The following is a 57,671-nucleotide window of genomic DNA, read 5'->3' on the forward strand; positions in this document are numbered from 1 at the left end:
TTCACAATATATTGTAAAACTCTTAATCAAATAGCTTGTTAAGATAACGGCAGATAGAAAACGAGCTACCAATAGATTGTGCTATCGACGTAAATTTAATAATTAAAGCTGTCACAGCAAAATAACTACAAGTGGCAACAAACCCGATTATAAATTCGAATAATAAGGACAGTAACTATGTCAGACATTACTACTATTAACCCAACCACGGGCGAAGAAATCAGTAACTACAATTATATGAGCAACGACGAAGTCAACAAGATTGTCGATGCTTCATATAACGCATTTCTAGAATGGCGTACAGTGAGTCACGAAGAACGTGGCCGTATCATCAAGTCTATTGGTGATAAGCTGATGGAGTACAAAGAAGAGCTGGCTAAGCTGATGACTGAAGAGCGCGGTAAGTTATATAGCCAAAGCATGCAAGAGATTGATCTCTGTAAAGCTATCTGTGATTACACTGCTGAAAATGGCGTCGCTTCTTTGGCTGATGATGTACGCGATATCGAAAGCATGAAAAAAGGGTTAGTGACGTATCAACCTATCGGTATCATCTACGGCATGCAGCCTTGGAACTTCCCAGCGTATCAGGTATTCCGCTATACCATTGCAAATCTAATGGCGGGTAACAGTGTCCTGTTAAAACACGCATCTAACGTTACAGGCTCTGGTCTATTAATTGAAAAAATTCTTCACGAGTCTGAACTGCCAAGTGATTTGTTCCGTACGATTATCATCGATCATGATCAATCAGAAGCATTGATTGGCAATGACAAAGTACGCGGCGTGACACTAACAGGTAGTGACAAAGCAGGCGTGATCGTTGGCCAGCAAGCAGCGAAAGCAATTAAGAAAGCGGTATTAGAACTAGGTTCAAACGATGCATTTATCGTACTAGAAGATGCAGATATCGAAACTGCAGTAGAAACCTGTACTCAAGCACGTTTAATCAATAACGGCGAAACTTGTGTAGCAGCCAAACGCTTTATCGTAGTCGATAGCGTATATGATGAGTTCCGTAAACGTATCGTTGAGAAATTTGAAGGTACTAAAGCGGGTGACCCAATGGATGATAGCTCAGATATAGGTCCATTAGCACGTGCAGATCTACGTGAGCAGCTACATGAGCAAGTAGAGCAAAGTGTGGCTAAAGGTGCAACGATCGCTGTTGGCGGTAAAGTACCTGAAGGTAAAGGTAGCTTCTATCCAGCAACTATCTTAGAGAACGTTGAAAAAGGTCAGCCTGCATACGATGACGAACTATTTGGCCCTGTCGCTTCATTGATTCGTGCCAAAGATGAAGACGACGCAATGCGCATCGCTAACGACAGTCGTTATGGTTTAGGTGGCGCTATCTTCTCAAAAGATGAAGAGAAAGCCGTTCGTTTAGCGCGTGAGCAATTTGATACTGGTATGGTCTATATCAATGGTTACGGTCTTGCCAATCCTGCACTGCCATTTGGTGGCGTGAAAAACTCAGGCTATGGCCGTGAGCATGGCGGCTTCGGTATCAAAGAGTTTGTCAATATTAAAGCGGTTCACGTATTCTAAGAATGAACTAATTAGACAAATTAGCTAAATAGATAACTATTTACAATTTTAAGTAATAGTAAATAATTAATAGTTATCAAATAAAAAAGCCCAGTTGCTCATAATGAGTAGCTGGGCTTTTTATTGCGCTATATAAAGTGGTATTAAAATCAACTTAATAAGCTTGAGATTTTCTATCCGTCTATAAGCAGTTGCAGAGGCAACTTAGGTAAATAAGTTTGTGTTTTCGATGATGTATTATTTGTTTCAAGTGACAATACATTTTTTGCTAGGAGTAAAATCGTCCAAGGTAGCAACTGATGCTCAAGCTTCTGTACCCGTGACTGCAAGCTCTCTACAGTGTCGTTGATATCGACATCTAATACGGCTTGAGTCAATACCTGACCTGCATCAAGCTCCGCGGTTACTTTATGAATACTACAACCATGACGACGTTCACCCGCTTGTATAACCCGTTTGTGAGTATCTAAACCCTTATAAACCGGAAGTAGAGAAGGGTGAAGATTAATCATGGACGCTGGTGCATTATCGATGAATGCGCCACTTAGTACGCGCATAAACCCAGCCAAGACAATCAAATCAGGTTGCCATGCTATTAACTGCTCGTTGGCATGGGTTTCAAATGTCTTGATACCCATACGTTTACCACTAGCAACGTGTGACAATACCGCAACTGGAATATTGGCATCTTTAGCACGTGTCAATGCATAAGCATCTTCACGGTTACTAATGACACCAACGATTTCAATCGGTAGCGCACCTGCTTGCATTGCATTGATTAACACTTGCAGGTTGCTACCACTTCCTGAGACTAGAACAGCAATACGCAATGGTTTGATAGGCTGGCTTGCGTTATCAGTTGACATTAACGGTACACCACTGCATCCGCCTGGCCATCAGTGCTGCGTTTGATCATTTCACCTATTTGCCAAGCTGTCTCGCCTGCATCAGTCAAGGTTTGGATAGCAGCATCTGCTTTGTCTTTTGGCACAACGATGACAAAACCAACGCCGCAGTTAAAGGTACGGTACATCTCGCTCTGCGCGATATTACCTTGGGTCTGTAGCCAAGTGAATAGCTCTGAGAACTGCCAGCTATTGGTATCGATGCTAGCTGCTAGATTATCAGGTAGTACACGTGGTAAGTTATCTGTCAGACCACCACCTGTGATGTGTGACATCGCATGAAGCGCTGAGCTACCAAGCGTGTCTTGTAATGCTTTGATTGCTTTTACATAGATACGGGTAGGAGCCATTAAAGCGTCTTGAATAGGCTGGCCGTCTAGTTGCTCGTCGCTACTCGTAACATCCACACCGCTAACTTCGATGACTTTACGAACCAATGAATAGCCGTTTGAGTGCGCGCCACTTGAGGCAAGTGCAATCAGTACATCGCCTTCTGCGACATTTTCACCAGTGACGACTTCTGCTTCTTCAACCACGCCTACACAAAAACCAGCTAGATCGTAATCGTCGTCTTGATACATGCCTGGCATTTCAGCAGTTTCACCACCGATAAGCGCACAGTTAGCAAGTTTACAACCATCACCAATACCAGTCACGACAGTCGCCGCTACATCAACATCCAGCTTACCAGTTGCATAGTAGTCTAAGAAGAACAATGGCTCTGCACCGCAAACCAATAAATCATTGACGCACATCGCGACCAAATCAATACCAATCGTGTCATGACGGTTCAGCTGTAGGGCCAATTTTAGTTTGGTGCCGACGCCATCAGTACCAGAAACCAATAATGGTGAGGTATAACCTGTTGGGATGCGGCATAACGCACCAAAACCGCCAAGTCCACCCACGACTTCAGGACGAGTAGTAGCTTTTGCAACGGACTTGATTCGCTGAACCAAAGCATCGCCTGCATCGATATCAACACCAGCATCTTTGTAGCTTAAAGAAGGCTTGTCACTCATAGTCATCTCACAGTTGGGGATAGATAATTGGGATTAGAAGGTAAAGTAATTGAGCACGCAAAAATCAGCGTTATAAAGTTCAAAAGCAAAGTTTAAAGACAGTGCGCGCATTATACCCAAAAACAGACCGTACTCGCAAAGCAACTTGCCAATATTTGACTAAGATTTGCATTAAGTGGCAAATAAGCGGTTAAGAAACAAAAAATGACTGATTTTTTATTGTACTCTGCGATAATAGAACGCTAAATTTATTGTCAATAATGGCCTTAATACAAGTCCAAATGTGATTGACAGAATAAAAACGACTAAACATAAATTTATCAAAAATTAGGTTCTTTAGGAACGTTGATACGTCTCAGTTTAGCTAGCTAAAACTAATGAGAAAAGAAAGCAATTAGCCTAGTGATACATTGTGATAGCTATAGTTATACCATTTAGAAATCGCTATCACTGACTGACTCCCTGTCACTTTTTCAAACCTGTCAATTTTTTAACCTCGTCCAACTATAGGATTACTTGCCATGATGAATCAACCAATAGATCCTTTTTTTCGGCGTTTATTTATTGTCGTGGCGTTAGTGGTGGCTGTGTTTCTTTTGTATTTAATGATGCCCGTCATCGTGCCCTTCGTTTTTGCCTTTATGCTGGCTTACCTATTTAATCCTCTAGTCAAGCGCCTATCAAAATATATCAAGCGCTGGGTCGCGATTATTATTGTCTACTCGACGATTACTTTGGGGATGGCGTTATTATTATGGTGGTTGGTACCGACATTGTGGCATCAGTTGCAAGCGGCGTGGGATTATTTGCCAAAGATATTTAATTGGTATAACCAAGTCGTACGAGAGTGGTTCAATAGTAATACTCGTATCAAACTGCCCCAATTAGAGTCTAAAGAGTTTTCCGATACTCTCGTCGATTATATGCAAACGAACTATAAGTTCGCTGATGCTAGTACCATGATGAGCCAAATACTGACCTCAAGTATGAACTTCATCAATAATGCAGGTCTTATTGTATTAGTGCCTATTTTGACCTTTTACTTCCTATTTAATTGGGATCAGCGTTTGCATAACTGGAAAATGGCGATACCAGGTGCTTACTGTCAAAAAGTGACTGAAATAGCTAAGGAGTGTGATCTGGCCTTGATGGCATTTATCAAAGGTCAATTGCTGGTGATGGTGTTGCTAGGCGCTATTTATGCTGTACAGTTGCAGCTTATTGGATTAGAGCTTGGGCTTATCATTGGTATGGTAGCAGGCATTGCCAGTTTTGTACCGTACTTAGGGTTTGGTATTGGTTTTATCGCGGCTATTATCGCCTGCCTATTTCAGTTCGGATTGGACTGGACGTATTTGTCATTGGTCGCAGGGGCGTTCTTGATTGGACAAGCTGCAGAAGGTTATATCCTACAACCATTGCTGTTAGGTGATAAGATTGGTCTATCGCCATTATGGGTCATATTTGCCGTATTGGCTGGTGCCAGTCTATTAGGTTTTGTCGGTATGCTAATCGCCTTACCAGTGTCCGCTGTCTTAAATGTCCTGTTCCGCCATTTATACAACTATTATCGGACCACTGACTTTTATAAAGGCCGTAAACAACTGGCACTGTTTGAAAAAAGATAATTATCTTATTATTGAATACACTAGATAAAGATTGATATGTAATATTAGGATAGGAACGCAATGATTGATAAGGCTTAATGGGTAAAAGACTTGTCAGTCATTTTGTAAATATGTTATATATAGGCGCAGTGTTGATAGTATCAACCGTTTTGGTACCAGTTTTGCTAACGTTGTTTTCGACAAAGTGACTGACCGATTTTTGCAAAGGCTATAGGGCCATTACTTACAGCTGTATCGACTAGTATTAATAGTAATGAATACAGCTCAAAGTAACCTATCTTTTTTATTGTATTTTTCCATTGCACTACGCAACACGAGTTGATGATTCATGGCAGAAGCACAGCTAAGTCTCAATCTGGACATTAAGCATGATGCAAGTCTCAGCGACTTTGCCGGTCCCGGTTGGATGTCGATTATCGATGCAGTACGGCAGTTACATGTCGGCCTGATCGGTCAACTATATCTGTTTGGTAGCCCTGCCACAGGTAAGTCTCATTTGCTGTCTGCTATTTGCGAGTCATTTATCGAAATGGACAAATCGGCTATCTGTTTGTCCCTTAATGAGCTGATTCATACAGATGTCCATGTACTATCATCTTTAGAAAATTTTGATCTGATTGCTATCGATGATTTGGAAGTGCTTGAGCAAAGCAGTCAGTGGCAAGAAGCTTTATTTCATTTGATTAATCGTAGCCGAGAAGGGCAACGCCAGTTATTGTTTGCCGCCAATAAACCCGCTGACGACTTACCATTCCAGCTAAGGGATTTAATGACGCGTTTGGCACAGGCACCTACTTTTAAAGTGCCTACTGGTCATGATTTGGCAGACAGACAAGCATTATTACAGTCTATTTTGCGTCGGCGTGGATGGCAGTTTGACGATCGAATTATTGATCACTTACTGACCGATGGACCGCATCGTATCGGTGCGATGATGGAAGTACTTAATTATATTCAACCAATGTTTTCTAACCTTGGTCGCAGTAATATCTCAAAAGCAGTCATAAGCGATGCTCTGCGTACCATCGATGAGCAAACGCTTGCCGCGGAGCTGGCGGATATCGCTCAAGAGACGCAAGTAGATAACGACACGCCTGATCAAGACCAACATACGATGCCACTTGATTTTTAACAGTGAAACTCTTAGCAGCAAAAAATGAATAACCGTTAGAATACAAATACTTTGTCCAACTCGCTTTTACTATTAATGGAATAACTTATGAAATCGAATGCTTCTTTGCTAAAAAAATTAACGATAGGTACGTTATTGGTAGGTGCTGCCTCGGTCTCTATGTTGTCACAGGCAGCAGTGACCCTACAGGTTGATGACCATATCAAAGTAACCGCTATTAATGGACAGGAAATTCAGCAGAGCGCTTTTCAGCCGCTGCAGAAAACATTTACGTTACAGCCTGGACAACATGCTATTACTGCTAAGTATGACCGTTTATATAACTTGCGTCGTGATGAGCATGATTATTTGCGTTCAGGTAATGTCAGTGTGACGGCACAATTGGCCGACAATCAAACATATCGTTTGACTATGCCTAATCAACCAGAAGATTATGAAGCTGCTAGAGAATATGCCAAGCAGCCTACGCTCGCTGTGCAACAAAACAATACTGTCATTGCTAGCCAGCAAAGTATGGCCGGTAACCAAGGTGGTCTATTTTCAGGCCTTGGTAAAGCGCTAGGCGGCGTGTTCGGCGGTGCAGGTGATGCAGAGTTACAGAACCAACGTGCTATCGCCTCTTTAGATCAACCAGTAGTAAATTCTACTAGCAACGTCAACACTGGCACGACCACTGTTAAGCAAACATCTAGCGTAAATACTTCTACTAGTACGTTAGATACGTTTATGCAAGTATGGCTACAAGCCACGCCTGCTGAACGTGAAAAAATGCGTCAATGGATCGAAAAATAAAACAGTCTTTTCTAAAAGATAGACAATAAAAAAGCACCTAATTAGGTGCTTTTTTATTATTTAGTATTTGATGATCATTAGGCTTATTAAAATTTAGCCTAGTAAAATCTAACGATTCTTAACCCAAAAACGCGTTATACATCCATACCAGTTTTTCTTGCTCTTGTACGTAAGCATCGATTAGGTCAGCTGAACCTTGGTCTTCGCTCTCTTCTGCTAACGCTGATACTTGGCGTTGCTCTGCAATTAACGCTTGTAAGCCAGTGACTACGCCTTTGACACAGCTTGTGCCATCTTTGACGTTTTTGTCTTCACTAATACTAGTATGCTGCGTAAAATCGCTATAAGCGTGAAGTGGTGTACCACCCAAAGTCAAGATACGCTCAGCGATTTCATCAATTTGTAATTGTAGTGACGTATATAGCTCTTCAAACTTTGGATGCAAAGTAAAGAAATGCTCACCTTTTACGTTCCAATGATAGCCACGTACATTTAAGTAAAATACATGATACGTTGATAGCAGATTGTTTAATTGAGCGATAATTTCGCTCATGTCAGATTTTTCTAGACCGATCTGGTTAGTAGCATTGTTAGAATTGCTCATAGTATTGTCCTTATAGTGTGAGTGTAGTTATATGATAATAAATAAAGAAGAATAAAGACTCTAATCAATTGAAATACAGCGAAAATACTTTATTTTTTATCTGTACCTATCAATATAAACTCTATCTCTTCCTTTGATGCTTATAATAATAGCAAACTATTATTAATAAGTTAAATTTAATAAATACAATTTTACGATTGGTTTTATAAAACTAAAACTAAGTCTCTTTACTGTTTTTCTAAACGATAGAGAGACCTCATTACATTTACGCTGGTGGCTGCAAGTTTTCAGGATTTAAGCCTTTAACGGGAACCACTTCTTGTAAATGTTGACGTATCGTATCGATAGGAAACTTCTGTGCTTGCAAGCGTTTCGGTACGATTTGGCTACCTTGCTGACCTTTTAGCTCAAACATCATAAAGATATAGTCGTCAGTCTCATCCCAGCTCTTGATAGAGGTCCAAGGAATAACCGCTTGCTGAGTTGCGCCTGCACGCATTTGCATACCGCGCATTTGCGAGTTTTTCATCATATCAGGCTGGTTGCTTGGCATCGCCATGACTAGACCATGCTTTTGTACACCTAACTTCATTTGGCGCATTTCATCTGGCATCTCTTGGTCGGCCACTTGTTTGTCAAACTCTCTTTTTACGTACCATTTAAAACCTAAAGTACGCGCCAATAGATATATCACCACACCAACCAGCATTAACCAAAAGATAATGGTTGAATAGCCTGTTACAAAGATAAGTCCTGCAATAGCAAGTACCACAACCACTGCCATGATGATCCACTCTTTGGTCTTAAAGCTTGATAAACCAAAAGACGGGCTGGCACTGGCAAACAGTTCATACTGTGCTTGGTGGAATTCAGCCTCAGTTAGGTTTAAGGCGACAGGTTGGAGCGTGTAGGGGTACAAGGCCATAAAGGTTTCTCAAATACTTATATTAAAAGCGTTGGATTAAAACTGCCAAAGCGAAGCAGCAATGCTGTACTTGGCTAGAAGTGAATAAAGGTATGCGCTTATCTTACCGAAAAGTACTCCTAAATGAAACATATAAGCAAGACTGTTCACTGATAGATGTTATATTAATGACGTAGTTCAAGCTCTATACTCAGTTTATTCAGACTAGACGAAAGCAAAAGTGAGCAATTAAAAACAGAATAGCTTGCTATAAGCGATTAGCATAATGAACAAAAGCTAGTGAGAGTCAGCCAAAAACAGGGAAAAGCAGTCAAAGATATCCAAAACATGGTCAAATCTGCCGTGTCTTGGTATTATAGCGTCTACAAGATATGTTGATATAAAACATAACGTCATAGCCAGTTATCACAAAGACCGTGATAGCGATGCGCTAGGCAATTACTCTATAAATAATACTTTTAAACCTTTTACTCACCTTTAGTGTTACAGGCAACTACTATGATTGATCCGAAACTCTTACGCGGCGATTTAAGCGACCTACAACAGCAGCTAGCCACCCGTGGTTATGAGCTTGATATGGAGTTCTGGCAAACGATTGAAAACGAGCGTAAGTCTCTACAAGTCAAAACCGAAGAGTTGCAATCGCGCCGTAATGCTGGTGCAAAGCAAGTAGGCGCGCTAAAAAAATCAGGTGAAGATGCCAGTGAGCTATTGGCTGAGATGCAAAGCGTTAGTGGTGAGATTAAAGCTGCGGAAGACGAGTTACGTACGCTACAAGAGCGCATCACTCAAGCGGCTTTGCAAATTCCGAATATTCCGGCGGCGGATGTACCAGTCGGTACGTCAGAAGACGATAACGTAGAAGTGCGTAAGTGGGGCACGCCGCGTACGTTTGATTTTGAAATTCAAGATCATACGCATATCGGTGAGACGCTTGGTATGCTGGACTTTGAGGCAGCGACTAAGTTAACTGGTAGCCGTTTTAACGTGCTTAAAGGGCAATTGGCGCAAATGCATCGCGCACTAATTCAATTCATGTTGAACACGCATACTATGAAGTATGGTTATCTTGAGACCTATGTGCCTTATATCGTCAATAGCGATAGTTTAAAAGGTACGGGTCAGTTGCCTAAGTTTGAAGATGATTTGTTTAAGCTAAGCAATCACACGAATAATGAAGAGATGGATTTTTATTTGATCCCAACGGCTGAAGTACCGATGACCAACTTGGTACGCGGCGAGCGTTTGGATATCAAAGAGCTACCGCTAAAATTCACCGCGCATACACCATGTTTCCGTAGTGAAGCTGGCTCACATGGTCGTGATACCCGTGGCTTGATTCGTCAGCATCAGTTTGAAAAAGTTGAAATGGTCAATGTCGGTACTAGCGATCAGTCTGATGACCTATTAGAAGCGATGACAGGACAGGCTGAATATATCTTGCAGCAGCTTGAGTTGCCATACCGTACTGTACAGCTATGTACGGGCGATATGGGTTTTGCCGCACAAAAGACTTATGACATCGAAGTATGGTTGCCAAGCCAAGACACCTATCGTGAAATCTCTAGCTGCTCTAACTGTGGTGATTTCCAAGCGCGCCGTATGGGTACGCGTGTTAAAGATGGCAAACAAACCAGCTTAGCTCATACTTTGAACGGTTCAGGTTTGGCGGTTGGTCGTACGCTACTAGCAGTGATGGAAAATCATCAAAACGCTGATGGTAGCATCACGATTCCAGAAGTATTGCGTCCGTTTATGGGCGGTGCTGAGACTATTTCAGTTTAATAGATTGACTATAAGTAATGAGCTGCAAATCACTTAGGTCACTCGCAGCTTGTTATTTATAACTTAAATTAAAGTCCGTCATTACTTATCGTTTAACAAAACTGATGTGAGTCATTGCTAAATATAAACGGTCTTGTCACCGCATTTTTGGCTAGGCTCATAGCAAATATGTTAATATTGCATTTTTATTTTATAGCCTATCCATTGAGGACGCCTGTCGCGTTTTTGGTGGATTATCCTCTGAGTAAACTCTCCTCTTATCTTTATACGACTCATTCGAATATTAGGACACTCTATGCCAGCTCCAATTAGCGAACGTAAACTAGCCAATGCCATCCGTGTACTGTCGTTTGACGCGGTTCAAAAAGCCAACTCTGGACATCCGGGTGCGCCAATGGGTATGGCTGATATTGCCGAAGTTTTGTGGCGCAAATTTTTGAAGCACAATCCAGCTGATCCTAATTGGCACAACCGTGATCGCTTTGTACTGTCAAACGGTCATGGCTCGATGCTTATTTATTCATTGCTACATTTATCAGGTTACGATGTGAGCGTTGATGACCTAAAAGGTTTCCGTCAGCTGCATTCAAAAACCCCAGGGCATCCTGAACTTGGTTATACGCCTGGTGTAGAAACGACGACTGGTCCACTAGGACAAGGTATTGCTAATGCGGTTGGTTTTGCGATCGCAGAGAAGACACTTGCCGCACAGTTCAACCGTGAAGGCCATAATATCGTTGATCACCATACCTATGCATTCTTAGGCGATGGTTGCTTAATGGAAGGTATCAGTCATGAAGTTTGCTCGCTCGCTGGCACGTTGGGTCTTGGCAAACTGGTATTCTTCTATGATGACAATGGTATCTCAATCGATGGTAACGTCGAAGGCTGGTTCACCGATGATACCGAAGCTCGCTTTGAGTCTTACGGCTGGCAAGTGATCAAAGTTGATGGTCATGATACTGATGCAATCACGCAAGCGACTGAGCAAGCCATTGCAGAGACTGCTAAGCCAAGTCTAATTATTTGCAAAACCACGATCGGTGCTGGTAGCCCTAACAAACAAGGTCTAGCGGCTAGTCATGGTGCTCCACTTGGTGATGACGAAATCGCCTTGACCCGTGATGCGCTATCTTGGAAACATGCTCCATTTGAATTAGATGACGAAATCTATGAAGCGTGGGATGCTAAAGCCAAAGGCGATGTCCAGCAAAAGAACTGGGACGCTGACTTTGAAGCATATAAAAAAGCCTATCCAGAGCTTGCAGCAGAATTATCACGCCGTCTAAATGGTGAGTTGCCTGCTGACTTTGACAGCCAAGCGCAAGCTTATATTCAGCAAACGCAAGAAGCGGGCGGCGATGTTGCTAGCCGTAAAGCCAGTCAAAATGCTATCAACAGCTTGCAGCCATTATTGCCAGAACTATTGGGTGGCTCAGCAGATTTAGCGGGCTCAAACCTTACGTTATTCAAAGGCGCTAAAGGCATCGAAAAAGATGCTGACGGTAACTATATCTATTACGGCGTACGCGAGTTCGGTATGACTGCGATTGCCAATGGTATCGCATTGCATGGCGGCTTTATCCCTTACGTAGCGACGTTCCTGATGTTTATGGAATACGCACGTAACGCAGTACGTATGGGCGCACTAATGAAGCAGCGCGTTATCCATGTCTATACGCACGACTCTATCGGTCTGGGTGAAGACGGCCCAACGCATCAGCCAGTTGAGCAATTGACTAGCCTACGTACCACGCCAAACCTACGTACATGGCGCCCATGTGATGCTACCGAATCTGCAAGCGCTTGGGTAGAAGCAACCAAGTCTGAAAACAACCCATCAGCATTGATCTTTAGCCGTCAGAGCTTGCCACATCAAGCACGTGATAGCGAGCAAGTAGTGAACATCACCAAAGGTGGTTATGTACTGGCAAAAGAACAAGGTGAGCTACAAGCTATCATCATCGCCACTGGTTCAGAAGTTGGCCTAGCGATGGAAGCGTATGAGGCGTTGAGCGCAAATGGTGTTGGCGTCCGTGTGGTGTCTATGCCATGTGCTGAGATTTTCGTGGAGCAAGATGCTAGCTATCGTGAAGCCGTATTGCCTGCCAATATCCGTGCACGCGTAGCAGTAGAAGCCGCGCATGTAGATTACTGGTATAAGTTCGTTGGTCTAGATGGCAAAGTCATCGGTATGACGACTTATGGCGAATCTGCTCCTGCTAGCGACTTGTATAAAGAGTTTGGTATCACGACTGACGCTGTGGTCGAAGCAGTAAATAGTTTGGTGTAATTAACCTAACTTAGTTGGCGTTTAAGAAAGAGTCACTAGAGAAATCTAGTGGCTTTTTTTATGGCTTAATCTTTGGCTTTTCTTTTGGTCTGCTTTCATTAATATGGCTATCGGTAAAATAACTGCTGCAATCAGTACTAAATTCTGTGCCTCAATATAATGATTTAGTGGTAAATTAGAATGGACTGATTGCTCACGAAGCTAAGTTTTACTTCTTGTGCAGCTCTCATATAAAAATAAATTATATGACTATAGAACTGGAAAAATTAGATGGATAGTATCGAACTGGCAAATGCTATTACATGGCTAAAACAGATTGAACTAAGTGAAGGCTTGATAGCAGCCTGCATAATCGGAATGTTTGGACTGTGCGGTATTCTCATTGCTCAGAGAGCTGAACGCAAAAAAGAGTATGAAGCCTTTTTGAGAATAAAGTTTGAGGAAGTGGTTTTTAGACTGGTTGATTTTGCAGCCATTATTCAGGAAGTTCAATCCAAAAGTTTTTCAAGCAATTGCGATGAAACTTTGGACGTTGATGAATTTTATAGAGAAGGTGGCAAGATAGAAATATTAATAGCTTTATATTTTCCAGAGCTTGAGAAAAAATATGAGTTGTTTTTAAATGCAGGGGGAAACCTGATAAATGCACAGCATGAACATGAAGTTAATCCTAGCGATAGTACTTTAGATGTACTTAAACAGCTTGATGAAGAATATGATCGGGTTTATAAGAGTTTTTATAAACATATCAAATCATGTTCTTCTACTTATGCCAAGCCTTTAAAGCATCGTAAGAGAGTGCTGATTAATTAAATTTAAAGAGTTTTGGTATTACGCTTAGCACATTCTATAACCATTCTAAAGATTGCTATTATGTGCCTAAAATCCAGCTTTAAAGGTTTCCTAGGTGAAACCGTCATCAACGTCGCCATGTGGTTAAAGCTTGAAAAAGACGTCTACCACCGATTAAACGGTATTACCTTGCCACGAGCCAATGGTGGCAGTACCCAAATCGATCATATCATCGTCTCTGTGTACGGCATTTTTGTGATTGAGACCAAAAATTATAAAGGCTGGATATATGGTAGCGAGAACCAAAGACAGTGGACACAAGTTTTCCAAAATGGAAGTAAATTCAAATTCCAAAATCCATTGCGTCAAAACTACTTGCACCTCAAGACGCTGGCAGATTTATTAGGCTTGGAGCTGAGCTACTTCCATTCGATGATTGCTTTCATCGGTGAGTGTGAGCTGAAAACTCGTGATGAGTTGCCTGAACATGTATTGACGAGTGGGATAGTGTCTTATGTAAAGAAGAAACAAGATAAGCTACTGACTGAAGACGAGGTCATATCCATCGTTGAGCAGATTAACAGTAATAGATTTAGTAAATCTTGGCGCACTAATAGAGAGCATAAAGCCTATCTAAAAGACAAGCATAGCAATCCAAGCCAGAATACGAATAAGCAGCCTAGCGGTAACGCTAATGATAAACCAACTGCTAAAGTGGCTAATAAGCCTACACCAGAGCCGACAGTAAAAGAGACCGCTAAACGGGCTATTCTAAAAAGTAGGGAAGTGCATCGATGGTCTGGTCAGACTGAAATTGAATCTAGCGATTTACCAATTGATAGTATGGACACTCAGCAGGCAGTCACTCAGCATACAATTACATCGCACGATATTGCTGATAAGGTTTTTCTTACGCCGTTTGAAGTTATGGAGCCTGAACTAGCAGCGAGTTCCTCTGCGACAGTTGAGGTGATAGACCATACAGCTGATTTAATTCAAACACCAACCTGCCCAAGGTGTAACGGTGAGATGATCAAGCGTGTGGCAAAAAAAGGCCTGAATCAAGGTCAGACCTTTTTTGGTTGTAGCCAGTTTCCTAAATGTTGGGGTGTGGTGAATATTGATTAATCGTTAGTTACCTTAATCTTATTCACCTTAACCATATATCTCTTCTAAACGTAAACAAGCAACCAATCGACCGTCCCATTCGCGCAGTTGTGGCTCTACCTCGCTGCATTGCTGCTTGGCATAGGGGCAGCGTTTATGTAGCGCACAGCCACTTGGTGGATTAAGCGGACTTGGTAGCTCACCTTGTAGGGTCAAATCATTTTTATGGCCGTTTACCGTTGGTGCCGCAGCCAATAGTGCGATGGTGTAAGGGTGTTTTGGCGCATTATAAATCGCTTCTTTGGGGCCGTGCTCAACAGCTTGACCCAAATACATCACCATTACATCATCAGCCACATGGCGTACGACCGACAAGTTATGCGAGATAAAGACGTAAGCGGTGCGATACTCATCCTGCAAATCCATAAATAGATTTAGGACTTGGGCTTGGATTGATACATCGAGCGCGGAAGTCGGTTCATCAGCGACGACGATTTTAGGGTTGAGCATCATCGCGCGGGCGAGGGCAATACGTTGGCGCTGACCACCCGAAAACATATGTGGATAGCGGCCTGCATGTTCGGGACGTAGACCGACATGTCTCATCATCTCGTTGATTTTGTCACGCTTTTCTTCTTTAGACAGTTTGGTATGGATATCTAATGGTTCTGTCAATTGATAGCCAATGGTATGACGCGGATTTAAGCTACCATAAGGATTTTGAAAGACCATTTGAATTTCAGTACGCAGCTCTTTTAGTGCCTTTCTGCTATAGCCAGTGGTGCCTTCATCGTTGATAAATAGCTCACCATGTGTAGGTGCTTCGATCAGTGTCAACTGGCGGGCAAGGGTGGATTTGCCGCAGCCTGACTCACCAACGACGGCCAATGTCTTGCCAGCTTCAAGCTCGAAAGAGACACCATTGAGCGCTTTTACGTAGGCCTTTGCTTTGCCCAGACCTTGTGATACTGGGTAGTGCTTGTGTAGATTGTCTGCTTTTAGGACCACTTTATTACTCATACTTATGACTCCAAAGTAGCAGCGTGAGAGGGGCGAGAGGTAATATTAGAATCAATACAACGCACCTTGCCATTGGGCGTATCTAAAATAGGTGGCGGTACTTCGCAAGCAGGCTCTTTATAAGGGCAACGGGGAGACAGCAAGCAACCAGCCGGCCTATCATATTGACTGGGTACAACTCCTGGTAAACTGTTTAGCCTATCTTGACCAATAGCCAACTCAGGGATGGCTTGTAGCAATGCTTCAGTATAAGGATGTGCAGGATTTTGGAAAATTTCTGGCACGGTACTGGTTTCAACCACTTGTCCAGCATACATGACCGCGACATCACGCGAGTTTTGTGCAACCAGACCCAAATCGTGGGTAATTAATACCATGGCCATTTGTTTTTCGCGTTGCAAACGGCTCAGTAAGTCCATAATTTGCGCCTGTACTGTGACATCTAGAGCCGTGGTCGGTTCATCTGCGATCAGTAGTTTTGGCTCACAAGCAATCGCCATCGCAATCATAACCCGTTGACTCATACCGCCTGATAGTTGATGCGGATATACCTTAAGTCTGTTTTTGGCATCGGGCATTTCGACCAACTCTAGCAGCTCTAAGATGCGTGTTTGTACGGCTGCGCCTCGTAAACCAAGGTGTTTGCGTAGTACTTCACCTAGCTGCATTTCAACGGTAAAGCTTGGATTTAGGCAAGACATCGCATTCTGAAAAATCATAGAGATGTCTTTGCCAATGATGCCGCGTCTCTCTTTGGCTGACATACTGAGCATATCTTTATTATCAAACACCACTCGTTGTGCGCGAACGGTCGCAGAAGGTGGCAATAGACCCATCAGCGCCATCATGGTGACTGATTTACCTGAGCCAGATTCACCCACGACAGCGATGACCTCCCCTTGGGTAATCTTTAATGACACATCATCCACTGCGCGAAAGGCACGCACCCCTTGTCCGAAAGTGACAGACAGGTTTTCAATATCTAACAGCAATGGTGAGTCTTTTGTTGATGCACCATTCATAGACGTATGAGTGATAGGCGTATTAATTAATGGTTCAGTCATCTTAGGTCACCTGCTTTAATTTAGGATCTAGCGCATCGCGTAAGCCGTCACCAGTCAGGTTAATCGATAGTGCAGCCAAGAAAATAGCGACACCCGGCCAGATTGCTAGCCAAACATTACTTTGAATATATTGACGCGCCGTACCTAGCATCGCGCCCCATTCGGCATCAGGTGGCTGTACGCCAAAGCCTAGGAAACCAATCGCACCTGCTTCTAAAATAGCAGACGAGAAAATCATCGTCGCCTGTACGATAAGCGGTGCCATACAGTTGGGTAAAATGGTGATAAACAATAAACGCAGTACGCCAGCACCCATCACTTGTGAAGCAATAAAGTACTCACGTTGTAGCTCCACCATCGCAGTCGCACGAGTTAACCGAATAAAAGGCGGCGTACAGACCAGTGCGATTGTAATAATCGTATTGGTCATAGATGGCCCTAAGATAGCAGCAATGATAATGGCCAATAGCAAGCTCGGATATGACATCAGGATATCATTGACCAACATGACCGCTTTGCCCCAGACCTTTGGCCAAAATGCGGCACTCAATCCTAAGGAGATACCAACCAACATCGCCAGAGTTGTCGCGCTTAGACCGATAAACAATGAATAACGCGCGCCATACATCACTCGAGACAATGTATCTCGGCCCGCATCATCAGTACCTAGCCAAAACATCGCATTGCCACCATCTAAAAAGGCAGGCGGCAATTGCTCTTGACCGGTGAACAGTTCATAAGGATCGTGAGGCGCAATAGCAGGCGCAAGTATGGCAACTAGGACCATCAATGCCAGTACGATAAAACCAATCACGGCGCCTTTGTTTCGGCAGAACGTCGATAAAAATAGCTGCCAAGATGACGGCGGTGTGGCTGCCATCAGATTGACATCAGAGGGGAGAACAGAAGGCTTCATGAGCATTTCCTATAGTGGCTAGCGCAGTGACATTTTTTAGAATCTTATTCATAAAAAAGTACTAAGCATTGCTAAAACTGCACTTGAGCGCTAATCATCACTATTTATAATGTGAGTATTTATCAATGTTAGATTAAGAAGTATGGCGAATACGTGGATTGATCAGACCATACAAAATATCAATAAATAAACTAACCAAAATCAGAGCGGTGGCGACCAATAAAATACCGTTTTGTACAATAGGGTAGTCACGAGTGAAAAACCCATCGAGTAGCCAATTACCAACGCCTGGCCAACTAAAGATAGTCTCGGTAATAATGGCGCCTGCGAGCAATGTCGCCATCTGCAAGCCAACGACTGTAACCACAGTAATCAAGGCATTACGCATTACGTGGACCAGTATTACTCGGCGTGGAGATAAGCCTTTGGCTCGCGCTGTACGCACATAATCTTCATCTAAAACCTCTAGCATCGCAGAGCGTGTCATCCGCGCAATCATCGCTAACGGAATGGTCGATAAGGCGATAGAGGGCAATATAAAGTGTTTGACCACGTTCCAAAACGCGCCAGGTTCTCCTGAGCTTAGTGAGCCGAGTAACCATGACCCATACAGTGGCTGCACATCTAAAAACTGTGCGACAGATATCACCCCAGCGACAGGTAGAAGACCTAAATAATGAGCGAAGATACCAGTCAGGATAGGGCCCAATAAATAGATGGGCATAGAGTATCCTGCCAACGCGCCTGACATTAGGGTGTAATCAATCCATGTACCACGGCGCAGGGCAGCAAAGATGCCTAAGCTAACACCAATAACACTAGCGATGACAATAGCGCATAACGCCAACTCTAAAGTAGGAACAAAGTGAGCAAAGAAGTCTTGTAGTACGGGCGTACGAGTACGAAAGGACTGACCGAAATCACCCGTTAAGATGCCAGTCAAATAATCCCAATACTGGGCAACGAGTGGTTTGTCTAATCCTAGCCTTTCTAGGGCACGAGCATGTAGCTCGGGATCGACCATACGCTCGCCCATCATAATCTCTACCGCATCTCCAGGTACGAGACGAATCAGAGTAAAAGTCGATAGCGTTAGGCCAAGATAGACGGGTATTAAAATGGCAATACGACGCAGAATATAAAGTAGCATGGGCTGCTCAATAGTTGTGGTTCAATGATTAGAGTATTAGCGATGATGAAGAGATCCGTGACAAAGCGCTTAATTCATATTGTTCATATCATTTATATAAACTCGGCTGGAGCAGAGTATCTGACCCAGCCGCACTTATATGAATGAATAAAATGAATAAGTTGCTTATGTCGTAACGGAATTAATCAGTCAAGGTTATTCAACTTTTACACCATCAAAGCGTATTGAGCCAAGTGGGCTGATTTTATAATCGACAACGTTTGGTGCGGTGAATACGGTCACTACCGAGTGTGCCATTGTTGTCCAAGGAAGCTGCTCTTTGAATATTTGCTGAGCTTGTTCATATTCACTGACACGCTCATCTTGATTGTTAATCTGACGGGCATTGGTCACCAAATTATCGAAGTCTTTGTTACACCAGCGCGAGTAGTTATTGCCACCGACTGCGTCACAAGACAGTAATGAGCCAAGCCAGTTGTCTGGATCACCATTGTCGCCAGTCCAGCCGGCTAGAATGACATCAGGCTCGCCTTTAGCAGCGCGTTTTAGGTACTCGCCCCACTCATAAGTCACAAGCTTGGTATCGACGCCAATCTTCGCCCAATCTGCTTGTAGCATTTCAGCCATTAGCTTGGCATTTGGGTTGTACGGACGCTGAACTGGCATATACCATAGATTGATAGAAAGGTTATCTGCGCCAGCTTCTTTGATTAGTGATTTTGCCTTTTCGACGTCGTAAGGCGCGTCTTTAAGTGACTCGTCATAGCCCCACTGCGTTGGCGGCATTGGGTTGGTTGCCTTGAGGCCTTCGCTCTGATAAACCGCGTTAATAATAGCGTCTTTGTTGATCGCCATATCTAATGCTTGACGCACTTTAAGCTCGCTCAGTTGAGGTTTTTCTACGTTATAACCGACATAGCCGACGTTGAAGCCAGGCTGATCGAGAACAGTGGCCTTACCTGATTTTTTGACAGATTCGATTTCGGCAGGTTTTGGATAAGCGGACACATGACATTCGCCAGCTTGCACTTTTTGGGCACGGACTGCTGAGTCTTTAGTGATGACAAACACTAGGTTGTCGATATAGATGTCGTCTTTGTTCCAATAATCTGGGTTTTTGGTATAACGAATTTGCGCGTCTTTTTGATATGAGGTAAAGACGAAAGGTCCAGTACCGACTGGCTTAGTATTGATATCAGCAGCATTGCCAGAGGCTAGCAATTGATCTGCGTACTCAGCAGAACCAATATAAGCAAAAGGCATCGCTAGGTTCTGTAGAAACGGCGCATTGGTTTCGCCAAGAGTGATTTTTACCGTATAGTCGTCAACTTTTTCGATATTAGAGATAATATCAGGTAGTCCCATGCCGACTGAATATGGGAATTCAGCAGGATAAGCTTTGTTAAATTCAAAGTCTGGGTCAGTGATACGTTCTAGCGTGAAGACAATGTCATCCGCGTTGAAATCGCGAGTTGGAGTAAAGTAGTCAGTTGTACCGAATTTAACCCCTTTGCGTAGATTAAAGGTATAAGTCTTGCCGTCTTCGCTAATATCCCAACTTTCAGCAAGTCCTGGCTGAATCTCAGTCTCTGCTCTTTTAAATTCTACCAAGCCATTATAGATAGGGAAGGCACTCGCATCAAAATCCGTACCTGAAGTATATTGCGCTGGATCGAATCCAGCAGGGCTACCTTCTGAGCAATAGAGCAATGTTTTGGCGGCTTTGGCATCTGAGCTAGCAGCAGAATCATCGGTAGTTTTGTTGTCTCCACTACAGGCGCTGATACCTAAGACAAACGTCGCCAACATCGTAAGTTTGAAGAGTGATTTTTGCATTATTACATCCTATGTAATGGTAGGTAGGTACTCATGTATCCATATGTTCGTGCTCGAGCATAAATACGATAAAAGAGCGTTTAGTGACCTCTAAAGCATCTATCTATATAATGTTTCTTATATACAAAATAAAACATATTAAAGCTTGTCATAACTTTAAATTATATAGATGGAAACTAAAAATATAAACAAGTCGTTCGAATATACTCTCTTAATCTGTGGTAATGCAAGCGATAAATAGACTAGTTTTGATAAAAAATGCACGGTTTTACCGTGTTTAGCATCAATAAGACATTAAATACTAGATTATATTGTTTTTTGTTTATTCATTCTAAATAGCAAAGAGGCATATTTTTAGATTACTAATTAGTTACAATTTTACTAGATGTAAACAATTAGAAATAATAAAGCCATGTCTCTTTGAGGTACTCAGCTATAATCCGTTTGTCCAACGCAGCACTAAACAGGGCTATGAATTGCCTTAATGAGATCGGCTATTTTTTCGGCAATCATGATAGTTGGCGCATTGGTATTGGCGCTAATAAGCGTTGGCATCACTGAAGCGTCGATAACTCGCAATCCACTCACACCTCGTACCTTTAATTCCAAATCAACCACAGAGCTGTCATCTGAGCCCATGCGGCAAGTGCCTACTGGGTGATAGATGGTATCTGACTTATTTCTGATATAGCCGAGCATGCCGTCTTTTTCGAGGTAAGGGGCAGGGTAGTCTTCAGTAATGTACTTAGCGAGTGCAGACTCTTGCATGATGGCGCGAGTACGCTCGGCACCGGCAACCATATACTCTACATCTTTTGGATGCGACAGATAGTTTGGATCGATCAAGACGGCAGCAGAGGGATCAGCTGATTCCAGTCTCACCGTACCGCGACTCTCAGGTCGTAAGTAGCAACTTTGACAAGAAACAGCAAATCCACGTCTTAGATCGCGGCCATGCTCGATCACGCGTGAGATGACGAAATGCAACTGGGTATTCGGCCACTCTTTTGGTGCATCACTCACACTAAAGAAGGCACCCATTTCTACTAATATGTCAAATTCCATTTTATATTCCTTATAGCATCCATGCTAATTAAAATAGGGTACGCTTTACAGTAACTATTATTCTGCTGAAATAATAAAATAAAAATGACTCTGCGGTATCTGTTTGCGTCAATATCGTAGGACAAGCGAAGACTGTTATATTCGGTACATTAGGTAAGATTAATGCTACCTAGCTTTGCGTCAAACGTGCTTATATCGCACAGATTTCTGAGCGTACGATAAAGCGTTTGCCTTCAGGGATTTCTAACGAAAAACTCGCACCGCGACCATTGACGACATCAATAGTGAGATCGGTATGCTGCCATAAATTGTACTGTGCCTTGCCCATATAAAATGGACAGCCAGCAAGCTCGCCAACCAACACATCCTGACCGCCTACCTTAAACTCTCCTAATGGATAGCACATGGGCGAGCTACCGTCACAGCAGCCACCTGATTGATGAAACATCAGCTCACCGTGCTTGGACTTTAGTAGCTCAATTAACGCTTCACAAGATTCTGTTGCTGCCAGTTTCATATCGTACTCCTTCTTATGGCCCATCCATGGTTTATATAATTGCTCTCTAGTATCAGTATGCCACAGTCAAATCAAAAAGGTCGCATCATCTTCAGACACATCACAACTGGCATATGACTAAAAAGATACGACCTTCGGCTGATAATTGACAGTTGGAATAACTACGTAATAAGCTTATAACACTGTCATTTTACTATCCGTTATTGATTATAGTCGATGACGATACGACCTTCGATTTTGCCATTACGCATCCGCTCAAAAATATCATTGATGTTCTCTAACGGCTCAGCTTTGACGGTCGCTTTGACTTTGCCAGCCGCTGCCATATCTAGCGACTCTTGTAAGTCAAGACGTGTGCCAACGATAGAGCCGCGTATGGTGATACCATTGAGTACAGTATCAAAGATTGACACCGGGAAGTCGCCAGTGGGGAGTCCGTTACATACTAAAGTACCACCGCGACGTAACATGCTTAAGGCTTGATCAAAAGCTTTTGATGATACTGCAGTGACTAACACGCCATGAGCGCCACCGATCTCTTCTTGTAGCAACTCGCCTGGGTCTGTATTTTTGGCATTTACCGTCACTGTTGCCCCCAGCTTTTTGGCGAATTCAAGTTTTTCGTCATCAATATCAACAGCAGCAACATTGAGCCCCATGGCAATGGCATATTGTACAGCCATGTGACCAAGGCCGCCGATACCTGAAATAACAACCCAGTCGCCTGGCTTGGTGTCGGTCATTTTAAGACCTTTATATACCGTGACGCCCGCACATAAAACAGGGGCAATCTCAATGGAGTCGACACTCTCAGGAATAATGCCAACATAGTTGGCATCTGCAAGGACGTATTCTGCAAAGCTACCGTTCACTGAGTAACCAGAGTTTTCTTGCTTTTTACATAAGGTTTCCCAGCCACCCAAGCAATGCGTACAGTGACCACAAGCAGAGTATAGCCATGGCACACCAACGCGATCACCTGCTTTGACATGAGTTACGCCGTCACCGACCGCCGTGATCACGCCAACACCTTCATGACCTGGGATAAATGGCGGGCTTGGCTTAACAGGCCAGTCCCCCTCAACTGCATGTAAATCAGTATGACAGACGCCTGAGGCGTGCATTTTGACAACTATTTGCCCAGCACCTGCGGTTGGAATGTCGACTTCTTCGATTTTTAAGTCTTGACCGAACTCATGTAATACAGCGGCTTTCATTTTGTTAGTCATAATAAGCTCTCTTTTATGGGTGATTGATAAATGTTGATATAAAAAGTTGTTGCGATATTGCATTCAAAATATGCAAACACCTTATTTTGAACGCAAGACTGCTACAAATTTTTCCTGCTGTGCGCCTAAGCGCATTAGAGGATATAAAAATTCGTCTCAGTTTTTTATTTAGATCGTTGTAGCGAGCGGGCTATGTAACACTTGTGATAACCCGCTCCATGATTAGAAATGATGGTTTAGAAGAAGCCCATTTTTTTCTGACTGTACGACACCAGCATGTTTTTGGTTTGCTGATAGTGGTCGAGCATCATTAAATGGTTTTCACGTCCGATACCAGATTGTTTGTAACCACCGAACGCCGAATGTGATGGATAAATATGATAGCAGTTGGTCCATACGCGGCCTGCTTGGATACCACGTCCGAAGCGATATGCCTTGTGTACACTACGGGTCCATACACCAGCGCCTAAACCATACAAGGTGTCATTGGCAATCTGCATGGCTTCGTCATCGTCTTTAAAAGTAGTCACGGCAAGGACAGGTCCAAAGATCTCTTCTTGGAACACGCGCATATCGTTGGTGCCTTCAAAGATCGTTGGTTTGACGTAGTAACCGTCTGTCAAGTCGCCATCGTGCTTAGCTTGCTCTCCGCCGACGAGCACTTTTGCGCCTTCTTTTTTACCGATGTCGAGATAAGATAAAATTTTCTCTAGTTGGTCTGAGCTGGCTTGCGCGCCAATCATGGTGTCGGTATCGAGTGGGTTGCCCATTTTGATGGCCTCGACACGGGCGATACAGCGTTTGATAAACTCATCATAGATGCTCTCATGAACGAGTGCCCGCGATGGACAGGTGCAGATTTCACCTTGGTTCAGTGCAAACATCACTAGACCTTCGACCGCTTTGTCCAAGAAGTCATCGTCCTCATCCATAACATCGGCAAAGAAGATGTTAGGGCTTTTGCCACCAAGCTCTAACGTCACTGGAATGATGTTTTCGCTCGCGTACTGCATAATGAGGCGGCCAGTGGTAGTCTCACCTGTAAAGGCAACTTTATTGATGCGCGGATTTGACGCAAGTGGCTTACCCGCTTCGACCCCAAAGCCATTGACGACGTTCAGTACACCCTTTGGTAAAATATCAGCGATGCCGATGGTCTCTAACATGAACAGAATAGAAACTGGCGTTTGTTCGGCTGGCTTTAGAACGACACAGTTACCAGCAGCAAGGGCAGGTGCTAGCTTCCAAACGGCCATTAGGATAGGAAAGTTCCAAGGAATGATTTGACCGACGACACCAAGTGGCTCATGAAAATGATAAGCCACAGTGTCTTCGTCAATCTGACTGATACCGCCTTCTTGTGCGCGAATGGCGCTGGCAAAATAACGGAAGTGATCAATGGCTAGAGGGATGTCGGCTGCGAGTGTCTCACGAACAGGTTTGCCGTTTTCGTAACATTCGGCAATCGCAATCGCTTCTAGGTTGGCTTCCATGCTGTCAGCAATTTTGAGTAACAAGTTGGCACGTTCAGTAACACTGGTCTTGCCCCATGCGTCTTTGGCAGCATGCGCCGCGTCTAGGGCTTTTTCGATATCGGCTTCTTTTGAGCGGGCTACTTGGCAAATAGTTTTACCATCGATGGGGCTTGTGTTATCAAAATACTCTCCATCGATAGGAGCGGTCCACTCACCATTAATAAAGTTATCGTATTTTTCGCGGAACTGAACAGGACTACCTTCCGTATTGGGATTTGCATACAGCATGAAACACTCCTTGTTGTGTTGTTTGTTTTATCGGATAATACAAGCGCAATTTTATCTATCCTAATATCTGTTATCGCAAAACAATATCAGTTGATGTTGTGATTGATTAACATCAATTGCTCTCTGTACACGTTCCATACTACTCGGCTTCTGCTGATAATCATACTAAAATTTTATAATGACTGATGAGTTAACACATAACAGGAAGTTTGCTTTAATGGCCATGATTTTATTGCTGTAAAGCCTAGAATGCATAGGCTTGGTATTTATGATCAAAGCAGATACTTTACGGACAAAATTAAAAGATAAGCTATTGATTTTTTGCATTTATAAAAAATAAAGCATTTTTTATAAATATTCTATTGACAATTGTTTATTTTATTGTCGATACCTCAAGGTTGCACAGCCCGCAAATTTTAGGTGATTTTAGGCAAATGTTGCGTTTTTTTCCATTATGATGATGGTTTTATTATTCTCTTTTTTCACATTACTGGCTGGTTTGAATCTATGCGTCAATCTTCTGCTCTTGATATCCTAAAAACAGGTCAAAACGTCTTTTTGACCGGCTCAGCAGGTTCAGGTAAGACTTATACTCTCAATCAATACATCGATTATTTACGCGCCCGCCGCGTCCCTGTTGCGGTGACAGCCAGTACGGGTATTGCTGCCACGCACATGAACGGTACGACGATTCATAGTTGGTCAGGCATCGGTATCAAAGATGAGCTCACTGATCGAGATTTGTCTACCTTGTCACGCAAGCAGTTCTTAGCAGACAGATTGAAAGATACTGCGGTATTGGTTATCGATGAGATATCAATGTTACATGCCAAACAGCTTAACTTGGTCAGCCAAGTGCTCAAGCACATTCGCAAAAATGACAAAGCGTTTGGCGGTATTCAGGTTGTCGTCGCAGGAGACTTTTTTCAGTTACCACCGATTGGCAGTAAAGGTGAGACGAATCGTGAAAAGTTCGCCTTTATGTCTGAGGCGTGGCTCGATGCCAAGTTCCATATTTGCTACTTGTCTGAGCAGCATCGTCAAGTGAGCGATGCTGCCAATGGTGGACTCGATTTAGACGATATTCTTAACCAGATTCGCCGTCAGGAAGTAACCTTTGAGGCGATTGCCGCTTTAGAAGCAACGTATGATCAAAGTGTCGATATCAAACGTACGCGTCTCTATACCCACAATCTCAATGTCAATAAAATTAATGACAAAGAACTGGCATCTCTGGATGGCGAGATGATGCGTTTTGAGGCGACAGCGACAGGCGATAGTAAGCTGGTTGAAACGCTAAAAAAGACCGTGCGAACCCAGGACGAGCTGATTCTCAAAGTCGGCGCAAAGGTAATGTTTATCAAGAATAATGCTGAGCTCGGTGTCTCTAACGGGACGATGGGCGAGTTGATTGGGTTTGCTGCTGTCAAGATAGAGGATAAAGACAGTAGTGAGGCATTGATCGAAAATGACACTGATGCGGACAGTGAAGACATTGACGAAACCACTGATAAAAAGACGACCAAGGGTAAAAAAAGCGCTGCAAAAAAAGAAGCCGATAAGCCAAAAGCAAAGAAAGCGGCGACGCAAAAAATGCCTGTGGTTAGACTAAACTCCGGACGTGAAGTCATCGCTGAACCTGAAGAGTGGATTATCGAAGATGAAACGGGCGATGTGCTGGCAAGTTATTTACAAGTACCGCTCTGTCTAGCATGGGCAATCACCATTCATAAATCGCAGGGCATGACCCTCGATGCGGCTGAAATCGATTTGTCGCGTACTTTTGAGCTGGGACAAGGCTATGTGGCATTATCACGCCTCAAATCGCTATCAGGTCTACAGCTGCTGGGTATGAACGACATGAGCTTGCAACTCGATCCATTGGCTCGCGGCGCAGACAAGCGGTTTCTAGTACTGTCTGAAGAAGCGGATGCCAACTATGCGATGCTAGATGAAGAAAGCATGCAGCAGGCACATGAAAAATTCGTCTTAAAGTCAGGTGGGACATTGAGCAAGTCGGTAATCGATGCTTACGCCACCCTACAAAAGAAGCGACGCGAACAACAGCAAGCGAAAATCGATAAAAAACAGAAATTAGGCAATCAGGTCACTGATAAGTCAGAAAGCACCTTGCGTGCAACCCGAGTGTTATTGGAGGAGAGTTTGACCATTGCGGAGATTTCAGAAGCACGTCAATTGTCACAATCGACCATCATGCGCCATATCGGTGAGCTAAAATCACAAGATCCGAGTCTTGCCTGCGATCATCTGCGTCCAGATGATGAGGTGATGACAGCCGTAGGTAATGCCTATGTCGCCATTAAAGTCGCCAATAATCCAAATGACTTCAATGATGACGGTAGCATCAAGCTGCGTCCGATATATGATCATCTCAAGCAAAGCATTGACTACAATACCATTCGCCTCGCATTGATTTTTATCACCCCATAGTTTTGCTGCCTATAATTTTATTGCCTATAACTTTGTTACCTTTATTTTTATAGGCTTTAATTTTACTATTTTTTAGTATTCAGCAATCATTAGCGCACTCAACGTGATAACGCTCAGTTTTTACCCCCATTTATAGCGATACCCTTTATGTCCGATGTTATGCCTGATTTTTCGAGCGCTACTTATCAATTGACCTCTGACCCGATAGCGGCGACGTATCGTACCACTGGTGAGCACTCACAGCCACTTAGAGTGGCTATCAATGGTTTTGGTCGTATAGGGCGCAATGTACTTCGTGCTTTGTTAGAGCGCTTTGAAGTGTTGGGCCGTGCGATTCATGTAGTGGCAATTAATGATTTAGCGCCAGCGGATATCTTATTGCATTTATTGAAGTTTGACAGCACACATGGCCGCCTCAGTCGATTAGGGGTCAATGCTGAGATTGTAGAGAGTGAGTCAGGTGATATGAGCAAGACTGAGCTCTGTCTCACCAAAAACAATCTGACCTACTGCATCAATATGCTATCAGAGCCTGATCCCAAAAATTTACCTTGGCAGGCGCTGGGTGTCGATGTGGTTTTAGAATGTACTGGGCATTTTCGCTCGTATGAGCAGGCGACGCTACATATTGCCGCTGGCGCGCAGCAAGTAATTATCGGTGCCGCGCCATTTGACGATGTGGATGCCTGTATCGTGATGGGCGTGAATACCGATGCGCTCACGCTTGAGCTACCGATTATCTCTAGTGTTTCTTGTACCACGCAGGCATTAGTGCCGTTGATTGATACGCTAGATAAGGCGTTCGGTGTGCAGTCCGCCATGATGACAGAGATTCATGCAGTTACCGCTGATCAGACAGTGCTAGATCAAGCACATCGAGATCCCAGACGGGCGCGCGCTTCTGGCTACAATATTATCCCAACGACGTCCAGTAGTATCGCTGCGACAGAGCGGGTGCTACCTGCTATGGTCGGCAAAATAAACGGTCATTCGATACGGGTGCCCACTATCGATGTGGCTGCGATTGATGTCACCTTTGTATTTGATACGCCAGATGTTGATGTTGAGACAGTGCGAGAGATACTTAAATCTGCCAGTCAGGCGCATTTGCATGACATCATGGCTTATACCGATGAGCCACTGGTATCTAGTGATTTTATTCACCAGACTGAGTCGCTTATCATTGATGGTCAGCAGCTTATGCAAGTAGGCGGTCAATATAAGGTTTTTGCATGGTATGACAACGAATGGGGCTATGCCAATAGGTTGCTCGATATGTGCTTACATCTGGCCTCAAGCAAGCGATAATGCATCAATTTATAAGTATTCTAAAATTAATTGAATTTTTTTAGTTTAGGGGCTTGCATTATAAAATGATATCTATATAATGATGCACCAATGGAGACGTGGCAGAGCGGTTGAATGCACCGGTCTTGAAAACCGACAAGGGTTAATAGCCCTTCGAGAGTTCGAATCTCTCCGTCTCCGCCAAATTCGAAAAAGCCCCAATCAGCAATGATTGGGGCTTTTTTTATGGTATTAATAAAGTATTAATTAGTACCTTCTATAAAATCCTCAACAGTAGGTTATACAGCTACTTCACCAGTGAGTTTTCAAATTCGATTGTCTGATCGTCTGCTAAGGTAAGTGTACCTTTATTAATTTCGATAGTGATGCCACTAGCATTTTTGATAGCGCGCATGACATTGATATCCTCAATGCTGCTTTCAATAATAATTTTGCCAGACTGCTCTGGTGCGATAGGTGGATCAAACGTTGTCAAAGGCACATTAAAGTTTTTGCCCTTTGTCAGGTTGGCATCCTTCATGGTCAGCGTCCCTTTAAAGCTTTTTATCGCGCCTTTGCCATGATTGGATAGCATAAACTGCATTTTGACTTGATTTAAGCTATCGCTATCACTGGTTTTCACAGGTAATAGGGCGACAGGGTACATCTGTGCGGTAGCATGAGCTGCCTGACCTTTGACAATAGGGCTTTTCTTGCCCGTTGGGTTGTTTGGATGCAGACGCTCGTATTCACGCTGTTGTATTAGCGCCTGCTTGATAGTGGTGCGCGGCATGGCTCCTGATTCATAGGCATCGCTCAATTTCATACGTAGCATATATCGGCTGAGTACTTGTTGATCAGCCTCAGACAGTTGCTCAAAAGTTTGTCCTAGCTTTTTTTGCCATTGGTCTGAATCTGTCGGTATGGTTGTTTTACTTGGATCAGTCTGCGGCGATGAGCAGCCAGTCGCAATCACTAGTATTGCTACCGTCATGGTTGAAAACAAAGTTTTGTTGAAACGCTGATGTAAGCCCGTCATCGTACCCCTCCTTGCAGATCTTTATTATGTTGAAACCTTATAAATAGTCACGACTATATCCTTAATATACCTTGTTTAAACCTCTGTTGTGTTTAGTTATGGCTAACTAAAACCGCAAATATCGCAGAGTACTTAAAAACGTATTTACTGTAGATTAGATGGAAGCAGGGCGTAGCAAGAAGAGAGTTAGAGAAGAATCAGTAAAGCCTTAACTTTTATAACAGCCACAAAAAAAGACCAAGCTCGCTTTAGCAAACTCGGTCTTTTCTATTTCAATGCGATTTAGCAATGATACTATTAATTGTTTAATCGTTGTCTTGCAACTCAGATAGCGGATGAGTGATGTTGTTATTATGCGTTACTACAATCGCTTCATCAATAATATGTTGGCTAACGCCGCGCTTACGTAGCGTTTCGATGAATACTTCATCATGGGCAAGCGTATAATCCTGATGGTCACGATCCAAGCCCTGACGAATATAAAGACGAATAAGCCCTTGAATACGTTTAAAGCCTAAGTCTGATGACGTCGTTTCTAATAGGCCAATCATTTCTTCAGACAAACGAATACTAATCGGGCGCATGATTTTTTGCGGATGATCAGAAAACTTATTTTTTATACGTACAGGTATCATAATAAACCATTACTTTTAGTGAGTAAGAGCGAAGCACTCAAACAAAAACGAACCCAATCAAAACTAATCTTACCATACAACAAAAATGTCTAAAAGAACACCACAGCCGTGCTAATATTATTAGAAGTAAATATAAAAGACGCAGCAATAAAAAAACCTCCATCAAATTATGATGAAGGTTTTTAGTATATGGCTCTCCAACCTGGGCTCGAACCAGGGACACACGGATTAACAGTCCGTTGCTCTACCAACTGAGCTATTGGAGAATAGCTGGTCATAACAGCAAGTTATTGATGCTTTATATTAAAGCAGTTAATTAGCTTGTTTGCGTTATGTGGGGCACATTTTAGCCAAGTCACTACAGGCTGTCAACCTTATTATGCGTTTAATTATAAATATTATCGCAATTATTGAAAATTAACGCCAATCCCTTATCAGATAGGCTATTTCAAGATAGAACTCAATAGAAAATGACGATAAATGTGCTTTAGAAATAAAAATTATTTTCAGAAAATTTCATATGGCACATAGGACAAACGATAAGAATATAGAACCAGACGTAGATTCGGCAAAGTAAAACTGGATTTAAGGCTTTGTGTTTTTGAATACAAGGGTGGTGCGATACCGTTTGACACAATAAAGTTGCAAGACAGCCCTTCACATTGGCAGTAGATTTCTATAAAATACCGACCATGTGGTTTCTTTGCTATGTTTTTTCATAGCATGCGTTGAACGAAAGCGGGTGTTCTAAAGATGAGTCCTACTACTATTGCTTATGGTTACTTAGCCATTGCCATCATTTGTGAAGTGATCGGCACTACTTTTTTGATGAAGTCAGAGCAGTTCACCCGTTTGGTGCCAACTTTGATGATGGGCGCGCTCTATGCGGTTTCATTTTATCTAATGGCTCAGACGCTTAAGACCATACCGCTAGGTATTGCGTACGCGCTGTGGGGCGGACTCGGAATCGTACTGACATCACTTGCTGGTGTGGTGCTATTCAAGCAAAATCTTGATACAGCAGCAGTGGTCGGTATCGCGATGATCGTCGGCGGTGTTGTTGTGATGAACTTATTGTCTAATTCTGTGGTGCATTGATATGGAAAATGCTTATAAGCGTAAAAAACAGCCAGAAGTCATTCGTCGTGCGTTGTTAGATCAAGCAGCACGTATCACATTGGAGCAGGGCTTATCTAAAGTGACTTTTCAGGCGGTCGCTGATGCGGTTGGGGTGACAAAGGGTGGTGTGATGCATCATTTTTCTACCAAAAACGCACTCGTGCTAGAAGTCTTCAATGATGCAATGGCTAAGTTTGAGGCAGAAGTAAACGCAGCAATGGCTGACGATCCTGTTAAGTACGGTTCATTTACCCGCGCTTACATAGACGCCACCATCAGTCTCGGCGAGCAAGGGCAGGAAGAATACGATAATCAAGCAACCTTATATGTGCTGATGCTAGGTGATAGTGAGCTGCGTGAGTTGTGGGCTAAATGGGCAAATGAGCAACTCAAAAAACATGCGGCAACGGATAATACTGAAACATTATGTATGGTTCGCCTTGTCGCTGACGGTATTTGGCTCTCAGACTTTTCAGGTATCGATATCGCAGACAAACAATCATTACGTGATCGCCTGATAAAAATGACGCAACAAGACTTTGACTAATAAAACGATGCTGATTTATAAAATAATTTTTATTTTACTATTTAAAGACTAAATTTCTTAAAGACTAAATTTCGCAACTTAACTAACGACGACACTATTCGGCCTGAGTATCTTTATATAGCTACTTTTGCCAATCGTCCTAAGGAGAATTTATGACTGATATTAACAATTTGACAGATATTATCGATTTAGACCAAGTGCAAACAGCCTATATCAACGGGCGCTATCTAGCGGTAGATGAGTCGCTGACGACTTTTGAAGATATCAATCCAGCCACTGGTGAAGTCTTGGCAACGATTCAGCAAACCAGCAATGAGCAGATTGATGAGGCCGTAAAAGCTGCACATAAAGGTCAAAAAGTTTGGGCGGCGATGACAGCGGTCGAGCGTGGTCGCATTTTATCAAAGGCTGTTGAGATATTGCGCGATCGCAATGATATGTTGGCACTACTTGAGACCAAAGACACAGGTAAAGCCTACTCTGAGACGAAGTACGTCGATATCGTCACTGGTGCTGATGTCGTTGAATACTATGCAGGGCTGGCACCGATGATTGAGGGTCGTCAGATTCCATTACGTGATACTAGTTTTGTATACACTCGCCGTGAGCCACTAGGCGTGGTCGCAGGTATTGGCGCATGGAATTATCCTATTCAAATCGCGATGTGGAAAGCGGCGCCTGCACTAGCTGCTGGTAATGCGATGATTTTTAAGCCATCAGAAGTGACACCATTGACAGCACTAAAACTGGCAGAAATATTGACAGAAGCTGGATTGCCAGATGGTGTGTTTAACGTCGTACAAGGTAACTATGAAGTGGGTCAGGCGCTAACTGAACACCCAGATATCGCAAAAGTATCGTTCACAGGTGGCGTACCAACTGGTAAAAAAGTCATGTCGAGCGCGGCAAGCTCATCTCTAAAAGACGTAACCTTAGAGCTTGGTGGTAAATCGCCATTGATCATATTTGATGACGCAGATATCGATACCGCTGCTGACATCGCTATGATGGCCAACTTCTACAGTACTGGTCAGGTATGTACCAATGGCACACGCGTATTTGTCCCGAAAGCGTTACAAGCGAAGTTTGAGAAAGCCATCCTAACCCGTGTTGAGCGTATTAAACTAGGCGACCCTATGGATGAGAACATCAATATGGGTCCACTGGTTAGCTTCCCGCATATGGAGCGCGTGCTTGGCTATATCGAACAAGGTAAAAAAGGCGGCGCACGTCTGCTAACAGGTGGCGAGCGCGTTACAACGAATGAGCTTGCCAACGGCGCATTTGTCGCACCGACAGTATTCACTGATTGCACGGACGATATGACTATCGTACGCGAAGAAATCTTTGGCCCAGTGATGTCGATATTGACTTACGAGACCGAAGAAGAAGTTATTCGCCGTGCCAATGATACCGATTACGGCTTGGCAGCTGGGGTTGTGACTGCAGATTTAAAACGCGCGCATCGAGTCATCGCTCAGATCGAAGCTGGCATCTGCTGGTTGAATACGTGGGGCGAGTCGGCAGCACAAATGCCAGTAGGCGGCTATAAGCATTCTGGTATCGGCCGCGAAAACGGTATCGAAGCGCTCGAACACTATACTCAGACCAAATCTATCCAAGTAGAGTTGGGTGCGTTTGAATCTGTCTTTTAATCAATCTTATTGAGAAAAACGAAGCCAGTAAGGTTTCTTATTAGCTTTTATTTAGCCTTTTTAGGACACCTTACTGACCCTAAACGATTTATGTTTTTTCAATATTATGGAGTATGTTATGACATCAACCACACCTGAGCATGACTATATTATTGTTGGAGCAGGCTCAGCAGGAAATGTGCTGGCCACGCGTCTGACCGAAGATGCCAGTATTAAAGTACTGCTGTTAGAAGCAGGTCGTCCAGATTATCGTTTTGACTTCCGTACCCAAATGCCAGCTGCGCTTGCTATGCCGCTACAAGGGACGACTTATAACTGGGGTTATAAGACAGATCCTGAGCCATATATGAATAACCGTGTCATGGACTGTGGCCGCGGTAAAGGGCTAGGTGGTTCATCACTGATTAACGGTATGTGCTACATCCGTGGTAATGCGCTAGATTTTGATGACTGGTCTAAGATAAAAGGCCTATCAGACTGGACGTATTCGGATTGCCTGCCGTACTTCAAAAAGCTAGAAAACTGTGACGCTGGCGAAAATGACTATCACGGCGTGGGCGGTCCTGTTGAAATGACCACCTCAAAGCCAGGGGTTAATCCACTGTTCCAAGCTATGATTGAAGCGGGTGTACAAGCTGGCTATCCACGTACCGAAGATCTAAACGGCTATCAGCAAGAAGGGTTTGGTCCGATGGATCGATTCGTGACGCCTAACGGTCGCCGTGCATCAACAGCTCGCGGCTATCTTGATCGTGCCAAACCACGTAGCAATATTACGATTTTGACGGGTGCATTGACTGATGTGATTTTATTTGACGGCAAGCGCGCTGTCGGTGTCAAAGTCGAACACGAAGGCCAGACCAAAAATTTCCATGCCGCTCGTGAAGTGATTGTCTCATCTGGTGCGATTGCCTCACCGCAACTGCTACAGCGTTCAGGTATCGGTCCTGGCCAGTGGCTAAAAGATGCTGGCGTGACTGAAATATTGGATCTGCCAGGTGTCGGTAATAACTTACAGGACCATTTAGAGCTATATATGCAGTATGAATGCAAACTGCCAGTGTCAATCGCGCCTGCCAATAAATGGTGGAATAAGCCTGCGATTGGTGCAGAATGGTTATTCAATGGCACAGGTCTTGGTGCGTCTAACCAATTCGAAGGCGGCGGTTTTATCCGTACGGATGAGAAGTTTACCCATCCAAATATTCAGTATCACTTCTTGCCACTAGCTGTACGCTATGATGGCCGTAGTGCTGTGAAATCACATAGCTTCCAAGCACACGTTGGCTCGCTGCGCTCACCAAGCCGTGGCCGCGTCAAGCTAAAATCACGTGATCCGAAAGCACATCCAAGTATCTTGTTTAACTACATGTCGCATGATCAAGACTGGCAAGAGTTCCGTGCTGCAATGCGTATCACGCGTGAAATCATGCATCAGCCAGCACTGGACCCTTATCGTGGTCGTGCGATTGCACCGACCGATGATTTGGTCACCGACGCCCAATTAGATGAATACGTACGCAATCATAGTGAGACGGCTTATCATCCATCTTGTACCTGTGCGATGGGTGAAGATAATGATTCGGTGGTAAACGGCGAAGGTCTGGTACATGGTATTGATGGCTTGCGAGTCGTCGATGCCTCTATCATGCCAAATATCATTAGTGGTAATCTCAACGCCACCACCATCATGCTGGCCGAAAAAATCGTTGATAAAATGAAAGGCGTACAATTGCCGCGCTCTACGGCAGATTATTATGTGGCCAATGGAGCGCCGCTACGCGCTGAGCCAATGCGCGATTATCTCCCAACGGTGTAAATGACAAGTCAGCATAAAATATGCTGCTAAATAAAGAACGATATCAGATAACTCCAAAATAATGGCCTTTCAACGTAAAGGCCTTTTTTATCAGCGTCAATATATGAGCGCAATGTATGTCATATATAGGTGCTATTTATCATTTTATTCGCTTTTATTCATTGGTACTGCTTTGTGCGTCATGCGGTTAAGTATAAGTTATGTGGTCAAAAGTCATAATACTATGCCGGACAAAGCAATATCGGACACTGTTTAATTTACCTATTTGAGGTCTTTTATGTACAGTTCGCCATCACAAGATGTGACGAAACCGTTGAGCCTAAATAAAACTGTGTTTTTAGGTTCGGCTATTATTTCTATTTTATTGATAATCTGGACCATTGCTTTTCCAGATTATAGTGAGACCTTACTGAGTTCAAGCATGGCTTGGGTATCAGATAAGTTTGGCTGGTACTATATGTTGGTGGTTGCCGCTTATAGTATCTTTGCTTTGTTCGTTGGTTTTTCTAAATATGGCGATATTAAGCTGGGTCAAGACCACGAAAAAGCGCAGTTTCCGTTTTTAGCGTGGGCAGCCATGCTGTTTTCAGCGGGTATCGGTATTGATCTGCTATTTTTTGGGGCATCAGAGCCATTGATGCATTATTTAACGCCGCATACTGGCCTAGAGCCTGCGAGCGCCGAGGCCATGCGTCAAGCGCTTGCTCAGACTTTTTTGCATTGGGGTCTGCATGGCTGGGGTATTTATGCGCTGATTGGTATGGCACTGGCTTACTTTGCTTACCGCAAAAACATGCCACTTGCGCTACGCTCACCGCTCACGCCAATATTTGGTGAACGCCTGATCAAAGGCTGGCTAGGTGATGGAATTGATACTTTCGGTGTTGTCTGTACGTTGATGGGTATTGCGACCAGTTTGGGTATTGGGGTGCTACAAGCCAATGCTGGCTTGACCCATGTCTTTGGTATTGAATCTAGCAAGATGGTTCAGGCGCTGATCATTGTCGGTGTGGTCGTCGCTGCCGCTGTCTCTGCAATGACAGGTGTTGAAAAAGGCGTACGTCGTCTGTCTGAATTCAATATGTTGTCGTCAATATTGCTATTGCTTGCCATCCTCGTGATGGGTAATACAGTCTATTTATTAAACACCTTTACGCAAAATATTGGTCAATATTTCCAAACCATTATTTATAAAACCTTTGATGTTTATGCCTATGACGGTACTGCCGGTGCCGACTGGAAATCAGGTTGGACGATATTTTTCTGGGCATGGTGGGTAGCTTGGGCACCGTTTGTTGGTCTATTTATCGCGCGTATCAGCCGTGGCCGTACGCTACGTGAATTTGTCTTTGGCGTGATGTTCATTCCATTGGGCTTTATTTTTGCATGGTTCTCTATCTTTGGTAACACTGCGATAGATCTGGTCGCCAATGGCGCAACGGCGCTTGGTGAAACTGCCGTCAATGATGCCGCCATGGGCATGTTTGCGCTATTTGAATATTTCCCCTATAGCGAAGTGCTGTCATTTGCAGGTGTGATCATTGGTCTGGTGTTCTTTGTCACCTCTGCGGACTCGGGCGCGTTGGTACTTGCCAACCTAAGCTCAAGAGGCATGACTAATGACACGGATGCACCGGTTTGGTTGCGTTTGTTTTGGGCGGCGGCAACAGGTCTTATCACACTAGGATTATTGTTTGCGGGCGGTTTTGCCTCATTACAATCGGTTTCGGTCATTGCAGGTTTGCCGTTCTCTTTGATTCTGGTGCTCTACATGATGTCCATGTGGAAGTCACTGAAAGAAGAAGGCAATAAGCGCAAAGCCAGCACGATTGGTACTGCCAATGTGCTCGACAGCGGTAAAGGCTGGAGAGCACGTTTGCAGCGTATTGTGAGCTTCCCAGGTCACGCGCAAGTCGAAAAGTTCTTAAAAACGGTGGTGATGCCAGCGATGACTGAGGTCGAAAAAGAGTTCAAAGCAGGCGGTCTCAAAACCTCTTTAGATGCGCATAATCTTGCCAGTATCGGTGAAGATATCGATGCAGGCATGGGCCAAGACAGTGGTCAGGTCGACGGTCTAAAACTGCGCGTCGGTCATGGTGATGAAGATGACTTTGTTTATGAAGTTAACTTGATCAAAGCTGAACGTCCTAACTTTACATTGAATACATCAAACAAGCAGGCAGAGCATTATTATCGTGCTGAGGTGTTCTTAAGTGAAGGCTCGCAAGAGTATGACTTGGTCGGTTATACCAAAGAGCAGGTATTGGTCGATATCTTAAATCAGTACGAGCGTCATTTGCAGTATCTGCATCTAGAGCGTTAATGGCCTAGACTATCGCGCTATCAATCTATATGTACGATAGCCGATAAGTGACCGTCTTTATAAGAAATTTTTATAAGTAATGACCCCATAAGTTGACTACCGCTTATGGGGTTTTTTTGTGGCAAATAAGGTAAATGGGAAGTAGAACAAGCTAGAGATAACATATAGCCAATATAAGGTAAAATCCATCAAACAAGCGGACAGCTTTTAACACATAGACAAAGGATATCGTTTTGACTAGATTAAAATACATAGCGCATTACTCAGAGCAGATTCAAACGCAAGCGGCGCAAATGATAAGCGACGGTCGGATGGGTGAGTATTTGGATAAAAAATATCCCACCCAGCACCAAGTGCAAAGTGATAAGGCGCTTTATCACTATGTCAATGAGATAAAAAACCAATACATGCGCAAGATTGGCCCGCTATCAAGCGTCAGCTATAGCCGTAAGTTAAAGGTACTAAAGCATGCGCTAGGTATCCATACTACCCAGTCTCGCGTGCAAGGCAGCAAGCTTAAATCCCATAACAGTATCACAGTTGCCAGTCTATTCAAAGACGCACCGCCAGAGTTTTTACGGATGATTGTGGTACATGAGCTGGCGCATTTTAAAGAACATGATCATAACAAGGCGTTTTATCAACTGTGTTGTCATATGGAACCTGAGTATCATCAGCTCGAATTAGATATGCGTTTATGGTTGCACTGGCAAGAGCAATGATTGGACAGCAATATAAAGTCAAAACATCTCTTTGCCACCGTCTGAAAACGCTCAACGTTATCGCTAACCGTGCTAAGCTTGCCTGTACTAAAAATTTAACTGCCAAATCATAAATTGAGACACAATTTTTTTGTTATCTCACGAAAAATAGAGAAAAAAATGATCAATACTAAAATATATAAAGCCATTTACACCTTAGCCGAAGAGCTGCTAGAGGCTGACCGTCGCGGCGACCAAGCAAAATTTGATGCGCTTTATGCAGAATTAAACGCCATTTGTACCGACAATGAAAACACCGATAAAGACTATCCCGAGCAGTGGGAGACACTTGCTGATTTCACAGAAGATTTGGATGAGGCTTTGGTTATTTATGACAAAGCACTGGCAAAAGCTACTGCCATTAACTCAAAAGACCATATGTCATCGATTGCTTTTTCTATGGCGGTGCTACAGCTTGAGACAGGTGAAAAAGAAGCCGCTATCCAAAGCCTACAAAATGCCAAAGTCACAGCCAATAAGATCGAAGATAAAGAGTTCAAGGTTGAGATTGATGAGATGCTTACTAAGCTATTGGCAGAGTAGTTTGGTTTATAGTCAATCCCCTATAAATTGGGGACGGCGTCAGTCTCGATCAGCCTACTGCTTGTACTACTTTCGCTCGGCCTCCTGATATCCAAGTTATATTGAACCGATTATAAATAGGGTAATCCGATATGCAAGACATACCTGTGGTAATCGTCGGTGGTGGGTTAAGTGGATTATATGCTGCCCTTTTATTAGAGCAAAAGGGTATAGCGTATAGACTGTTAGAGGCGCGTAATACCTTAGGTGGTCGCATTGCAGTTGCTAAATGTTCAGATGCGCATGCTACTAATAACAGTACTGATATCGATCAAGCAGAATCAAGCGCGGCGTTTGATTTAGGACCGTCTTGGTTTTGGCCGGATTATCAAACGCAGTTAAGTACGCTTATTGAGTCGTTAGATTTATCACGTTTTGCGCAGTTCGAAGCAGGCGATATGATGGTTGAGCGCATTGCCAATCAGCCACCTGTGCGTATGCAAGGTTATAAAAGCGCACCACCTTCTATGCGTCTAGTCGGTGGTATGGCCGCTTTGATTGATGCGCTATATGCTCGCCTAGATGCTAGTTGCATTATGACTAGTCAAACCGTACAGCAATTAAACAGGACGCCTCAACATATCGAAGTACAGAGTGAAGATAGCTCTGGGCATGTGACCGGACATGTGACGACGTTCCGAGCGCAGCATGTGCTACTTGCGTTACCGCCTCGATTGGTAGAAGGTCGGATAGCATTTCAGCCAGCGCTACCGCAAGACTTAAGTGAACAGTGGCGCGAGACAGCCACTTGGATGGCTCCCCATGCCAAATACGTCGCTGTTTATGAGTCACCATTTTGGCGAGATGCTGGTCTCTCAGGTGCCGCGCGCAGTGCGATAGGGCCGCTCACTGAGATACATGATGCCTCTACGCTAGAGAGCGATGGAGCATTGTTTGGTTTCTTTGGTGTTCCTGCTCAAGTACGTCAGAGCGTCTCTGATACGGTGCTAAAAGAACATTGCCGTGCCCAGTTAGTGCGACTATTTGGTGAGCAGGCAAGTACTCCAAAAGCTGAATATCTCAGAGACTGGGCAACAGACCCATTAACAGCGATGCCCGCTGATGCTAGCGGCAACGGTCAGCATGCATTAGCTCCGCCATCCAAGCCAAAAACAGGCGTGTGGCAAGACTGTCTAACAGGTTGTGGTAGTGAGTGGTCGGCGCAGTTCCCTGGTTATGTCGCTGGAGCAATTGATGCAGCAACCGTCGCTATACAAAGCTTACCTACTGACATTTTGCGCCAGTAGCTATTAGGATGCTGTTATAAACTATTATAAGAGCCATCCAACATGACTCAAAAATTCATCATCCAATAGGATAGTCGATGAATGACTCGCTCAAGCAAACCAGTATTCATAAAACCACTTGGCTGGTGCCTTTTGTTTGTCTACTGGCAGGCGGTGCACTCACTGGTATCTCGACCAATGTGGCAAAGTACGCTATCGATGTCGGTCTGACCCCATTAGGGTTTTTGTTCTGGTCGATTACTGGTGCTGCTGTTATTTTATTTATGATAGCGCTCATCAGAAAAGAACTCCCTCCTCTTAATGCGCGCAGCTTAGAGTATTACTTTGTCGCGGCGCTGGTCAGTGTCGCGGCCGCCAACTTACTATTATTTTCTGCCATTCCTCATGTGGGCGCAGGTTTCGTCGCCTTAATCCTCTCATTGCCGCCACTGCTAACGTATCTTGGCGCGCTGATACTACGTATAGAGCAATTTTATATTGTTCGTGCGCTTGGGGTCATCGCAGCACTCATCGGGGCAGGAGCATTAGCCATACATAAATTCTCTGCGCCAGATTCTAGTGTGTTTTGGATTTTAATCGCGCTTTGTGGTCCAGTGCTACTTGCTATTGGTAATATATATCGGACATTACGCTGGCCTGATAATGCGTCTTCTGGTGCACTCGCTCCAGGTATGTTGATTGCGGCAGCGCTGCTGCTAGGTTTATTTAGTATGATGTCAGACTTCTCTATCGCTGTATCTTTAGAGAACTGGTTGCCGCTAAGCATGATAGCTATACAAGCATGCGTATTTGCTGGACAGTTTTTACTGTTATTTTTATTGCAAAAGACAGGTGGGCCCGTGTTGCTGAGTTTGTTAGGTGCGGTAGGGGCCATTGTCGGCGTACCCGTCGCTATTTTTTTGCAAAGGGAAAGTCCACCAGAAGGTTTATTTTTAGGCGCCACCTTAATTGCGATTGGCGTGGCATTGGTGACATGGGGCGGCGTAAAAATAGCAAAAGTAAAAGAAGAATTTTAATAATTGCGCATTAGATAATAGTGCCAAACTATAGAGTTATTAAAACCGTTACTTCCTAATGCGCACTTCTTATCTGGCTCTGGTTATCAGTATCTAACTTATTAATAGCTACTATGACTCAATAATTGGTTACGATTAACTTAAATCACTTTTTGTGGATACGACAAAAAAGGAGTATAAGTATCGTGGTTATTGTTGTCATGGACTCAGGCTATGAATGCAGCCACACGTTATCAATTATTAAATAATTTTACGATTCTTATTAGGGCGTGTCCTCATTTTAAAAATGGTGATAAAAATGAGATAAATTGCCGTCAAACGAGGAAAATAGTGCAGATAATATCGAGATATTGACCAACTATTTGACGATGTTTGGCAAAATTTAGCTGTTTTTAGCCCATTTAGAGGACACTCGTTTGAATTGAGGACACGCCCTAGTGTTATCGGAGTAGTTATTGCCTTGTTAGATAGTGGTTTTACGCTACCGACGTGGCTCCAGCAAGTATTCCATATTTTCTATTTGGTCATTATCTTGCTGAGCTTTATGGTGACCGCTGGCCGTTATATCTATACTAAAAAGCCATTAACGCTTAATAAGGTCGCCGTCTTTGACGCACTGACTAGCATTGCCATCATCATTTTATTGACCGCGCATTTTACGGACTTAGTACGTTCGGGCCTATCTGCTGCCGTTGATGGCTTTGTCGCGATAAAGATAGCGGTGTTTGTCACCTTCGTCCGCGAACTCTCCGATCACAATTTCAATCTCAATCGTACCTTTCTACATCCTGCCCAGTTTTTTATTCTAAGCTTTTTAGTCGTAGTGCTGGTTGGTGCATTGCTATTGATGATGCCCAATGCGACGACGCAGCCACTGTCTTTTGTTGATGCGCTTTTTACTGCGACCAGTGCGGTTTGTGTGACGGGGCTTATCGTAGTGGATACTGCCACCTATTTTACGACTTTTGGCCAAGTTATTATTATGGGGCTGATACAAATTGGCGGTTTGGGTATTTTGACCTTTGTGACCTATTTCAGTTATTTTTTTAAGGGCGGTGTCAGCTATGAGACGCAAGCCAGCATCAGCGAGATGTCTTATATGCGAGGTATGGGTGATGTGGTGTCGACACTCAAGTCTATCTTATACGTCACATTTGCGGTCGAGGCGGTAGCGGCTGCGCTGATCTATATCAGTATTTATGACATACCCAATATGGACTGGTCTGAGCAGCTATTCTTTTCAGTCTTTCATGCGATTTCTGCTTTTTGTAATGCTGGATTTTCTACATTCAGTGCTGGCTTGTACGATGATTCGCTACGTTTTAATTATTCGCTACAGCTAATTCTGGCGATGACATTTATCTTCGGTGGTATGGGTTTTACCATCGTGGTCAATGTGCTTAGGTATTTACGTTATCGTGCTCAGCGGCTGATAAATCGCCATGACCAAGGCTATATTTATCAGCCTTGGTTACTTAATATCAATAGCCGCATTACTTTGATTACTACAGGTGCATTACTGCTAGTCGGTCTGATTGGGGTGATGATCTTTGAATACAATAATGTGCTCGCTGACCATACCAGTTTTCTTGGGAAGCTAGTGACAGGGTTCTTTACGGCGGCTACCCCGCGTACGGCAGGGTTTAATGTCATTGATATGGGTGAGCTGACTTTTCCAACGGTGATGCTGACGATATTTTTGATGTGGATTGGTGCGTCGCCAAACTCGACAGGTGGTGGTATTAAGACCAGTACCTTTGCGATTGCGCTATTGAATACATTGAGCCTAGCTCGTGGTCAGACCAAGATAGAGGTATTTAAACGAGAGATTGCGGAGATTTCAGTTCGCCGCGCATTTTCTATTATGTGGTTGTCATTACTGGTCATCGGTACGGGCGTGACGCTCATCAGCTATGATCAGCCAGAGCTTGATTTGATTAAAGTAGTGTTTGAATGCTTCTCAGCGTATAGTACGGTGGGCCTAAGTTTAAACCTGACAGCAGACTTATCAGATTTTAGTAAAATAGTGGTTTCGGTCATTATGTTTGTTGGCCGCGTCAGTATGCTGACGATATTTATTGCACTGCTAAAAAATATGCGTCAACGTAATTATCGCTATCCTACTGAAGAGATTACGATTAACTAATCCGTCGTAAACAGACTGAGTCGTTCTTAATAAATAGCAAAAAAATACTAAAAAAGGTTGTTTAAGTTATGAAGTACATCATCGTAGGGCTAGGAAATTTCGGTGCATCGTTAGGCTCGGCATTGACCAGTCAAGGGCATGAAGTAATTGCTATTGATAGTAGTATGCAACGGGTTGAAGCGTATAAAGAAGTGATTTCGCATACGCTGTGTATGGATGCCACGGACGAGTATACGGTTAGCGGATTACCAATCGTTGATACCAATATTGTCATTGTAGCGATTGGCGAAGATCAAGGCGCCAATGTCATGGCAACGGCGTTATTTAAGACGTTAAAAGCAAAACGTTTGATCAGCCGTAGTATCAATCCGCTACATGAAAAAGTCCTACAAGCCATCGGTGTGGATGATTTGATTCACCCTGAAAAAGAGGCGGCCAATCGCTGGGCTAAGCGTCTGTCACTACGTTATTTTGTCGATTCGTTTGAATTGAGCGATAACTTCAGTATGGTAGAGATTAAGATTCCAAATGTGTTGATCGGTAAGACTGTCGACGACTTACAGTTAGAGCAAAAGTTCAATATCCGATTGCTTAGTACGTTGCGCTATGAGTATTATGAAGACAGCTTTGGTCGTACGCAGAGCAAGCCTAGCATCCAAGGTTTGGCAACGCCTGAGCAAGTACTGCAAGAGCGCGATGTACTGGTGATTTATGGTGCCAACAAACACATCAATCAGTTCTTACGTAGTGTGGGTGTGAAAATAAAATAGTAGCTTGCCATCGCAGTGATACCAGAAGGTATAGGGAAATGATTATGAATAAGCGAAGTATATCTGTCCTACTGATCGCTATAATGGCACTACTGTCAGGTTGTGATCAGTCCGCGCAAGACCCGAACGTTCTTCTGTCCGAACATCAAAAAGACCCGATTAAAGAGTTGGCGATTACCTCAGACGTGGATCACAGTCAGTTTGGTTACAAGCAAACCTTTTATGTGCCGATTTATTCTGATATCTATACCGATAGAGACGCTCGCAAGGTGCTGCTATCGGCGACGCTGAGTGTACGTAACACCACGCTCAAAAAGTCACTGTATATTAATAAAATTGATTATTATGATACAGATGGGGCATTGGTCAAGTCATATCTAGATAAGCCTATCGAGCTACCAGCGATGGCCACGCTGAACTATATAGTCGAAAAAGAAGAGGACAAAGGTGGTTCTGGTGCCAACTTTATCATCGAAGTCGAAGGTGTAGATGAGACAGTCAGACCAGTGATAGAAGCGGTCATGATTGGCAACTTTAGCAATAAAGGGTTTGCCTTTAGTACAGAAGGCACGCCCGTGATACATTGATATATGTATCGTCATTACGTAGTTTAGAGTATTAAAAGAGCACTGTAGTATAGGCGAAAATAGTTTCGATTTTGCTATCTAGCGATGATCGTATACATGTATTAAACGAATCAACATGGACAGTTCAATTCAAGGAAGAGTTATGTCTGCAACCAAAGAAGAAATCAGCGCCTTTATGGCATTGGAGTTTCCCCAAACCAAATGCGTCGTCGAGGCGGTCAATGAAAATGGCGCGACCTTATCGCACGAGATCGGTATCAATGAGCTGCGTCCCGGCGGCACAGTTTCGGGACCTGTCATGATGGCTGTCGCTGATGTAGCCATCTATGTGGCGATACTTGGAAGAATTGGTATCGTCCCATTAACGGTGACGACGAGTTTGACCATCAACTTTTTGCGTAAGCCATCAGCAAGTGCTCGTATTATCGCCGAATGTACCTTGATGAAAGTGGGACGCACGTTGATAGTGGGCGAAGTCTCTCTTTATTCAGAAGGCTCTGATGACATCGTGGCTCATGTGGTTGGCACGTATTCGGTGCCGCCTAAGCGTATTGAAGGTTAGCTAGTTTGTCGTGTATTTTACTCACTCACTAGGGTCTGATCCTGGTGGAAACTCATGGCGTAGCTGCGCGACATTAGCAGTAGTCACTGTATCTGTGAAATTATTTAGATCGCTATGCACGTATTGTGTGACAGCTGCTATTTGCTCATCGCTCATCATGCGGTGGAATGATGGCATGCCGCGTAGACCATTGATTAATACACTAATAATATAGTACTTCGATTGCATCTTGCTGTTATTGGCTAGCGGTGGATAGTAGCCTGCGCCTTGCGCGCCTTCACCTTTTTGCATATGACAACCAGCACAAGAGTCATCGTAGAGCTTTTTGCCATTAGTGGCAAAGAACCCCGTTTTACCTTGTGTGCTGCCTTCAAATTTTGCGAGCCATTTTTGCAGGTTGGTATCTTCACTCATGTTTGGTATTGAGCGCACATCGACAATATTGCTGGTGGGTTCAGTGAACTCGTTTTTGGACATATATACGCCGCCCCATGCACCCTGATTGCGACTGGCTTGATTGTCAAAATTGTTGTCAAATACCATGGGTGCGGTCTGCGGGTTGGCGATAGTGGCTGCGTTTTTTGCCTTATACTGACTACAGCCTGGCAACGTTGTTAACGCTATCGACCCACCAACCATGAACATCATCATTGCTTTGCCTGAGCTGAGTGGGCTAAATGGTTTGATTAAGTTTGATGTCACCATGTTCATGATTGTTCCTAATGTGCTTAGTCTCATTGTTATCATCCTTGCTTGAACGGCAGCCTGGTTATTCAAAGCTCATTACTCAAAAGCTGGCTATCCAAGTTTCTTGGCCTTTTGATGTAAGCGTTTGGCAGCATCCATACCGGATAATATCGCGCCTTCTTGCCATGCAGGAATATGTGAGCAATGCTCTCCTGCTAACACAATACGATGATCTATCTCGCATAATGTGTGATAGTACTGCTCACGACTTGACTCGCTCCAGATACCGTAGCAGCCAAGCGACCAAGGGATACGATGCCATGCGACGGATGTGCCTGAGCGGAACTCTTTGGTATATTGCGGATGAATCTGTTTGCCATAGGCGAGCGCGGCATTGATACGCTCTTTGGGAGTCAACGAGTTAAACTTGTATGAGGCTTCCCCAAATCCATAAGCACCAAGCAACACACCTGAGCCTGAGCTAAACATATCTTGTGACGGGTAGGAGATTTGCGAGATGAGCATATCGGTATAAGTGATGCCGCCATAGATCCATTCATCCTCTTCCCAAAACCGTCGTTTAAACTCCAAACCCACTTTGTAAGAGCTATCATAAGGAACGGCTGCCATTGCTTTCTTCATCGGAGCGGAGACGTTGATATCAATCTGAGTCAATATGGACAAAGGAATAGTACAAATGCACTAATCTGCTCGCACGGTTTTGGTGGCACCGTCAGGGCTGTTGCTATCGACATAGTCAACGGTAACCCCAGTTTCGTCTTGATTGATTTTAGTGACTTTGGCATTGAAGGTAATCATATCGCGGCACTCGCGCGTGAACGCATCACCGATTTTTCCCATACCGCCGACAGGCTGAAACATCGTTGGTTGATGCACATGCACGGTATAGTTGCTATAAATGTCCGACCACATGCCTGAGTCTAGTAGCTTATCCATCGGTATGGGGATTGAAGGCTTGGCATCTGGCATCAATCCACCACCCGGATACACACTGTAGCCGCGATGCTTGCCGGTTTCATGGCTTTTGACATAGCGATAGTTTTTATCAAGGACGCCCCAGCCTTTTAGTCCTTCGAGGAGTTTTTCTTTATCCTCTTTATTGACCGTACTATCGAGACTACCTTTATTGACGGCCTTGGACAATAACTCTGATACATAACCGCGAATATCGCTCTGTACTTCGCCCAAGCGCTGCGGCGCACCATTAAAGTGATTGGTACGATGCAGATAGGCGCGATCATTGGTTTGGATAAACGGCTGCAATGCCACACCGAACTTTTTGCAGTAATGAAAGACCGCATAGTGATGGATGGGCAATCGCCATGGCCCACCATTGAAGTAATTGCCTTTTTCGAAGTTGCACGTGACCTCAGCGCCGCCAAGCTCTGTATACTTGTCACCACTATTGAGTGTCCAGCTACGTCCACCGCCACGGTTTTGGTACTCAAGCACCGTCACTTTATAGCCTGCTTTGCGCAGCTCATAGGCAGCAGTTAGACCACCCAATCCTGCACCCAAAACCACGATACTTGCACCAGCCGGTGCGCCTTTGAGATTCATCTCTTCTTTAAAGCTCGACTCGGATGCAAACCCCAACGTGGTCATCGCTTGATACATCGCGGTCGCGCCTGCCGTCTTACCTATCATTGAGAGCAATTGTCGCCGAGTAGGGGATTGGAGCAGGTCATTCATATTAGTATCCTTATCGTGCTGAGTTTTTGCGGTATTATAAATTACCAGTTTTAGGGTTAACTTTTCTCTTTTATCACGCGTATCACATCAGCCGCGCTGACATCGCTGTTAGATAGACCACCAAATTTAACTCGTACATAGTTAGTAATATTAGCAATCTGTGTAGGGCTTAAGTCTTCTGAGAAGCCGGGCATTTTTGGTGCTGTGTTAAAGGCACCTTTCGCGCCAAAGGCAATCACGCCAACGAGCGCATCAGGTTTTACGCGGCGAATGCTACTGAGGCCAACGATGGATGCATAGCGCGCATCGGGCTGGGCGTAACCATCGACGCCATGACAGCTGGCGCAATGTGCTAAATATAAGTCTTTTGGTGAGTTGCTGTTCAGACCACTATTGTTGGCACTGCTGACAGTATTCGTTTTGGTACGCGCCAGATAGTCTTTTTGCTCCAGTAAGTTATAAGTAATCGAGTTACTGACTGGTTGCGGTAGACGAGAGACATTGACAGGTATCAAATAATCATCGGTCTTAATGGCTGGCACGACTTTTAAGTAGTCAGCCATTGCGATCAGGTCTTCATCAGTGAGATAACGCGTACTGTGCGCCACAGCTTCTGCCATCGGGCCGCCCGCGTAAGCGCGCTTATCAAGGGTGCCTGTACGCAGGTAAGTCACGATATCCATTTCGCTCCAACGACCAATCCCTGTGTCGTTGTCAGGGGTGATATTTGGTGCAAACCATTTACCAAGTGGTGCGCCAGATAAATAACGATCTTTATCAAGGCCTTGAGTTAAGTTGCGCGGCGTATGACAGGTACCGCAGTGCTCTAAGTTATTGACCAGATATTCACCGCGCTGCTGAGTTTTCGTCAGTCCTGAGCGATTTTCGGTAGAAGGCACATTGATGACATTCCATGCCAGCATCAAGCTACGAATATTTAACGGGAAAGGCAAATGAGTGGTTTTTTCAGGTGGTTTGTCTACGATAGCAACGGTCTGAAAGTACGCAAATAAGGCGCTGATATCCTCATCTGTCATGCCATGATAGGACGGGTAAGGCATCGCAGGATAAAGCTGATGATTGGGTGCACGACCTTTTTGCAAAATCTTTTTGAAGTCAGATTCAGTATAGTTGCCGATGCCATAGCGCGTTGACGGTGTAATATTGGTCGAGTAGATATTGCCAATGGGCGTCTCAATTGGTACGCCGCCACTATAGTCATCACGGTGGCAAGCCATACAGTCGGCGCTGCGTGCTATGTAAGCGCCGCGATTGGCAAGCGCACTATTAGCAGGGCTGACATTTGGTAGGGTTATTCGACTGGGCAAAGTGTCTATTGGCAAACTGACCGTGCCTGCCATCACGACAGTAGACACTAAGCTGAATCCCAATGTCAGTGTTATTATCGAAGAAAATGACAATGCTGGCATGATTGCAGAAAGTGGTTTCGCAATACTCTTATAATACCGATGAATCATGTCTAATTCCTTTTTAAGCTTTCTGCAAATCACTACCCGTATCTATTCAGACAATGGCGAAACATTAAAAGTACTACTGTCTGGCGGCTTCGACCTTGATACTTAAGTCAAGGTTTTTGGTCAGTCCGAACCAAGCGAATTTATTGATATTCCATTTTGTGCGATTAATCGTAGCAGTGAACTCGCCACCGTAAACATCTTTTCTAATGCTCGTATTTAGATAACAATCGAACTTAGTCGCGGTTAAACTAATTGGGTGGGTCTCGCCATGCAGAGTCAGTTGTCCATCTACCCGAGTGACACGCGGGTTTTTTTATCTTGATTAAAATGCCATCTTGTCGATTCAAACTGCGCTGAAGGAAACCTCTGCATATCGAAAAATTCAGGCCCCGTTAGACTATTATTAAAAGAAGGGTTGCCCGTATTTAAGGAGTTTATCGGTATGATTAATGAGATTTCGCCTGATCTTCGGTTTGGATCGTATCGCAATTGACCTTTGATATTATAAAAATCACCAGTCGTGGCTGAACTCTTAAAGCGTTCAATAGCAAATCGAATATGAGTGTTGGCAGGATTAATAGCGTAACTGGCAGCTTGACTGCTATTTGCAGTGCCTACGAGTAGCAATGGAATGGTCAAAGAAGAATAGATATGTGATGGTTTTGGCCTAATAGACAACAAGCGCATAGCCACATTCCTTTACCGGCTATTGATATAGAGGAGCTTATTCACAAGCGCTATCCGTGCGTTTGCTTAACAATAAGCCAGTGATTGTTTATTATTTATACAGGGTTTTTCAAATACTTAGTAGTGCTATTTTAGTAAAGAGATAACGAACAACTCTGTCATGACCGACCGTCCATTCAAAGTACTGAACATAAGTGCTAACTTTAAGTGTTAGAGTGCTCAATGCTAGACAAGCTAAGACCAGTATGTCTTTTATCATCGCTAGTACTGTGTGTTTTATTCTTAATCGATTGTTTGAAAAATAGGGCTGCGAGCGCACAAGCTATCGTTAATGACAGCAGCATTGAGACCAATGTATGGCTAAAGAAATGATCACCAAACAGCATTTTATACAGTCCCATTGTCCAGCCCAAAACAGTTACTGATATGACTATCTGATAGCGGTATTTTCTCAATGTCGGTAAAAAAACCAGTCCATATAAAGAAAACCCTGCGCTGGCGTGAGCCGCTGGAAAGCATCTGGCAGGCGTTGCTGCTACTATGTTTTGCCAAAGATTGAGGTAGGGCAAATCCCCATTAAAAATAACTAAGTCATTTGGGCAACTGACATGGGTGAAGCCTTTGAGCGTGGCAATGGTAGCAGGTACAACTGCTAATATAATTAGTAGGTAGCTAATCTCGCGCATAGATAAAGGAAGTAGAAATCTATCAAGCTTACTACGATGGAGCTTATTACAGGTTAAGGCAGTAGCATTAAGCCTTGACTGTCTGTACTTGATAACTAAAACGGCTATGAGATAGACAGCCAAAAGAATCAACAACGCTTTGGGTAGATCATAAAAGATAAACGCATAAGGCTGCGCGCCTTTTTCGAGTAGCCAGTGACCATTGTTGTAAAAAAGCTTACTGATGCGTACATCTAATTGGCTATGCTCAAAAACTAAGGTGGCCATGATGGTCACGCACAGTAGTTTTAGCCAGTCCCAAGTCATTGCGTTGTTTTCTGAAGTCATGACTACACCTAATAACGTATATGCGATGTTGATGGATTTTAATACGACCTTTGTTTTATTGTTTACCTAAGATAGCGCTAGCAACGCATTGTGCTGTTAGGCGAGTGCTCGCCATGTTTTAATAAAATAGAGCAGACTTTAATAAAATAGAGCAGATAATGCCATTACCCATAAAACCATTAACAAACTTAACGCTAAGAACTGCGCCGCAGAGCCGACATCTTTTGCGATTTTTGCGAGCGGGTGTTTGGCGGTTGAAGTATGGTCAACGCAAGCTTCGAGTCCTGTATTGATTAGCTCAACAATCAAAGATAAAAAAGAAGCGACGACTAGCATCATTTTTATACCAAGCGCAAAAGGCAAAACGATGACAGCAGCTAGCAGTACAAGATTGAGCCACACAACTTGTCTAAAAGCCGCTTCAAATTTATATGCGGCTTTAAAGCCATCTATAGAGTAACCAGTGGCTTTGATAATGCGGAGGATTCCCGCTTTACCTTTGGCATGACCTGCAAAGCTGTCAGCTGCAAGTGCACTATCATGTGCTGTTTGGTTGACAGAACTATGCTTGGTTGACGGGCCTACAAGGTTGGTATGAGTAATTTGCTTCATATGGCATTCTTAACGGTCTATTAAAATTAAGATAGCCTGAGTATAAGACGGGAGAGGTTAAGAAAACGTTAAGAGGATATAGATGGATAAGAATAAAGCGTAATGGGTGTTTAAATTTTTATTTCCCAATCAGTAATTATGATTAGGAAATGAAGATGTCTTTGGATTATCATAAGGTTACTTATAATAAATACTAAAGGTGCTACCACCTGAGCGATTGGCTTGGTGAGTGAGCTGCCAGCCCATATGCGACATTATACGCTGGACGATACTGAGTCCTAGACCTGAGCCTTCAACCTTATGTTTTGTATCATGCTCTGACAACAGAATTGTTTGCTCGTCTTTATACTGAGACTCTAATCGCTCAAACCGTTCATAGAGTAAAGGCATCATTGCTTCAGGAATACCTAAACCAGTATCAGTCACCGTGATTTTTTCGTCATCGATAGTAATGGTTACCTCGCCATCATCGGTATATTGAAACGCATTTTTTATGAGATTGCCCAATGCCATTTTTAGGAGTTCGGGGCGTACGTAAGCGCTGTATTCCTGCTCAGCAATTATCTGACAAGTGACAGACTTATACCGCAGCAAGTATTTTAGGCGCTGCATTTCCGCTAAAGCGATACTATTAATAGAGGTTTGCGGTGCGTCTAACTTTTCAGGCGCGCGCGATAGTAGAAGCAGGGCGGTGATGATCTCAGAAGTTTCTTTGGCAGTAGTGCTAATGCGATTGGTAAATTCATTTAAGTGGCTGTCAGCGTCTAATTGCGAGGCCAACACTTCAGAAGCTCCCATGATAATAGTCAACGGCGTGCGTAACTCGTGGCTGACATCACCAGTAAACAGTTGCTCGCGCTTGAGATATTGCTCTAACTTGTGGTTTTTCTCATCGATGGCCCGTGCCAAGACACCAACCTCAGATGGCAAGTGTGTCAAATCGCTTAAGTTATGATGATCGGTCTCGATGGCTTGCTTCAAATCCAATAAAGGCTTGATGATCTGTTTGGAAGATAACTGAGAGAAGATAGCGGCGATAAGTAAGCTTAGAATCACGGCTACTTTTAGCGTATCTGCAAATATGTCTTCTAGGTGCTCAAATATCGCCAAGACTGGGTAATTTCCCATCACCATTTCGGTGTTTTCTAGGTAAGTCAAAATATAGGTTTGACCATCTTGAGTATAGGCGAAAAGATGCAGGTTGGCATGACCTGCTCCAGAGGTTTTACTAACAGTGACAGAAGTCTCTTGTACCGTGTCATTGGCTATCGCTTGCAAACTGGCAGGTGCTTTGTCATAGCGATAAATCTTGATACCTGGTTCGGCGACATAAATAGGTTGGTCACCGTACTTTTCTTGACTGAGTTCTAGCTGCTGCAATAGGCGAGCCTTGACCAAATCTTGCTCTATTCGGCTCTCCGCGTACAAGAAAATACTGACAAAAGCTGCGCACAGTAATAACGCGAATATGAAGTAAGACAGTCTGAACTTATTGGCTATCGAGTCTATATTGAGCATGGCATGGGACAACCTAATAGAAGAAGGCGATATATAACAGGGCTATATATAATAGAGCGATAAATACGATACGGTCAGTCGATTAGTAAATTGGATAAGGTTTATTCAATTCATGCTGCAATCACAACTACGCGCTTGCTGATTTGTTAGGGTCAACAACTTGGTAACCTACACCAGGTACTGTGACTATCATGGGTGTGTTAAATGGCTTATCAACCTGCGCCCGTACGCTATGCATATGGGTGCGCAGTGCATCACTACTGGGTATATCTAGCCCCCATACTTTTTCTTCAATCTCAGTTTTACTGACGACTCTAGGCGCTGCACTCATGAGGATATGTAATATTTTAAAGCCAGTTGGGGTAAGCTTCAGTGATTGTCCGTCGCGCATAATGGTATGCTCGCTATTGTTTAAGGACAACGGTCCGACGGCAATACTGTGGGCAAAATGATCGTCCTCATGGCGACGTATGAGCGCTTTGATACGGCACTCTAGTTCAACCAACGAAAACGGCTTGACCAAATAATCATCAGCACCGCTATCAAACCCAGCGACTTTATCTAAGATTGTATCGCGAGCCGTGAGCATTAGCACGGGAGTCTTGTCATGCAACTCTTCCCTGAGTTTTTTGCACAGCTGCGTGCCATCCATACCCGGTAACATCACATCTAGCAGTATCACGTCATAGCGATTGTTTGAGGCAAGTGTTAGCCCGCTATAACCATTATGTGCGTTGTCCAACTCAAACCCTTTTGGCTCAAAAAAAGCATAAATATTGGCCACGATATCGGGGTTGTCTTCAATGACGAGTATCTTGTACATGATGCTGACCTAAAAAATAGTGGTTACCTAAAAGGACTGAGTAATATAAGAACGTATGTAGTAAGCTGTTTTTAACAAATTAGTTGGAATAACTCACTTTTAACCACTCAATTAGAACGGGACAGTTTGAAAAGGGTTGCTTCACCTTTGACTTCATCGGTCGTAATACCAAAAAAGCTAAGCAATGTCGGGGTAATAAAATCGTGTGACACTGGCTGATTGACCATACTAGAAAGACTCTCAGTATCAATACTATTGCTATTGGGCGACCAAACTATCGTAGGCACGTGTTTTTGGGTATCTGGTGCGAACTTATAGGGTAGGCCGTGGAGGTAGATATTATTTTCACCCAAACTCTCCCCATGATCACTAATATATACCATTACTACATCATAATCTTGCTCATAAGGCTTTAACGTATCAATCACATTACTCAAAAAGTGATCAGTATAGCGAATCGCATTATCGTAACCATTTATCACAGACTGAGCATCACATTTAGACAGCTCATTGGTCATGCAAACAGGATTATATTTTTCAAATGCTTTGGGATAGCGCTGATAATAGGCGGGGCCATGATTGCCCATTTGATGCAGCAAAATAAGTGTGTCTTTCGGCATCTCTTGCTGTGAGCTGCCTGACTTTACAAGTTCATCAAACCCATCAAGCATACCGATATCTCGGCATTCGACATCACAGTTCGGATTGGTATCAGCCGTTTTGTAGTCCTCAAAAGTAACACGATCAGCCACGCCTTTAGAGCTGGAGTTATTGTCGCGCCAAATAACATTAACCCCTTGCTTACTTAGTGTATCTAGTACGTTTTCATTATACTTGGCTGTATCGATATCGTAGTCTGCTCGATTTGCATAGCTGAACATGCAGGGTACGGAGTAGGCCGTAGAGGTGCCGCAAGAGACAGCATTCTGAAAACTATAGAGGTCTGATTGTTTTGAGAGCAGCGGTGTGGTGTTGCGTGTATAGCCATTTAAACCGAAGTGATCAGCGCGAGCCGTTTCCCCAACCACAAACACCATCAGTTTTGGTTTAGCATTGCCACTCACACTATTAGCAGGTGACACACGCTTTGCATCTGTCGCATGTAGCGTGAAAGTATCAGGACGGCGTAGCTCATCGATATAGTTTTCGCCAAGTTTGATCGTAGAGTAAATAGGCGTGATCGGGTTAGCATAATAACGGACTTGTTTATGCTGACGAAAGAAGCTGGCGTACTGGTCACCAAAGGGTAAAAGACACGCTGCGATCAATGCGATAGACAATATCAACGTGGCTGTTTTTTGTAGAATACTGCGTTGCCAAGTAAAGCGTTTTAGACGAATTTTGCTAATGATAAATGCTGGCAACACGCCTAATATCAGCACCCGAATGACCATGCTGGGGGCAAACAATCCCATCGCCTCTGCTTGATCGGTCTCCAGACTGTTAATCAACATGTTGGTATCAAATATCGTCCCGTAAGCATCGGTAAAATAACCACAGATGGCAGCGATAATTAGTAGCATAGCCAATACGGGCTTAGCAATTGGGCGATAGCACAGCAGCTGTAATACCAGCCACATCAGTCCAAATAACAAACCTGTAATAGACAGGATAAATCCGACGTTTGTGCTAAATGGATAGACATTTAACACCTGCTCAAAGAACGCAATATTTGCAGTCGCTACCAAATATAAAGTCACAATAATAATAAGATAACTGAGACTTATCTCACGATCATAGAGCTTACTAAGGTAGCTGGTCTTTGTATTGGCGTTGGGTGCTTTAACTTTGAGCACATTGGTCTTGATGACTTGAGGTATGGACATACAGATACTTCTCAACAGATGGTAGGAAACGTCATTCCTTACCATAGCAAGTGGTCTGTTAAGAAGATGTTAAGGCGATTGATGCTACTTATAATAAGTTAGATGCTGAGGTGTTTTCTGAGATGATTTTATACATTCAAGTCAGGCAGGATTCATCATTGCCATCAACTGAGATTTGTCCTTTATGGTGATAAAACCATAGTGCATATCGATAAGGTTCTGCTTTTGCCACGATGGGATGATTTTATTGATGGTTTGTCTGGTAGTGCCAAGCATAAAGCCAAGCTCTTCTTGCGATAAGCGCAGATCTATTTTGATATTACCATTCACTTGCTTACCATAAGTGTCAATCAGCCCAATCAGCATACTAGCCAATCGCGCTGAGGTATTGAGTGAGGTAGCATCGTCAATCCAATCAAATGCTCGTCGGATTCGCTCGCAGGTTATAAGCGCGAGGTGCTTGTATAAAATCGGATGCAACTGCGCTGTCTGAATGACTAGATTTCTTGGGGTTGAGATTAGCGTTACTTTATTAATCGTCCACGCATCATGGGTGCGAGGATTGTCATCTATGATAGATATTTCACCAAACCACTCACCACTAGATAGGTGCGCCAGTGTCATGGCATGTCCACTAGCGCTTACATTACAGACTCTAATCGTACCCGACACGACAAAGTGTAGCGCCGCATCATCATTGTCACCGATGGCATGAATCATTTGACCTTTTTGGTATACCTTTAGCACCGCATCGCCTGCTAGTAGCGACTGCACAATGGCTGGTAGTTGACTAAACCATGGGTCGTTATTTAAATAATGATTGATACTCATAAGTGTAATGTTTTTGACAGATTTGGTTTTATGAAATGGTGTAAAGTAATCATTCAGGATATCTAACACAGTAAAGGAATACACCATGCAAGCAACTATGCAAACCGCAACATCGACCGATTCAACCTCGAGTGTACACCATAATATGAGCGAACAAGAGTGGCAGATGCGCGTAAATCTTGCCGCCTGTTATCGAATGATTGCCTCTTATGGCTGGGATGATTTGGTATTCACTCACATCTCTGCGCGCGTACCAGGTACTGAGGATGAGTTTTTAATCAATCCGTACGGGATGTTATTTGAAGAGATTACCGCCTCTAGTTTGGTCAAGGTCAATAAAGCAGGCGAAAAAGTAGCACCATCAGAGTTTGAGGTTAATCCAGCTGGATTTATCATTCATAGTGCTGTGCACGAAGCTCGTGATGATGCGCATTGTGTTATTCATTTGCACACAAATGATGGCGTTGCCGTCTCAGCGCAAGAAAAAGGCCTGCTACCTATCTCGCAACAATCATTATTTCCGCTATCTAACTTGGCATACCACGACTACGAAGGCGTCGCATTAAACCCTGAAGAAAAGGTTCGTTTGGTTGCTGATCTAGGTGATGCTCACTTTATGATTTTGCGTAACCATGGTCTGCTCACTTGTGCCGATACGGTCGCCAATGCGTTCTTGTACATGTATATCATGCAAAGAGCGTGTGAGATTCAGATCAAAGCGCAGAGTGGGGGCGGTGCATTGACGCCAATACCAGCACAAATATTGGCTGGTATCCAAGCTGCATCAGAGCAGGTGACTAGAGGAGCAAATGGTGATATCGCATGGCCTGCTTTATTAAGA

Annotated in this window: 49 protein-coding genes, 2 tRNA genes and 1 pseudogene (1 of these 52 running past the window's edge); 25 read left to right on the forward strand and 27 right to left on the reverse strand. The window is 43.7% G+C overall.

The window, feature by feature from the left end; all coding sequences use genetic code 11:
• The first annotated feature begins 177 nt into the window (after positions 1-177).
• Entirely contained in the window at positions 178-1,551 is a 1,374-nt protein-coding gene (locus CXF62_RS07525; protein ID WP_102093663.1) for an NAD-dependent succinate-semialdehyde dehydrogenase, read from the forward strand.
• A 173-nt stretch (positions 1,552-1,724) separates the two neighbouring features.
• Here CXF62_RS07525 and purN read toward each other — a convergent pair whose 3' ends face one another.
• Both purN and purM read right to left on the reverse strand, forming a co-directional pair.
• Positions 1,725-2,417: a phosphoribosylglycinamide formyltransferase gene (purN, locus tag CXF62_RS07530; RefSeq protein WP_102093665.1), complete on the reverse strand. Its 693-nt coding sequence runs from the start codon at positions 2,415-2,417 to the stop codon at positions 1,725-1,727.
• A complete protein-coding gene (gene purM, locus CXF62_RS07535) occupies positions 2,417-3,478 on the reverse strand; it encodes a phosphoribosylformylglycinamidine cyclo-ligase (RefSeq protein WP_102093667.1) in 1,062 nt (353 codons plus the stop codon). Before purM ends, purN begins: the two co-directional genes overlap by 1 nt.
• Positions 3,479-3,999: 521 nt before the next feature.
• On the opposite strand from purM, the gene CXF62_RS07540 reads away from it, so the two are divergent.
• From CXF62_RS07540 to CXF62_RS07550, 3 genes are all read left to right on the forward strand, one after another.
• The gene (locus CXF62_RS07540) at positions 4,000-5,106 is read left to right on the forward strand and encodes an AI-2E family transporter (protein ID WP_102093668.1); all 1,107 of its coding nucleotides are present in this window, start codon (positions 4,000-4,002) and stop codon (positions 5,104-5,106) included.
• Positions 5,107-5,434: 328 nt separating this feature from the next.
• Positions 5,435-6,238, forward strand: coding sequence for a DnaA regulatory inactivator Hda (gene hda, locus CXF62_RS07545; RefSeq protein WP_102093670.1), 804 nt, complete (start codon positions 5,435-5,437; stop codon positions 6,236-6,238).
• Between the two features lie 87 nt (positions 6,239-6,325).
• Positions 6,326-7,030, forward strand: coding sequence for a DUF2057 family protein (locus CXF62_RS07550; protein ID WP_102093671.1), 705 nt, complete (start codon positions 6,326-6,328; stop codon positions 7,028-7,030).
• Positions 7,031-7,148: 118 nt separating this feature from the next.
• Here CXF62_RS07550 and CXF62_RS07555 read toward each other — a convergent pair whose 3' ends face one another.
• Together CXF62_RS07555 and CXF62_RS07560 are read right to left on the reverse strand one after the other, a co-directional pair.
• Positions 7,149-7,634 carry a Dps family protein gene (locus CXF62_RS07555; RefSeq protein ID WP_102093673.1) on the reverse strand — a complete coding sequence of 162 codons (486 nt, stop codon included), beginning with the start codon at positions 7,632-7,634 and terminating at the stop codon, positions 7,149-7,151.
• 265 nt (positions 7,635-7,899) lie between these two features.
• Positions 7,900-8,559 (reverse strand): YcxB family protein, encoded by a 660-nt coding sequence (locus tag CXF62_RS07560; protein WP_101206317.1) that lies wholly within the window; start codon positions 8,557-8,559, stop codon positions 7,900-7,902.
• A 498-nt stretch (positions 8,560-9,057) separates the two neighbouring features.
• Between CXF62_RS07560 and serS the strand changes: the two genes are divergently transcribed.
• The 4 genes from serS (at position 9,058) to CXF62_RS07580 (ending at position 14,557) form a co-directional block, all read left to right on the forward strand.
• On the forward strand, positions 9,058-10,344 hold the full coding sequence (serS, locus tag CXF62_RS07565; protein WP_102093674.1) for a serine--tRNA ligase: 1,287 nt from the start codon (positions 9,058-9,060) through the stop codon (positions 10,342-10,344).
• A gap of 295 nt (positions 10,345-10,639) precedes the next feature.
• Positions 10,640-12,637: a transketolase gene (gene tkt, locus CXF62_RS07570; RefSeq protein WP_102093676.1), complete on the forward strand. Its 1,998-nt coding sequence runs from the start codon at positions 10,640-10,642 to the stop codon at positions 12,635-12,637.
• A gap of 270 nt (positions 12,638-12,907) precedes the next feature.
• The gene (locus CXF62_RS07575) at positions 12,908-13,450 is read left to right on the forward strand and encodes a hypothetical protein (RefSeq protein ID WP_102093677.1); all 543 of its coding nucleotides are present in this window, start codon (positions 12,908-12,910) and stop codon (positions 13,448-13,450) included.
• A gap of 60 nt (positions 13,451-13,510) precedes the next feature.
• On the forward strand, positions 13,511-14,557 hold the full coding sequence (locus tag CXF62_RS07580) for a nuclease-related domain-containing protein (RefSeq protein ID WP_102093679.1): 1,047 nt from the start codon (positions 13,511-13,513) through the stop codon (positions 14,555-14,557).
• Positions 14,558-14,584: 27 nt separating this feature from the next.
• Here CXF62_RS07580 and CXF62_RS07585 read toward each other — a convergent pair whose 3' ends face one another.
• The 9 genes from CXF62_RS07585 to CXF62_RS07625 all read right to left on the reverse strand — a co-directional run bounded on the left by CXF62_RS07585 (position 14,585) and on the right by CXF62_RS07625 (position 25,096).
• Positions 14,585-15,556, reverse strand: coding sequence for a peptide ABC transporter ATP-binding protein (locus CXF62_RS07585; protein WP_102093680.1), 972 nt, complete (start codon positions 15,554-15,556; stop codon positions 14,585-14,587).
• A 2-nt stretch (positions 15,557-15,558) separates the two neighbouring features.
• Positions 15,559-16,620, reverse strand: coding sequence for an ABC transporter ATP-binding protein (locus CXF62_RS07590; protein WP_197707705.1), 1,062 nt, complete (start codon positions 16,618-16,620; stop codon positions 15,559-15,561).
• A gap of 1 nt (position 16,621) precedes the next feature.
• Entirely contained in the window at positions 16,622-17,536 is a 915-nt protein-coding gene (locus tag CXF62_RS07595; protein ID WP_057761128.1) for an ABC transporter permease, read from the reverse strand.
• 133 nt (positions 17,537-17,669) lie between these two features.
• Entirely contained in the window at positions 17,670-18,686 is a 1,017-nt protein-coding gene (locus CXF62_RS07600) for an ABC transporter permease (RefSeq protein WP_057761126.1), read from the reverse strand.
• A 195-nt stretch (positions 18,687-18,881) separates the two neighbouring features.
• The gene (locus CXF62_RS07605) at positions 18,882-20,522 is read right to left on the reverse strand and encodes an ABC transporter substrate-binding protein (RefSeq protein WP_102093682.1); all 1,641 of its coding nucleotides are present in this window, start codon (positions 20,520-20,522) and stop codon (positions 18,882-18,884) included.
• A 459-nt stretch (positions 20,523-20,981) separates the two neighbouring features.
• Entirely contained in the window at positions 20,982-21,587 is a 606-nt protein-coding gene (locus tag CXF62_RS07610; RefSeq protein WP_228153194.1) for a GMC family oxidoreductase, read from the reverse strand.
• A 190-nt stretch (positions 21,588-21,777) separates the two neighbouring features.
• The gene (locus CXF62_RS07615; RefSeq protein ID WP_102093683.1) at positions 21,778-22,104 is read right to left on the reverse strand and encodes a DUF779 domain-containing protein; all 327 of its coding nucleotides are present in this window, start codon (positions 22,102-22,104) and stop codon (positions 21,778-21,780) included.
• A 200-nt stretch (positions 22,105-22,304) separates the two neighbouring features.
• On the reverse strand, positions 22,305-23,333 hold the full coding sequence (gene adhP / locus CXF62_RS07620) for an alcohol dehydrogenase AdhP (protein ID WP_185156614.1): 1,029 nt from the start codon (positions 23,331-23,333) through the stop codon (positions 22,305-22,307).
• A 236-nt stretch (positions 23,334-23,569) separates the two neighbouring features.
• Positions 23,570-25,096, reverse strand: coding sequence for an acetaldehyde dehydrogenase ExaC (locus tag CXF62_RS07625; protein ID WP_102093685.1), 1,527 nt, complete (start codon positions 25,094-25,096; stop codon positions 23,570-23,572).
• 507 nt (positions 25,097-25,603) lie between these two features.
• Between CXF62_RS07625 and CXF62_RS07630 the strand changes: the two genes are divergently transcribed.
• From CXF62_RS07630 to CXF62_RS07640, 3 genes are all read left to right on the forward strand, one after another.
• On the forward strand, positions 25,604-27,547 hold the full coding sequence (locus tag CXF62_RS07630) for an AAA family ATPase (RefSeq protein WP_102093687.1): 1,944 nt from the start codon (positions 25,604-25,606) through the stop codon (positions 27,545-27,547).
• A 159-nt stretch (positions 27,548-27,706) separates the two neighbouring features.
• Complete coding sequence (locus tag CXF62_RS07635) at positions 27,707-28,855, forward strand: type I glyceraldehyde-3-phosphate dehydrogenase (protein WP_102093688.1); 1,149 nt, start codon at positions 27,707-27,709, stop codon at positions 28,853-28,855.
• Positions 28,856-28,947: 92 nt separating this feature from the next.
• Positions 28,948-29,038, forward strand: a tRNA-Ser gene (locus tag CXF62_RS07640).
• A gap of 103 nt (positions 29,039-29,141) precedes the next feature.
• On the opposite strand, the gene CXF62_RS07645 is transcribed toward CXF62_RS07640, so the two are convergent.
• The 3 genes from CXF62_RS07645 to CXF62_RS07655 all read right to left on the reverse strand — a co-directional run bounded on the left by CXF62_RS07645 (position 29,142) and on the right by CXF62_RS07655 (position 30,774).
• Complete coding sequence (locus CXF62_RS07645; protein ID WP_102093690.1) at positions 29,142-29,873, reverse strand: hypothetical protein; 732 nt, start codon at positions 29,871-29,873, stop codon at positions 29,142-29,144.
• A 305-nt stretch (positions 29,874-30,178) separates the two neighbouring features.
• Positions 30,179-30,508 (reverse strand): hypothetical protein, encoded by a 330-nt coding sequence (locus CXF62_RS07650; protein WP_057761113.1) that lies wholly within the window; start codon positions 30,506-30,508, stop codon positions 30,179-30,181.
• A 190-nt stretch (positions 30,509-30,698) separates the two neighbouring features.
• Positions 30,699-30,774 (reverse strand) — tRNA-Asn (locus CXF62_RS07655).
• A 487-nt stretch (positions 30,775-31,261) separates the two neighbouring features.
• On the opposite strand from CXF62_RS07655, the gene CXF62_RS07660 reads away from it, so the two are divergent.
• From CXF62_RS07660 to CXF62_RS07720, 13 genes are all read left to right on the forward strand, one after another.
• Positions 31,262-31,606, forward strand: a complete 345-nt coding sequence (locus tag CXF62_RS07660) for a DMT family transporter (RefSeq protein WP_102093691.1) — start codon at positions 31,262-31,264, stop codon at positions 31,604-31,606.
• Between the two features lies 1 nt (position 31,607).
• Positions 31,608-32,174, forward strand: coding sequence for a TetR/AcrR family transcriptional regulator (locus CXF62_RS07665; protein ID WP_228153195.1), 567 nt, complete (start codon positions 31,608-31,610; stop codon positions 32,172-32,174).
• A 152-nt stretch (positions 32,175-32,326) separates the two neighbouring features.
• On the forward strand, positions 32,327-33,829 hold the full coding sequence (betB, locus tag CXF62_RS07670) for a betaine-aldehyde dehydrogenase (protein ID WP_102093695.1): 1,503 nt from the start codon (positions 32,327-32,329) through the stop codon (positions 33,827-33,829).
• Between the two features lie 118 nt (positions 33,830-33,947).
• Positions 33,948-35,648, forward strand: a complete 1,701-nt coding sequence (gene betA / locus CXF62_RS07675) for a choline dehydrogenase (protein WP_102093696.1) — start codon at positions 33,948-33,950, stop codon at positions 35,646-35,648.
• Between the two features lie 277 nt (positions 35,649-35,925).
• Complete coding sequence (gene betT, locus CXF62_RS07680) at positions 35,926-37,971, forward strand: choline BCCT transporter BetT (RefSeq protein ID WP_102093698.1); 2,046 nt, start codon at positions 35,926-35,928, stop codon at positions 37,969-37,971.
• Between the two features lie 233 nt (positions 37,972-38,204).
• Positions 38,205-38,693, forward strand: a complete 489-nt coding sequence (locus CXF62_RS07685) for a M48 family metallopeptidase (RefSeq protein ID WP_102093700.1) — start codon at positions 38,205-38,207, stop codon at positions 38,691-38,693.
• Positions 38,694-38,852: 159 nt separating this feature from the next.
• Positions 38,853-39,275, forward strand: a complete 423-nt coding sequence (locus tag CXF62_RS07690) for a Replicative DNA helicase (protein ID WP_102093701.1) — start codon at positions 38,853-38,855, stop codon at positions 39,273-39,275.
• Between the two features lie 131 nt (positions 39,276-39,406).
• Complete coding sequence (locus tag CXF62_RS07695) at positions 39,407-40,561, forward strand: flavin monoamine oxidase family protein (protein ID WP_102093703.1); 1,155 nt, start codon at positions 39,407-39,409, stop codon at positions 40,559-40,561.
• A gap of 77 nt (positions 40,562-40,638) precedes the next feature.
• A complete protein-coding gene (locus CXF62_RS07700) occupies positions 40,639-41,577 on the forward strand; it encodes a DMT family transporter (protein WP_102093704.1) in 939 nt (312 codons plus the stop codon).
• Between the two features lie 421 nt (positions 41,578-41,998).
• Positions 41,999-43,723, forward strand: coding sequence for a TrkH family potassium uptake protein (locus CXF62_RS07705; RefSeq protein WP_102093706.1), 1,725 nt, complete (start codon positions 41,999-42,001; stop codon positions 43,721-43,723).
• Between the two features lie 68 nt (positions 43,724-43,791).
• Positions 43,792-44,493, forward strand: a complete 702-nt coding sequence (locus tag CXF62_RS07710; protein ID WP_102093707.1) for a potassium channel family protein — start codon at positions 43,792-43,794, stop codon at positions 44,491-44,493.
• A gap of 44 nt (positions 44,494-44,537) precedes the next feature.
• Entirely contained in the window at positions 44,538-45,080 is a 543-nt protein-coding gene (locus CXF62_RS07715) for a DUF3124 domain-containing protein (protein WP_101206454.1), read from the forward strand.
• 142 nt (positions 45,081-45,222) lie between these two features.
• Positions 45,223-45,642 (forward strand): PaaI family thioesterase, encoded by a 420-nt coding sequence (locus CXF62_RS07720; protein WP_102093709.1) that lies wholly within the window; start codon positions 45,223-45,225, stop codon positions 45,640-45,642.
• A 21-nt stretch (positions 45,643-45,663) separates the two neighbouring features.
• On the opposite strand, the gene CXF62_RS07725 is transcribed toward CXF62_RS07720, so the two are convergent.
• From CXF62_RS07725 to CXF62_RS07770, 11 genes and pseudogenes are all read right to left on the reverse strand, one after another.
• A complete protein-coding gene (locus tag CXF62_RS07725; protein WP_371548392.1) occupies positions 45,664-46,353 on the reverse strand; it encodes a c-type cytochrome in 690 nt (229 codons plus the stop codon).
• A gap of 87 nt (positions 46,354-46,440) precedes the next feature.
• Positions 46,441-48,042 (reverse strand): annotated as a pseudogene (locus tag CXF62_RS07730) (flavin monoamine oxidase family protein).
• 56 nt (positions 48,043-48,098) lie between these two features.
• The gene (locus CXF62_RS07735; RefSeq protein ID WP_102093729.1) at positions 48,099-49,472 is read right to left on the reverse strand and encodes a cytochrome c; all 1,374 of its coding nucleotides are present in this window, start codon (positions 49,470-49,472) and stop codon (positions 48,099-48,101) included.
• A gap of 121 nt (positions 49,473-49,593) precedes the next feature.
• On the reverse strand, positions 49,594-49,800 hold the full coding sequence (locus CXF62_RS14910) for a YceI family protein (protein ID WP_322868753.1): 207 nt from the start codon (positions 49,798-49,800) through the stop codon (positions 49,594-49,596).
• 8 nt (positions 49,801-49,808) lie between these two features.
• A complete protein-coding gene (locus CXF62_RS14915; protein ID WP_265734908.1) occupies positions 49,809-50,207 on the reverse strand; it encodes a YceI family protein in 399 nt (132 codons plus the stop codon).
• 203 nt (positions 50,208-50,410) lie between these two features.
• Complete coding sequence (locus tag CXF62_RS07745) at positions 50,411-51,220, reverse strand: PAP2 family lipid A phosphatase (protein ID WP_102093710.1); 810 nt, start codon at positions 51,218-51,220, stop codon at positions 50,411-50,413.
• 138 nt (positions 51,221-51,358) lie between these two features.
• Positions 51,359-51,832, reverse strand: coding sequence for a diacylglycerol kinase (locus CXF62_RS07750; protein WP_102093712.1), 474 nt, complete (start codon positions 51,830-51,832; stop codon positions 51,359-51,361).
• A 177-nt stretch (positions 51,833-52,009) separates the two neighbouring features.
• Entirely contained in the window at positions 52,010-53,350 is a 1,341-nt protein-coding gene (locus CXF62_RS07755) for a sensor histidine kinase (RefSeq protein ID WP_101206345.1), read from the reverse strand.
• Between the two features lie 127 nt (positions 53,351-53,477).
• Entirely contained in the window at positions 53,478-54,173 is a 696-nt protein-coding gene (locus tag CXF62_RS07760) for a response regulator transcription factor (protein WP_101206346.1), read from the reverse strand.
• A 107-nt stretch (positions 54,174-54,280) separates the two neighbouring features.
• On the reverse strand, positions 54,281-55,999 hold the full coding sequence (locus CXF62_RS07765; RefSeq protein WP_102093713.1) for a phosphoethanolamine transferase: 1,719 nt from the start codon (positions 55,997-55,999) through the stop codon (positions 54,281-54,283).
• A 141-nt stretch (positions 56,000-56,140) separates the two neighbouring features.
• Entirely contained in the window at positions 56,141-56,830 is a 690-nt protein-coding gene (locus CXF62_RS07770; protein WP_185156616.1) for a Crp/Fnr family transcriptional regulator, read from the reverse strand.
• A gap of 85 nt (positions 56,831-56,915) precedes the next feature.
• Here CXF62_RS07770 and CXF62_RS07775 point away from each other — a divergent pair, with 85 nt between their 5' ends.
• Positions 56,916-57,671, forward strand: partial view of a class II aldolase/adducin family protein gene (locus CXF62_RS07775; protein ID WP_228153196.1) — the 5' portion only. 36 nt of this gene lie beyond the right edge of the window; 756 of the gene's 792 nt are visible here — the first part of the coding sequence; its start codon is at positions 56,916-56,918; its stop codon lies beyond the right edge, outside the window.

Origin of the sequence: Psychrobacter sp. MES7-P7E, from assembly GCF_002863645.1 — a bacterium.
Lineage (GTDB): Bacteria > Pseudomonadota > Gammaproteobacteria > Pseudomonadales > Moraxellaceae > Psychrobacter.

Coding starts and splice junctions, on each gene's coding strand:
- CXF62_RS07525 (WP_102093663.1), top strand. CDS start 178: ATGTCAGACATTACTACTATTAACCCAACCACGGGCGAAGAAATCAGT.
- purN (WP_102093665.1), bottom strand. CDS start 2,417: ATGTCAACTGATAACGCAAGCCAGCCTATCAAACCATTGCGTATTGCT.
- purM (WP_102093667.1), bottom strand. CDS start 3,478: ATGAGTGACAAGCCTTCTTTAAGCTACAAAGATGCTGGTGTTGATATC.
- CXF62_RS07540 (WP_102093668.1), top strand. CDS start 4,000: ATGATGAATCAACCAATAGATCCTTTTTTTCGGCGTTTATTTATTGTC.
- hda (WP_102093670.1), top strand. CDS start 5,435: ATGGCAGAAGCACAGCTAAGTCTCAATCTGGACATTAAGCATGATGCA.
- CXF62_RS07550 (WP_102093671.1), top strand. CDS start 6,326: ATGAAATCGAATGCTTCTTTGCTAAAAAAATTAACGATAGGTACGTTA.
- CXF62_RS07555 (WP_102093673.1), bottom strand. CDS start 7,634: ATGAGCAATTCTAACAATGCTACTAACCAGATCGGTCTAGAAAAATCT.
- CXF62_RS07560 (WP_101206317.1), bottom strand. CDS start 8,559: ATGGCCTTGTACCCCTACACGCTCCAACCTGTCGCCTTAAACCTAACT.
- serS (WP_102093674.1), top strand. CDS start 9,058: ATGATTGATCCGAAACTCTTACGCGGCGATTTAAGCGACCTACAACAG.
- tkt (WP_102093676.1), top strand. CDS start 10,640: ATGCCAGCTCCAATTAGCGAACGTAAACTAGCCAATGCCATCCGTGTA.
- CXF62_RS07575 (WP_102093677.1), top strand. CDS start 12,908: ATGGATAGTATCGAACTGGCAAATGCTATTACATGGCTAAAACAGATT.
- CXF62_RS07580 (WP_102093679.1), top strand. CDS start 13,511: ATGTGCCTAAAATCCAGCTTTAAAGGTTTCCTAGGTGAAACCGTCATC.
- CXF62_RS07585 (WP_102093680.1), bottom strand. CDS start 15,556: ATGAGTAATAAAGTGGTCCTAAAAGCAGACAATCTACACAAGCACTAC.
- CXF62_RS07590 (WP_197707705.1), bottom strand. CDS start 16,620: ATGACTGAACCATTAATTAATACGCCTATCACTCATACGTCTATGAAT.
- CXF62_RS07595 (WP_057761128.1), bottom strand. CDS start 17,536: ATGAAGCCTTCTGTTCTCCCCTCTGATGTCAATCTGATGGCAGCCACA.
- CXF62_RS07600 (WP_057761126.1), bottom strand. CDS start 18,686: ATGCTACTTTATATTCTGCGTCGTATTGCCATTTTAATACCCGTCTAT.
- CXF62_RS07605 (WP_102093682.1), bottom strand. CDS start 20,522: ATGCAAAAATCACTCTTCAAACTTACGATGTTGGCGACGTTTGTCTTA.
- CXF62_RS07610 (WP_228153194.1), bottom strand. CDS start 21,587: ATGGAATTTGACATATTAGTAGAAATGGGTGCCTTCTTTAGTGTGAGT.
- CXF62_RS07615 (WP_102093683.1), bottom strand. CDS start 22,104: ATGAAACTGGCAGCAACAGAATCTTGTGAAGCGTTAATTGAGCTACTA.
- adhP (WP_185156614.1), bottom strand. CDS start 23,333: ATGACTAACAAAATGAAAGCCGCTGTATTACATGAGTTCGGTCAAGAC.
- CXF62_RS07625 (WP_102093685.1), bottom strand. CDS start 25,096: ATGCTGTATGCAAATCCCAATACGGAAGGTAGTCCTGTTCAGTTCCGC.
- CXF62_RS07630 (WP_102093687.1), top strand. CDS start 25,604: ATGCGTCAATCTTCTGCTCTTGATATCCTAAAAACAGGTCAAAACGTC.
- CXF62_RS07635 (WP_102093688.1), top strand. CDS start 27,707: ATGCCTGATTTTTCGAGCGCTACTTATCAATTGACCTCTGACCCGATA.
- CXF62_RS07645 (WP_102093690.1), bottom strand. CDS start 29,873: ATGACGGGCTTACATCAGCGTTTCAACAAAACTTTGTTTTCAACCATG.
- CXF62_RS07650 (WP_057761113.1), bottom strand. CDS start 30,508: ATGATACCTGTACGTATAAAAAATAAGTTTTCTGATCATCCGCAAAAA.
- CXF62_RS07660 (WP_102093691.1), top strand. CDS start 31,262: ATGAGTCCTACTACTATTGCTTATGGTTACTTAGCCATTGCCATCATT.
- CXF62_RS07665 (WP_228153195.1), top strand. CDS start 31,608: ATGGAAAATGCTTATAAGCGTAAAAAACAGCCAGAAGTCATTCGTCGT.
- betB (WP_102093695.1), top strand. CDS start 32,327: ATGACTGATATTAACAATTTGACAGATATTATCGATTTAGACCAAGTG.
- betA (WP_102093696.1), top strand. CDS start 33,948: ATGACATCAACCACACCTGAGCATGACTATATTATTGTTGGAGCAGGC.
- betT (WP_102093698.1), top strand. CDS start 35,926: ATGTACAGTTCGCCATCACAAGATGTGACGAAACCGTTGAGCCTAAAT.
- CXF62_RS07690 (WP_102093701.1), top strand. CDS start 38,853: ATGATCAATACTAAAATATATAAAGCCATTTACACCTTAGCCGAAGAG.
- CXF62_RS07695 (WP_102093703.1), top strand. CDS start 39,407: ATGCAAGACATACCTGTGGTAATCGTCGGTGGTGGGTTAAGTGGATTA.
- CXF62_RS07700 (WP_102093704.1), top strand. CDS start 40,639: ATGAATGACTCGCTCAAGCAAACCAGTATTCATAAAACCACTTGGCTG.
- CXF62_RS07710 (WP_102093707.1), top strand. CDS start 43,792: ATGAAGTACATCATCGTAGGGCTAGGAAATTTCGGTGCATCGTTAGGC.
- CXF62_RS07715 (WP_101206454.1), top strand. CDS start 44,538: ATGAATAAGCGAAGTATATCTGTCCTACTGATCGCTATAATGGCACTA.
- CXF62_RS07720 (WP_102093709.1), top strand. CDS start 45,223: ATGTCTGCAACCAAAGAAGAAATCAGCGCCTTTATGGCATTGGAGTTT.
- CXF62_RS07725 (WP_371548392.1), bottom strand. CDS start 46,353: ATGAACATGGTGACATCAAACTTAATCAAACCATTTAGCCCACTCAGC.
- CXF62_RS07735 (WP_102093729.1), bottom strand. CDS start 49,472: ATGCCAGCATTGTCATTTTCTTCGATAATAACACTGACATTGGGATTC.
- CXF62_RS14915 (WP_265734908.1), bottom strand. CDS start 50,207: ATGCGCTTGTTGTCTATTAGGCCAAAACCATCACATATCTATTCTTCT.
- CXF62_RS07745 (WP_102093710.1), bottom strand. CDS start 51,220: ATGACTTCAGAAAACAACGCAATGACTTGGGACTGGCTAAAACTACTG.
- CXF62_RS07750 (WP_102093712.1), bottom strand. CDS start 51,832: ATGAAGCAAATTACTCATACCAACCTTGTAGGCCCGTCAACCAAGCAT.
- CXF62_RS07755 (WP_101206345.1), bottom strand. CDS start 53,350: ATGCTCAATATAGACTCGATAGCCAATAAGTTCAGACTGTCTTACTTC.
- CXF62_RS07760 (WP_101206346.1), bottom strand. CDS start 54,173: ATGTACAAGATACTCGTCATTGAAGACAACCCCGATATCGTGGCCAAT.
- CXF62_RS07765 (WP_102093713.1), bottom strand. CDS start 55,999: ATGTCCATACCTCAAGTCATCAAGACCAATGTGCTCAAAGTTAAAGCA.
- CXF62_RS07770 (WP_185156616.1), bottom strand. CDS start 56,830: ATGAGTATCAATCATTATTTAAATAACGACCCATGGTTTAGTCAACTA.